This is a genomic window from Streptococcus sp. Marseille-Q0941 (assembly GCF_943736975.1).
GTDB lineage: Bacteria > Bacillota > Bacilli > Lactobacillales > Streptococcaceae > Streptococcus.
The window spans coordinates 1-57,671 of the sequence record NZ_CALSFO010000005.1; the positions used below are offsets into that span (position 1 = coordinate 1).

54 protein-coding genes, 2 pseudogenes and 1 riboswitch (1 of these 57 running past the window's edge) are annotated in these 57,671 nt (G+C 41.0%); of the genes and pseudogenes, 13 read left to right on the forward strand and 43 right to left on the reverse strand.

All coding sequences use genetic code 11. The features are described 5' to 3' along the window. The 6 genes and pseudogenes from NGI26_RS05825 to NGI26_RS05850 all read right to left on the reverse strand — a co-directional run. Positions 1-365, reverse strand: a pseudogene (locus tag NGI26_RS05825) (hypothetical protein); the annotation flags it as partial. Between the two features lie 4 nt (positions 366-369). Then, positions 370-816 carry a LytTR family DNA-binding domain-containing protein gene (locus tag NGI26_RS05830; RefSeq protein WP_251937468.1) on the reverse strand — a complete coding sequence of 149 codons (447 nt, stop codon included), beginning with the start codon at positions 814-816 and terminating at the stop codon, positions 370-372. A 118-nt stretch (positions 817-934) separates the two neighbouring features. Continuing rightward, a complete protein-coding gene (locus NGI26_RS05835) occupies positions 935-1,438 on the reverse strand; it encodes a phosphatase PAP2 family protein (RefSeq protein ID WP_251937471.1) in 504 nt (167 codons plus the stop codon). 218 nt (positions 1,439-1,656) lie between these two features. Beyond that, on the reverse strand, positions 1,657-3,417 hold the full coding sequence (locus NGI26_RS05840) for an ABC transporter ATP-binding protein (RefSeq protein ID WP_251937474.1): 1,761 nt from the start codon (positions 3,415-3,417) through the stop codon (positions 1,657-1,659). Beyond that, a complete protein-coding gene (locus NGI26_RS05845; protein ID WP_251937478.1) occupies positions 3,407-5,176 on the reverse strand; it encodes an ABC transporter ATP-binding protein in 1,770 nt (589 codons plus the stop codon). The genes NGI26_RS05840 and NGI26_RS05845 overlap by 11 nt, the downstream gene beginning before the upstream one ends. Then, positions 5,160-5,621, reverse strand: coding sequence for a MarR family winged helix-turn-helix transcriptional regulator (locus NGI26_RS05850; RefSeq protein ID WP_251937481.1), 462 nt, complete (start codon positions 5,619-5,621; stop codon positions 5,160-5,162). The genes NGI26_RS05845 and NGI26_RS05850 overlap by 17 nt, the downstream gene beginning before the upstream one ends. Before the next feature lie 208 nt (positions 5,622-5,829). Between NGI26_RS05850 and NGI26_RS05855 the strand changes: the two genes are divergently transcribed. Then, positions 5,830-6,513, forward strand: coding sequence for a CD20-like domain-containing protein (locus NGI26_RS05855; protein WP_251937484.1), 684 nt, complete (start codon positions 5,830-5,832; stop codon positions 6,511-6,513). A 44-nt stretch (positions 6,514-6,557) separates the two neighbouring features. On the opposite strand, the gene NGI26_RS05860 is transcribed toward NGI26_RS05855, so the two are convergent. Both NGI26_RS05860 and NGI26_RS05865 read right to left on the reverse strand, forming a co-directional pair. Further along, positions 6,558-7,274, reverse strand: coding sequence for a YebC/PmpR family DNA-binding transcriptional regulator (locus NGI26_RS05860; RefSeq protein WP_251937488.1), 717 nt, complete (start codon positions 7,272-7,274; stop codon positions 6,558-6,560). A 97-nt stretch (positions 7,275-7,371) separates the two neighbouring features. Beyond that, on the reverse strand, positions 7,372-8,742 hold the full coding sequence (locus tag NGI26_RS05865) for an MATE family efflux transporter (protein WP_251937491.1): 1,371 nt from the start codon (positions 8,740-8,742) through the stop codon (positions 7,372-7,374). 108 nt (positions 8,743-8,850) lie between these two features. Here NGI26_RS05865 and NGI26_RS05870 point away from each other — a divergent pair, with 108 nt between their 5' ends. Further along, complete coding sequence (locus NGI26_RS05870; RefSeq protein WP_251937494.1) at positions 8,851-9,405, forward strand: GNAT family N-acetyltransferase; 555 nt, start codon at positions 8,851-8,853, stop codon at positions 9,403-9,405. A gap of 44 nt (positions 9,406-9,449) precedes the next feature. Here the strand turns inward: NGI26_RS05870 and recA are convergent, their stop codons facing one another. The 6 genes from recA to NGI26_RS05900 all read right to left on the reverse strand — a co-directional run bounded on the left by recA (position 9,450) and on the right by NGI26_RS05900 (position 15,504). After that, positions 9,450-10,598 carry a recombinase RecA gene (recA, locus tag NGI26_RS05875; RefSeq protein WP_214262624.1) on the reverse strand — a complete coding sequence of 383 codons (1,149 nt, stop codon included), beginning with the start codon at positions 10,596-10,598 and terminating at the stop codon, positions 9,450-9,452. Between the two features lie 54 nt (positions 10,599-10,652). Beyond that, positions 10,653-11,909, reverse strand: coding sequence for a competence/damage-inducible protein A (locus NGI26_RS05880; RefSeq protein WP_251937496.1), 1,257 nt, complete (start codon positions 11,907-11,909; stop codon positions 10,653-10,655). Positions 11,910-11,985: 76 nt separating this feature from the next. Further along, positions 11,986-13,035 carry a glycopolymer--peptidoglycan transferase LytR gene (gene lytR, locus NGI26_RS05885; RefSeq protein WP_251937499.1) on the reverse strand — a complete coding sequence of 350 codons (1,050 nt, stop codon included), beginning with the start codon at positions 13,033-13,035 and terminating at the stop codon, positions 11,986-11,988. Positions 13,036-13,039: 4 nt separating this feature from the next. Beyond that, the gene (locus tag NGI26_RS05890; protein ID WP_251937502.1) at positions 13,040-13,561 is read right to left on the reverse strand and encodes a GNAT family N-acetyltransferase; all 522 of its coding nucleotides are present in this window, start codon (positions 13,559-13,561) and stop codon (positions 13,040-13,042) included. Next, complete coding sequence (tsaE, locus tag NGI26_RS05895; RefSeq protein ID WP_251937505.1) at positions 13,551-13,994, reverse strand: tRNA (adenosine(37)-N6)-threonylcarbamoyltransferase complex ATPase subunit type 1 TsaE; 444 nt, start codon at positions 13,992-13,994, stop codon at positions 13,551-13,553. The genes NGI26_RS05890 and tsaE overlap by 11 nt, the downstream gene beginning before the upstream one ends. Before the next feature lie 88 nt (positions 13,995-14,082). Further along, the gene (locus NGI26_RS05900; RefSeq protein WP_251937508.1) at positions 14,083-15,504 is read right to left on the reverse strand and encodes an NCS2 family permease; all 1,422 of its coding nucleotides are present in this window, start codon (positions 15,502-15,504) and stop codon (positions 14,083-14,085) included. A 197-nt stretch (positions 15,505-15,701) separates the two neighbouring features. Between NGI26_RS05900 and NGI26_RS05905 the strand changes: the two genes are divergently transcribed. Next, positions 15,702-16,514: a Cof-type HAD-IIB family hydrolase gene (locus tag NGI26_RS05905; protein ID WP_251937511.1), complete on the forward strand. Its 813-nt coding sequence runs from the start codon at positions 15,702-15,704 to the stop codon at positions 16,512-16,514. Between the two features lie 125 nt (positions 16,515-16,639). On the opposite strand, the gene NGI26_RS05910 is transcribed toward NGI26_RS05905, so the two are convergent. The 10 genes from NGI26_RS05910 to uvrA form a co-directional block, all read right to left on the reverse strand. Further along, positions 16,640-17,065 carry an SP_0198 family lipoprotein gene (locus tag NGI26_RS05910; protein ID WP_251937513.1) on the reverse strand — a complete coding sequence of 142 codons (426 nt, stop codon included), beginning with the start codon at positions 17,063-17,065 and terminating at the stop codon, positions 16,640-16,642. 86 nt (positions 17,066-17,151) lie between these two features. After that, positions 17,152-18,402, reverse strand: a complete 1,251-nt coding sequence (locus tag NGI26_RS05915) for a bifunctional folylpolyglutamate synthase/dihydrofolate synthase (protein ID WP_251937527.1) — start codon at positions 18,400-18,402, stop codon at positions 17,152-17,154. Positions 18,403-18,864: 462 nt separating this feature from the next. Next, positions 18,865-19,170, reverse strand: a complete 306-nt coding sequence (locus NGI26_RS05920) for a DUF1292 domain-containing protein (RefSeq protein ID WP_251937529.1) — start codon at positions 19,168-19,170, stop codon at positions 18,865-18,867. Positions 19,171-19,185: 15 nt separating this feature from the next. Then, entirely contained in the window at positions 19,186-19,605 is a 420-nt protein-coding gene (gene ruvX, locus NGI26_RS05925) for a Holliday junction resolvase RuvX (RefSeq protein ID WP_070678388.1), read from the reverse strand. Positions 19,606-19,608: 3 nt separating this feature from the next. Continuing rightward, entirely contained in the window at positions 19,609-19,875 is a 267-nt protein-coding gene (locus NGI26_RS05930; RefSeq protein WP_004250500.1) for an IreB family regulatory phosphoprotein, read from the reverse strand. Positions 19,876-19,972: 97 nt separating this feature from the next. Continuing rightward, positions 19,973-20,545: an SP0191 family lipoprotein gene (locus NGI26_RS05935; protein ID WP_251937531.1), complete on the reverse strand. Its 573-nt coding sequence runs from the start codon at positions 20,543-20,545 to the stop codon at positions 19,973-19,975. Between the two features lie 61 nt (positions 20,546-20,606). Beyond that, positions 20,607-21,005: a transcriptional regulator Spx gene (gene spx / locus NGI26_RS05940; protein ID WP_251937533.1), complete on the reverse strand. Its 399-nt coding sequence runs from the start codon at positions 21,003-21,005 to the stop codon at positions 20,607-20,609. Positions 21,006-21,140: 135 nt separating this feature from the next. Then, on the reverse strand, positions 21,141-23,801 hold the full coding sequence (gene mgtA, locus NGI26_RS05945; RefSeq protein WP_251937535.1) for a magnesium-translocating P-type ATPase: 2,661 nt from the start codon (positions 23,799-23,801) through the stop codon (positions 21,141-21,143). A gap of 196 nt (positions 23,802-23,997) precedes the next feature. Beyond that, positions 23,998-24,148: riboswitch (M-box (ykoK) riboswitch) on the reverse strand. A gap of 55 nt (positions 24,149-24,203) precedes the next feature. Beyond that, a complete protein-coding gene (locus tag NGI26_RS05950) occupies positions 24,204-25,265 on the reverse strand; it encodes a M24 family metallopeptidase (RefSeq protein WP_251937537.1) in 1,062 nt (353 codons plus the stop codon). Beyond that, positions 25,258-28,089, reverse strand: a complete 2,832-nt coding sequence (uvrA, locus tag NGI26_RS05955; protein ID WP_251937539.1) for an excinuclease ABC subunit UvrA — start codon at positions 28,087-28,089, stop codon at positions 25,258-25,260. The genes NGI26_RS05950 and uvrA overlap by 8 nt, the downstream gene beginning before the upstream one ends. Before the next feature lie 142 nt (positions 28,090-28,231). Between uvrA and NGI26_RS05960 the strand changes: the two genes are divergently transcribed. Beyond that, positions 28,232-29,176 (forward strand): magnesium transporter CorA family protein, encoded by a 945-nt coding sequence (locus NGI26_RS05960; protein ID WP_251937541.1) that lies wholly within the window; start codon positions 28,232-28,234, stop codon positions 29,174-29,176. A 12-nt stretch (positions 29,177-29,188) separates the two neighbouring features. After that, entirely contained in the window at positions 29,189-29,863 is a 675-nt protein-coding gene (locus NGI26_RS05965) for a DUF1129 domain-containing protein (protein ID WP_006146142.1), read from the forward strand. Positions 29,864-29,913: 50 nt separating this feature from the next. Here NGI26_RS05965 and NGI26_RS05970 read toward each other — a convergent pair whose 3' ends face one another. Genes NGI26_RS05970 through ruvA form a run of 3 tightly spaced genes read right to left on the reverse strand, consistent with a single transcriptional unit; the run spans position 29,914 to position 31,745 of the window. Then, on the reverse strand, positions 29,914-30,582 hold the full coding sequence (locus tag NGI26_RS05970; RefSeq protein ID WP_251937545.1) for a CPBP family intramembrane glutamic endopeptidase: 669 nt from the start codon (positions 30,580-30,582) through the stop codon (positions 29,914-29,916). After that, positions 30,579-31,142: a DNA-3-methyladenine glycosylase I gene (locus NGI26_RS05975; RefSeq protein WP_251937548.1), complete on the reverse strand. Its 564-nt coding sequence runs from the start codon at positions 31,140-31,142 to the stop codon at positions 30,579-30,581. The genes NGI26_RS05970 and NGI26_RS05975 overlap by 4 nt, the downstream gene beginning before the upstream one ends. A gap of 9 nt (positions 31,143-31,151) precedes the next feature. After that, positions 31,152-31,745 (reverse strand): Holliday junction branch migration protein RuvA, encoded by a 594-nt coding sequence (ruvA, locus tag NGI26_RS05980; RefSeq protein WP_251937551.1) that lies wholly within the window; start codon positions 31,743-31,745, stop codon positions 31,152-31,154. A 158-nt stretch (positions 31,746-31,903) separates the two neighbouring features. Between ruvA and NGI26_RS05985 the strand changes: the two genes are divergently transcribed. Continuing rightward, entirely contained in the window at positions 31,904-32,401 is a 498-nt protein-coding gene (locus tag NGI26_RS05985; RefSeq protein ID WP_251937818.1) for a helix-turn-helix domain-containing protein, read from the forward strand. A gap of 149 nt (positions 32,402-32,550) precedes the next feature. Here NGI26_RS05985 and mutL read toward each other — a convergent pair whose 3' ends face one another. Beyond that, positions 32,551-34,500 (reverse strand): DNA mismatch repair endonuclease MutL, encoded by a 1,950-nt coding sequence (mutL, locus tag NGI26_RS05990; RefSeq protein ID WP_251937553.1) that lies wholly within the window; start codon positions 34,498-34,500, stop codon positions 32,551-32,553. A 298-nt stretch (positions 34,501-34,798) separates the two neighbouring features. On the opposite strand from mutL, the gene tyrS reads away from it, so the two are divergent. Beyond that, positions 34,799-36,055 carry a tyrosine--tRNA ligase gene (gene tyrS, locus NGI26_RS05995; protein WP_075227902.1) on the forward strand — a complete coding sequence of 419 codons (1,257 nt, stop codon included), beginning with the start codon at positions 34,799-34,801 and terminating at the stop codon, positions 36,053-36,055. Between the two features lie 76 nt (positions 36,056-36,131). On the opposite strand, the gene NGI26_RS06000 is transcribed toward tyrS, so the two are convergent. Next, positions 36,132-38,195: a heavy metal translocating P-type ATPase gene (locus NGI26_RS06000; protein WP_251937555.1), complete on the reverse strand. Its 2,064-nt coding sequence runs from the start codon at positions 38,193-38,195 to the stop codon at positions 36,132-36,134. Position 38,196: 1 nt separating this feature from the next. Further along, a complete protein-coding gene (locus NGI26_RS06005; RefSeq protein WP_000910903.1) occupies positions 38,197-38,475 on the reverse strand; it encodes a DUF6110 family protein in 279 nt (92 codons plus the stop codon). Positions 38,476-38,626: 151 nt separating this feature from the next. Between NGI26_RS06005 and NGI26_RS06010 the strand changes: the two genes are divergently transcribed. Continuing rightward, on the forward strand, positions 38,627-39,475 hold the full coding sequence (locus NGI26_RS06010) for a putative RNA methyltransferase (protein WP_251937558.1): 849 nt from the start codon (positions 38,627-38,629) through the stop codon (positions 39,473-39,475). Positions 39,476-39,542: 67 nt separating this feature from the next. Here the strand turns inward: NGI26_RS06010 and glgP are convergent, their stop codons facing one another. Then, a complete protein-coding gene (glgP, locus tag NGI26_RS06015; protein WP_251937579.1) occupies positions 39,543-41,801 on the reverse strand; it encodes a glycogen/starch/alpha-glucan family phosphorylase in 2,259 nt (752 codons plus the stop codon). A gap of 22 nt (positions 41,802-41,823) precedes the next feature. Then, entirely contained in the window at positions 41,824-43,341 is a 1,518-nt protein-coding gene (gene malQ / locus NGI26_RS06020; protein WP_251937582.1) for a 4-alpha-glucanotransferase, read from the reverse strand. 414 nt (positions 43,342-43,755) lie between these two features. Between malQ and NGI26_RS06025 the strand changes: the two genes are divergently transcribed. The 5 genes from NGI26_RS06025 (at position 43,756) to NGI26_RS06045 (ending at position 49,283) form a co-directional block, all read left to right on the forward strand. Next, positions 43,756-45,024, forward strand: a complete 1,269-nt coding sequence (locus tag NGI26_RS06025; RefSeq protein ID WP_251937585.1) for an extracellular solute-binding protein — start codon at positions 43,756-43,758, stop codon at positions 45,022-45,024. Positions 45,025-45,147: 123 nt separating this feature from the next. Next, complete coding sequence (locus NGI26_RS06030) at positions 45,148-46,437, forward strand: carbohydrate ABC transporter permease (RefSeq protein WP_502961306.1); 1,290 nt, start codon at positions 45,148-45,150, stop codon at positions 46,435-46,437. A gap of 1 nt (position 46,438) precedes the next feature. Beyond that, the gene (locus NGI26_RS06035; RefSeq protein WP_251937592.1) at positions 46,439-47,281 is read left to right on the forward strand and encodes a sugar ABC transporter permease; all 843 of its coding nucleotides are present in this window, start codon (positions 46,439-46,441) and stop codon (positions 47,279-47,281) included. A 205-nt stretch (positions 47,282-47,486) separates the two neighbouring features. After that, on the forward strand, positions 47,487-48,287 hold the full coding sequence (locus tag NGI26_RS06040; protein WP_251937595.1) for a DUF1189 domain-containing protein: 801 nt from the start codon (positions 47,487-47,489) through the stop codon (positions 48,285-48,287). Positions 48,288-48,296: 9 nt separating this feature from the next. Further along, the gene (locus NGI26_RS06045) at positions 48,297-49,283 is read left to right on the forward strand and encodes a LacI family DNA-binding transcriptional regulator (protein WP_251937597.1); all 987 of its coding nucleotides are present in this window, start codon (positions 48,297-48,299) and stop codon (positions 49,281-49,283) included. A gap of 53 nt (positions 49,284-49,336) precedes the next feature. On the opposite strand, the gene NGI26_RS06050 is transcribed toward NGI26_RS06045, so the two are convergent. From NGI26_RS06050 to pgfM1, 11 genes and pseudogenes are all read right to left on the reverse strand, one after another. Then, entirely contained in the window at positions 49,337-50,278 is a 942-nt protein-coding gene (locus NGI26_RS06050) for a YitT family protein (RefSeq protein ID WP_251937599.1), read from the reverse strand. Then, a complete protein-coding gene (gene aspS / locus NGI26_RS06055) occupies positions 50,256-52,019 on the reverse strand; it encodes an aspartate--tRNA ligase (RefSeq protein ID WP_251937602.1) in 1,764 nt (587 codons plus the stop codon). The genes NGI26_RS06050 and aspS overlap by 23 nt, the downstream gene beginning before the upstream one ends. A 137-nt stretch (positions 52,020-52,156) precedes the next feature. Beyond that, on the reverse strand, positions 52,157-52,372 hold the full coding sequence (locus tag NGI26_RS06060; protein ID WP_251937605.1) for a hypothetical protein: 216 nt from the start codon (positions 52,370-52,372) through the stop codon (positions 52,157-52,159). 18 nt (positions 52,373-52,390) lie between these two features. Continuing rightward, on the reverse strand, positions 52,391-53,032 hold the full coding sequence (locus tag NGI26_RS06065) for a CPBP family intramembrane glutamic endopeptidase (protein ID WP_251937608.1): 642 nt from the start codon (positions 53,030-53,032) through the stop codon (positions 52,391-52,393). 9 nt (positions 53,033-53,041) lie between these two features. Then, the gene (locus NGI26_RS06070; protein ID WP_251937611.1) at positions 53,042-53,743 is read right to left on the reverse strand and encodes a DUF3169 family protein; all 702 of its coding nucleotides are present in this window, start codon (positions 53,741-53,743) and stop codon (positions 53,042-53,044) included. Between the two features lie 13 nt (positions 53,744-53,756). Further along, positions 53,757-54,107 carry a PspC domain-containing protein gene (locus NGI26_RS06075; RefSeq protein ID WP_251937614.1) on the reverse strand — a complete coding sequence of 117 codons (351 nt, stop codon included), beginning with the start codon at positions 54,105-54,107 and terminating at the stop codon, positions 53,757-53,759. A gap of 2 nt (positions 54,108-54,109) precedes the next feature. After that, positions 54,110-54,307 carry a hypothetical protein gene (locus NGI26_RS06080; RefSeq protein WP_251937617.1) on the reverse strand — a complete coding sequence of 66 codons (198 nt, stop codon included), beginning with the start codon at positions 54,305-54,307 and terminating at the stop codon, positions 54,110-54,112. After that, complete coding sequence (locus NGI26_RS06085) at positions 54,307-54,507, reverse strand: hypothetical protein (protein WP_251937822.1); 201 nt, start codon at positions 54,505-54,507, stop codon at positions 54,307-54,309. Before NGI26_RS06085 ends, NGI26_RS06080 begins: the two co-directional genes overlap by 1 nt. After that, complete coding sequence (locus NGI26_RS06090; RefSeq protein ID WP_001176227.1) at positions 54,507-54,713, reverse strand: helix-turn-helix transcriptional regulator; 207 nt, start codon at positions 54,711-54,713, stop codon at positions 54,507-54,509. The genes NGI26_RS06085 and NGI26_RS06090 overlap by 1 nt, the downstream gene beginning before the upstream one ends. A 9-nt stretch (positions 54,714-54,722) precedes the next feature. Next, a pseudogene (locus NGI26_RS09265) lies at positions 54,723-55,190 on the reverse strand (hypothetical protein). A gap of 17 nt (positions 55,191-55,207) precedes the next feature. Beyond that, positions 55,208-57,671, reverse strand: the 3' portion of a protein-coding gene (gene pgfM1 / locus NGI26_RS06100) for a glycosyltransferase PgfM1 (protein WP_251937623.1). It continues 500 nt past the right edge of the window; only the last 2,464 of its 2,964 coding nucleotides appear in the window; its start codon lies beyond the right edge, outside the window; its stop codon occupies positions 55,208-55,210.

A 57,671-nucleotide genomic window follows, 5' to 3' on the forward strand; every position in this document is an offset into this window, starting at 1 on the left:
GCAAAAAAGGCGATACCAATCAAAGGCCATATCTTGCCATCCAAAGAAGGAATTCCAAAATTCCCTTGCAGCAAGATCCAGGCTGCTAAAACCAATAAAATAATACCAAATGCTTTCTTTTTCATGTCTGTTACCTCATGTTTCTTAGATTTTCTTTTAGGAGGGATTGATAGTGTCGTGACACGTGAACCTTCTTGTGAGTCTGATAAAAGGAAATAGTTCCTGTACCTGAGTTGGTAAGCAAAAAAGGCGATACCAATCAAAGGCCATATCTTGCCATCCAAAGAAGGAATTCCAAAATTCCCTTGCAGCAAGATCCAGGCTGCTAAAACCAATAAAATAATACCAAATGCTTTCTTTTTCATGTTCTTACCTCATATTTCTTAGATTTTCTTTTAGGAGGGATTGGTAGTGCCGTGACACGTGAACCTCCTTGTGGGTCTGATAAAAGGAAATAGTACCTGTACCTGAGAAGGACTTGTCCACCGAGTAGACCTGCCGAAGATTGGCTATGGTCGACTTGGATACCCGACTGAAATAGCGGGGTAGGATGGACTCCAGTTCATAAAGTTTGAGTCGAACCTCGTAGGCTTCTTTCTGGGTATGGGCGTAAATCTTGTTGCCTTCCGTCTCAAAGAAGAGAATTTCCGACAAGTCTAAGTAGTACTCACCCGTCCCCTTATAAAAGATTAACCTAGGAGCCTTGCTTTCCTGCAAGAGTCGTTGCAAATCAGCTATTTCATCTGTCAGTGCTGCAGCCTTGATGACAATCTCTGTCTCAGTTAGTTCACTATCAATCTCGATTCGTAACTTCATCCTATCTCCTTTCTGCATCTACTATACCAAAGGCTAGGAGACTTTACAAGGGCAAAAAAGCAAGTGGTCACTTTTAGCCCGTAAGTGGTTACGAGGCCAAGCCCACTTGCTTTGCATTTTAGAAAATAAAGAAAAGAATTCCCCAGAGGAGGCCACAGGCATAACCAACTAGAACATCCTTGGGATAATGAACCCCACCCAAAACTCGCACAAGGCCCAGAAAAGCTGACAAGACCAATAAAACCAAGCCCACAGGCAGATTTGTATGTAAACAAGCCATGGAAATGATAGTCGCTGAAAAGACATGGCGACTAGGCATTGAATGACCAGAACTGTCCTTATCTAGTAGCGGAATAATTTCCCAAGTCTCATAGGGACGCGGTTGATTGATCCACTTACGAAGGAGTGTCAACAGGATAAAACCAAAAGCTGGCACCAAGATATATGCAGCAAGGTCTTTCCCTATTCCTTTACTGACAAAACTTGTTCCCAACAAGGTCAAGTAAGCTAAGGGCATCAGGACTGTCATCATGCGATTAAAAACTCGCATCAGTTGCAAAAGTTGTGGATGTCGAAGGAGACTTGATTTCCTCTTATCGTACCACTCTTGATAGTTTTTCATATTTTTTCTCGTTGTCTCTAGATTTTACATAATAAGCCTTACAGAACGAGTCTGATAGCATCTCCTACTATAGTATAGTGTAGAAAAAGAAGGCCGTCAAGCCTTCTAATACTCAATAAAAATCAAAGAGCAAACTAGGAAGTGAGCCGCAGGCTGTACTTGAGTACGGCAAGGCGAAGCTGACGTGGTTTGAATTTGATTTTCGAAGAGTATAAGGTTTATTCTTCTACTTCGTCTTCTGTAAATTGACTATTGTAGAGGTCTGCATAGAAACCACCTTGAGCCATGAGTTCCTCATGGTTTCCTTGTTCAATGATATTTCCATCTTTCATGACTAGAATCAAATCAGCATTACGGATGGTTGACAAGCGATGGGCAATGACAAAGGATGTACGTCCTTCCATCAAACGGTCCATAGCCTTTTGAATCAACTCCTCTGTACGTGTGTCTACTGAGGATGTCGCTTCGTCCAAAATCAAGAGCGGAGCGTCCTTTAGCAGGGCACGAGCAATGGTCAAGAGCTGTTTTTGTCCGACTGAAAGAGTTACTGTATCATCCAAGACGGTGTCGTATCCATCTGGCAAGGTTGTGATAAAGTGATGGATTCCTACAGCTTTAGCAGCCTCAATCACACGCTCATCACTGATACCAGTTTGATTGTAGATGAGATTGTCACGAATGGTTCCTTCAAAGAGCCAGGTATCCTGCAAGACCATTGAGAAAGCATCATGTACTTCTGAACGCGTCATATCCTTGGTATCCACACCATCAATGCGAATACTTCCCTTATCAATCTCATAGAATTTCATCAAGAGGTTAACAATGGTTGTCTTACCAGCTCCAGTCGGTCCAACAATCGCAACCTTTTGCCCTGCACGAGCTGTCACAGAAAAATCATGGATGATTGTCCGCTCAGGTGTGTAACCAAATGAAACGCGATCAAAGATTACCTCACCCTTCATGTTGGTCAATTGTTTTTCCTTATGAGATTCGTCTTCCATCTCAGCTTCACCTAGAAACTCAAAAACACGAGTCATGGCTGCGCTAGCCTGTTGCAAGCTCGTAATTCCTTGAGCAATCTGTGATAAGGGCTGGGAGAAGATCCGAACATAAACCATGAAGGCTACGATAATCCCGATACTGATATGACCTTCGAGAGCCAAGGCAGCACCGACGATAATGACTAGAACATAACTAAAGTTTCCAACAAAGATCATAGCTGGCATCATGATACCAGAAATAAACTGAGATTTCCAGATACTATCATGTAGATCCTGATTCAAGCCTACAAATGTTTCTTTTGTTGGTTCCACAGCATTATAACTAGTCACCACATTGTGTCCAGAGTACATTTCTTCCACATAGCCATTCACAGCTGCTAGGTTGTTTTGTTGAGCTTTAAAGTAACCTTGAGATTTAGCCATAATCACTGAAACCGCCGCAAATCCAACAAGGGTTGAAACAACGGTTACCAGGGCCAAAATCCAGTTCATCCCAAACATGGTAATCAAAACAGCAATCAGTAAAAAGCTAGCTGAAAGAACTGTCCCAAGACTTTGGTTAAGAGACTGAGCAGCTGTATCAACGTCATTGGTTACACGAGAAAGGGTGTCTCCTTGAGAATGACGGTCAAAATAAGCAAGAGGCAAACGATTGATTTTCTCAGCAATAGCTGTCCGCAAACGTTTTGAGAAATGTTGGATACTAGTTGAAAAAATGTAGGCTTGCGTATAGTTAAGGATAATCCCAATCACATAGAGGATAACCAAAAAGCCAGCAATACTTGACACAGCCTCTAGGTCAATTCCAGTCATCAACCCATCTGAGATTAAGTTGGTGATTTCTTTTATCTTGGTTGGTCCATACACCGTAATAATGCTTGAACACACAGCCGCCACAACTGCGACTAGTAGAGGAAGTTGGAGACCTGCTAGAAAAGGTCTACACTGTTTCCATAAGGACATTTTCTTATTTTCCATGTTCCAATTCCTCCTTCGATAGTTGTGAGTAGGCAATTTCTTGGTAAACTTCATTGTTTGCTAGAAGTTCCTTGTGGGTGCCTTGTCCCACGACTTTACCCTGATCCAAGACTAAGATCAGGTCTGCATCTATGATGGTTGAGATGCGTTGGGCAACGATCAACTTGGTCATGGATTGTGTTTTTTCAGCTAATTCTTGGCGCAAGATACGGTCTGTCTTGTAGTCCAAGGCTGAGAACGAATCATCAAAAATGAGAATTTCAGGCTTACGAGCCAAGGCGCGTGCAATGGCCAAACGTTGTCTTTGACCTCCTGAGAAGTTAGTCCCACCTTGAGCCACTTCTGAGTCAAGACCGGCTTCCTTGTCCTTGATAAAGTTTTTAGATTGAGCTAACTCTAGAGCTTGCCACATATCCGTCTCACTTAGTGGCGTTTCTTGACTCTTACCAAAGTCGAGATTGCCCTTAACATCTCCAGATAAGAGCACAGCTTTTTGAGGGATATAGCCGACTTTATTTCGCAAGTCTTCCAAGTCATAATATTGCACATTGACACCGTCGACTAGGATTTCCCCATCTGAAACATCGTAAAAACGAGGTAAGAGATTCACAAGCGTCGATTTACCAGAACCAGTTGAGCCGATAAAGGCAATGGTTTGTCCTGCTTCTGCCTTGAAACTGACATGCTCCACAACCGCTTCTGAGTTTTTAGAATAACGGAAGGTTACATCACGGAATTCCACTTGACCTTGAATAGATGAATCTGCCGTCTGTGGTTGACTAGGATTTTCAATAGAAGAATGCAAGTCTAGCACCTGATTGATACGTCCTGCAGAAACCAAGGTACGAGGAAGAACGATAAAGAGCGCTCCCATGAGAAGGAAGCCCATCACGACCTGCATAGCATAGGACATGAAGACCACCATATCACTAAAGAGTGGCAAACGTTCTGCCAAACTTGCGTCGTTGATGATATAGGCACCAATCCAGTAAATGGCTAAACTTAATCCACTCGAAATCCCCATCATAATTGGGTTCATAATCGCCATCAATCGATTGACAAAGAGATTGAGACGCGTCACTTCATCGTTGGCTGCTTCAAATTTTTCATCTTGGTAATCTTCCGCATTGTATGCACGAACAACTCGAATCCCAGTCAAACTTTCACGAGTGATGCTATTGAGTTTATCTGTCAATTTTTGGATGACCGATTGTTTTGGAAAGGCCAGAGTCATGAGAACAGTGGTCATCAGAACATTGACAATAACAGCCACCACTACTGCCCAGAGCCAGTATTCCGATTTCCCAAGGATTTTTCCAATGGCCCAGATAGCCATAATTGGCCCACGAGTGACCACTTGCAAGCCCATGGTAAAGAGCATCTGTACCTGGGTAATATCATTGGTCGTCCGAGTCAAAAGACTAGGAATAGAGAAACGTTTAATTTCTGTCTGAGAATAATCCAATACACGATTAAAAATATCACTGCGTAAATGAGCCGTGTAGGAGGCTGCAACACGAGCTGCAAAAAATCCAACTGTTACGGATGATAGAAAGGCCAAAAGTGACAAGCCCATCATCTTAATAGCTGGTGACCAAAGTGCATCCAACTGCGTTCCTGGTGTTCCTATTAATGCAGTAATTTCTGAAATATAAGTCGGCACTTCTAACTCGAGATAGACCGAGAAACAGGTAAAAAGAATTGTCAGGAGATTCATGCCCCACTCTTTTCCTGTGATACGCTTAGCGAGTTTCTTCATGATTACCTCCTATTTTTTCTACATTAGCCTGTAGCTGCCCAAGAACTTCTTCAAAGATAGCGAGATTCTCTTCAGAAATACCCTCAAGTAAATTACGGTCAATTCGATCAAAGAATGATTTGACTTGCTTCATTTGAGAACGTGATTTTTCGGTCAAATGAACAAATTTTGCCCGTTTATCACTTGGGCTCGCCTCCAATTCCACCAAACCATTTTGCACCATGCGCTTGACTAAATTACTAGCAACTGACTTGGTAATATTGAGTTCTTGTTCAATATCCTTGATGAGCGTCAGTTCTTGTTCATGTTCACGGTGATCTAAAAAACGAAGGACCTGCCCTTGCGGTCCACCCATAAATTCAATACCACAACGCTTGGCTTCCTTTTGCACCATGAGGTGTATCTGATGACCAAAACGTTTAAAGACCAACATCGGTTTATCCATGCTTTCTCCCCTCTAATTAAAATAGTTCTCTAGAGAACCATTAAGTTTCTATGGGAACTATTTTATCATTTTTACAAAAGATGTCAAGAAAAAAAGTTTCTAAGAGAACTATCGCAATAAAAATTGACATCAGCTCTTATTTTATCTATAATAAACACTATCTCACACCTGTAAGAATACACCCCGATTAGAAATGAGAACATCACAAATGAAACAAAAAGAAGAGAAAATCTTAGGAATCCTCGCTATTATCTTTGGAGCCCTGGCACTTCTTGGTTCTTGGCTACCAATCATTAGCATACTAGCGTTTTTCTTTGCCATTATTGCTATAGCCCTAGGAGTCTTTGGTATCAGCCTTAATCTCAACAATCGTAAAACACTAGCTATCATCGGAACAAGCCTAGGTATTCTATCCGTTTTCCTTGTCTTCATGACGCAAGTATTACCTTCTGGTGTCTTTACTGATTTAGCTAAAAACTTTCGTCACCCATATAGTAGTCTAACCTCTTTAACAGAAGATGAGGAATTTAGAAACTTACCAGATTATAAATCAGACGAAGATAAGAACGAAGAAGATAGCGAAGATACCGATACCTTCTCTTGGACCCAGGAGCAATTCGATGCTTTGATAGAAGGTGACACCACAAATAGAGGAAAAGGTGGCACCAACTACAAAGATATTATCAGCAAGCATGGACTACCGGATTCTGAGTTTGAGTCAACCTCAAGTGACTACGAGATTAAAAAAATCACCTATCTTTCCCTTGGTTCAAGTACCAAGACAGTCGTACTCACTTTCGTAAAGCAGGAAAATGGCCAGTTTCTTCTCATCCGTAAATTTGCCCTAGGTTTGGATAGAAAAGAACAAACTGACGATGGAGTAAAAGTCTAATATAACTAAAAAGCGAACAGACTTAATAGCTGTTCGCTTTTGTATTAGAATCCATCTACATTGGTATAGATCTTTTGTACATCTTCGTCGTCTTCAAGGACGCTGTATAGTTTTTCAAATGTTTCAAGGTCATCCCCTGACAATTCCACTTCTGATTGAGGAATCATCTCAAGTTCTGTTACTTGGAATTCTTCGATACCAGACTCGCGCAAAGCCACAATAGCTTTGTGAAGGTCAGTTGGAGCTGTGTAAACAGTGATTGTTCCTTCTTCTGCTTCTACATCGTCTACATCGACATCGGCTTCAAGCAAGAGTTCAAAGATAGCATCAGCATCATCACCCGCAAATACGATAACACCTTTGTTGTCAAAGAGGTAAGATACTGAACCTGAAGCTCCCATGTTTCCACCGTTTTTACCAAAGGCAGCACGGACATTGGCAGCTGTACGGTTAACGTTTGAAGTCAAGGTATCCACGATGAGCATAGAACCATTTGGTCCAAAGCCTTCGTAACGTCCTTCTGTAAAGGTTTCGTCCGTGTTTCCTTTTGCCTTATCGATAGCCTTATCAATAACGTGTTTTGGCACTTGTGCTTGTTTAGCACGGTCGATAACGAATTTCAAAGCAGTATTTAATTCTGGATCTGGTTCACCTTTTTTAGCTGCTACATAGATTTCTACACCAAATTTTGCATATACTTTAGAGTTAGCTCCATCTTTAGCCGTTTTCTTAGCTACGATATTGGCCCATTTACGTCCCATTAGGAATCTCCTTTTTTCACATTTTAATCTTTCTTATTATAACACAAGTCTAGTCGATTTTCACTAGAGGAAATGGATTTTTCTTTTGTAAATGAAGCTAGGATTGCCCGTCGATAGCCAAGAGTTTCTTGCCTTCCTTTATCCAAGGATTCTGAGAAAGCGAGATATAAAGTTGTCCAGTCATCACAAGCCACAGTAGCGGTTCACATAGGATAACGCCTGTATAACCTGCCCAAGGAATAATCCAAGCGACGAAAACAATTTTCCCGATAAACTCGATAAAACTAGATATGAGGGGTAAGAGTTTTTGACCGAGTCCCTGCAAACTATTTCTATAAATCAATAAAAGACTCAAAAACGGATAGAAAACAGAACTAATACGTAGGTACAAGGTCCCATTTTCAATCAAGTAACCATCTGTTGAACTCGCTAAGAAAGAAACTAGGCTAGGACTTGCAAAAAATAGGAACACACAAGCAAAGGTTGCCCAAGACATACTCAAGTAGCTCCCTAAGCGAAGACCCTGGACAATACGTTCGGGACGTTTTGCCCCAAAATTTTGAGAGATAAAAGTCGTCATCGAAGCTGAAATAGCCGTCATTGGCAATAAGGCAAAGGCCATGATTCTACGTGCTGCCGTTTGGGCACTGATAATAACTGCTCCAAAGCCATTAACAGAGGATTGCAAGATCACACTTCCGATAGAAACAATTGACCCCATCAGCCCCATGGCCAACCCCTGCTCTAAGAGATCGATATAGAGAGCCTTGTTCCATTTGAAGTGCTTTAAGCCTGGAAGGAGCTCTGGAACACTCTTGCGGATATAGAAATAACAGAGAATAGCAGATAAACCTTGCGAGATGATAGTGGCAAGACCTGCAGACTGAACCCCCAACTGCAGTTGTGTAATAAAATATAAATCTAGAATGACATTAACAATGGCTGAAAAGATAAGAAAGGCAAGCGCCGCAAGGCTGTCACCAATTGATCGTAGCAATCCTGCAAAGAGATTGTAAGCAAAGCTAACTCCCACACAGCTAACAATCATAGAGATGTATTCATAAGATTGGGGGAGAATTTCTGTAGGAGTTTCTAGGTACTGTAAGAGTGGATAGAGGCCGAAGAAACCCATCAGCATCACAAGACCACTCAGGATTGCACCCAAAATCCAAGTCGCTGCAACAGCTTCTTTAATCTTTGCAAAATTACGAGCACCGTAAAGACGAGCAATAACGACTCCCATCCCATTTCCGACTCCGAGAGCAAATCCAATAATCAAATCAAAAATGGCTGTCGTAGCTCCGACTGCCGCCAAGGAATTTTGTCCCAAAAAACGCCCAACAATCAAAACATCAGCTGTATTATATAGTTGCTGAAAGATATTGGACAGTAAAATCGGTAATGCAAAACTAATCAGCGCAGGAAGGATCGGACCATGAATCAGGTCTACCGTTGATTTTTTATTCATAAGGCTATTATATCAGCTTTCAAGTAGGGGAACAAGGGAGTTTCATTAAGAAAGCGTTGCCTATATGTAAACAATCTGGTATAATCGTGACAGAAAAGGAGGGTATGTATGAGCTTAACAAGCCAGTTAATTACAGATGTATTCCCAGACCTTGACAAAGTTGAACAACTAAACAAGGAAGCCTTCCCTGAAGAAGAACGCGTCTCCTTGGAGGAATTTTTAAGCTACCAGGATCGAGATGACGCCCACTTTTTCGCCTTTTATAACGAAGAAGAATTTGTCGGCTTTGCTTTTGCCATTTCCAATCAAAAAGCTTTCTACATTAGCTTTTTTGCTATTATGCCTCATCTCCGTAGCCATGGCTACGGGAGAGAAATCATTGAAAAACTCATTGATTTTTATAAACGTACCATGATTCTTGAAGTGGAGCGATTGGACGAGGAGTACGATAACCTTGAACAACGAAAAGCTCGCATGGACTTTTACTTACAAAATGGCTTTAAAACTGCCAACGCCTTCTTAGAATACGAGGGAATGAGTTTTGAAATTCTTTACCGTGGCGACCATTTTGATGAAGAGGCTTATCGGAATATCTTTCAAAAATTGCAAGAAGAAAATTACTTCTACTTTCGTATTGAATACCGACGCTTTAGTGACCACTAGTCATCATGAAACAAAAAGTAGCAGTTTTACTGCTACTTTTCTTTTTATTCTTCAATTTCGATTTCAAGAGCGTCGCCCAAATCAAGTGTTACTTCTTGGTTAGAATCTGCATCAGCTGCTACACTTGCTTTAGAACCTTCTTCCTCTTCAATTAAACCATATTGAACACGAACTTGGTGGTCAATTTCATCAAAGATTTCTGGATGGTCTGCCAAGTATTTCTTAGCATTCTCAGAACCTTGTCCGATTTTTTCACCCTTGTATGAGTACCAAGCACCTGCTTTTTGGATAATATCCAAATCACTTGCAATCTTCAAGAGTTCACCAGTTCTAGAAATACCTTCACCGTACATGATTTCAACAAGAGCTTCTTTGAACGGTGGAGCCACCTTGTTTTTCACAACTTTAATCTTAGTTTCTTTACCGACGTTGGTGTCTTTTTGGTCACCAGTTCCCTTGATTTGTGTGCTTCCACGCACATCCAAACGGACAGAAGCGTAGAATTTAAGAGCGCGTCCACCAGGAGTCGTTTCTGGATTTCCGAACATAACCCCTACTTTTTCACGCAACTGGTTGATAAAGATCGCAATTGTCTTTGTCTTGTTGATAGACGCACCAAGTTTACGCATAGCCTGACTCATCATACGAGCTTGAAGACCAACGTGGCTATCTCCGATATCACCATCGATTTCCGCACGAGGAACAAGAGCTGCAACAGAGTCGATAACGACAAGGTCAACCGCACCTGAGTCGATCAATTTCCCTGCAATTTCAAGACCTTGCTCACCTGAGTCTGGTTGTGACAAAAGCAATTCGTCAATGTTCACTCCAAGAGCTGCTGCATAGGCTGGATCAAGAGCGTGTTCCGCATCGATAAAGGCTGCAATTCCACCTTCTTTTTGTGCTTGTGCTACAGCGTGAAGGGCAACTGTAGTCTTACCTGATGACTCTGGACCGTAGATTTCAATGATACGTCCCTTTGGATAACCACCTGAACCGAGTGCAATATCCAGGGCCAAAGAACCTGAACTCATCACTTGTACTTTTTGCTCGGCACGTTCACCCAAGCGCATGATTGAACCCTTACCGAAGTCTTTTTCAATCAATTTAAGGGCATCATTCAAAGCTTTTTCACGATCAGCTCCAAATTTTTTCCCGATTTCATCTAATTTTTTTGTTGGTTTTTTCGCCATTTTGTTCTCCTATATTTTTATAATTCTTAGAACCTTCTTCTATTATATCAAAAGTCAGTCACTTAATAAAGCTTTGCGAACCAAGTTAAAAGCATGCATGACTGCAATTTTACGAACATCTGCTCGGCTTCTTCCAGCTATATTGACCTGAACAACTTCTGTGCCGGATGCTTGAGACAAACCGATAAAAACTGTGCCTGCTGGATGGCCTTCTAAACTATCCGGGCCAGCCACTCCTGTCAAGGCAACTCCAAAGTCCGACTGGGTTTTCAATCGTGCTTGCTCTGCCATTTTTTCCGCTGTAAATGCTGACACGACTCCATGTTCTTCCAACTCCGCTTGTGGAATATCTAACATCTTAGCCTTCTCTCCCAAGCTATAAGTGACAAAACCACCTTTAAAGATAGCTGATACTCCCGAAAAGTCTGCCAAAGTTGATTGGAAAAGCCCTGCTGTCAAGCTTTCTGCAGCTGTGATGGTTTTCTTCTGCTTTTTCAACTCCTCAACGACTACGCTGGCTAGACTTGCTTCCTCGCCATATCCATAGCAGATATCCTTTAAAGCAATCCCTTCAAAAGTCTGACGTGCAAGAATTTGGACCTCAAGACGATCCAAAGCTTTTCTTGCTTCTTCTTGACTAGTTTCCTTGGTAGACAAGCGTAGAGTCACTTCTCCCGTTTTTGCATAAGGTGCCAAGGTTGGATCTGTCTGCTCTTCAATCAAATCTGATAAAATCGTCACAAGCTGACTCTCTCCAATACCAAAGAAACGTAGGACACGTGAGTATAATTTAGCTCCAGTTGTCAATCTTGGCAGCAGTTCATTTAAAACCATGGGTTTCAGTTCACTTGGCGGACCTGGTAAGACGACATAAGTCACGCCAGCCACCTCAACCATGCCTCCGACTGCTAGTCCTGTTTCATTCGGTAGCGGGGTCGAACCCTCAACGATTTGTGCCTGACGTTCATTATTTGGAGTGCGAGCATAGTCTGGTCTATGAGCAAAAAAGTCATCTAGTTTAGCCTGCGCTTGCGCATCAAAAGTTAAACCACGCCCTAGAAACTGGGCCAAGGTTTGTTTGGTCAAATCATCCTCTGTTGGTCCCAATCCTCCTGTTAGGATAACCAGATTGCTACGATTCTGTGCAATCTCCAACAAGGATAAGAGACGAGCCTCATTATCACCTACAGCCGTCTGGAAGTAGACATCCACACCGATTTCAGCCAACTTTTCAGATAAAAACTGAGCATTGGTATTGACAATTTGACCTGTTAGAATCTCTGTTCCAACAGCTATGATTTCCGCTTTCATTTTTTCCTCCTACCTATCTATTCGGATTTCTTTGAAAAAATCGCAGGAAAATTCCTACGATTTTAGTTTTCATGTCTTATTGTTCTTGTTGGCCTTGTTGTTCCTGATCTGCAACAAAACCTGTTATTTGTGGCAGACGACCATAAATATTTTCATACAAGACTACATTTGTCTCCAATTCGGTAACTTCTGGCTTATCCAATGAACGGCGTAAAAGATTTTGCATCTCTAACATATGCTCAGATGTCACGATTTGGTAGGATATTCCGTCAATCATTGCATCCTCTCCTCGCAATTGCTGAGACTCAATATTCTTAAAGGAATCCTGATAACCCATCAACTGAGGAATTGTTGTTGTTGTAATCTCAATATTGGTTTGCATGTTATCACTAAGAGCTTTCAAAATTTCTTGGTAGTGGCTGACACTATTCAAACTAAGGATCTTTTCAACAATCTTTTGGATAACTTCGCGCTGACGTTTCTGACGACCGTAGTCTCCCTCTGGATCTTGATAGCGCATGCGTGAATACACCAGCGCCTCTTCGCCATTTAGGGTTTGTTCCCCAACACCGATAGAAATCGTGTTAAATGGTTCCTGGTCCTGGATAGAGATGGGGAAACCTAGAGTGTTGTTGACTGTAACACCACCAACGGCATCAACCATTCTTTGAAGACCGTGCATATTGACCATAACATAGCGGTCGATATGGATATTCATCATTTTTTGAATCGTCGAAATGGCTAGTTCTCCCCCACCACCAGCATAAGCAGCATTGAGTTTAGCCTCTCTAACACTACCGTCTGGTTGTTGGATCTGAGTTAGAATATCACGTTCCAAACTCATCATGACAACTTTCTTGGTTTTAGGATTTACAGTTACCAAAATCATCGAGTCACTGTTACCTGCCCATGGGTCTGTACGCTCAACGTTCCCCGTGTCCACACCCATCAAAAGGATTGTCAATGGTTCAGTTGCCTCGATAACCTTCGTTTCTTCTCCGATTTGTTTATAGGTTTTGGCTAAAGTCTGTGTACTTTGTTGGTAGATAGTATAAGCATACGCTCCCACACCAAGCACTGTCACAAGAACAAAGCCTAAAAACATTCCAATTATTTTTTTTACCATACTTTTATTCGTCTATCAGTCGACCCATCAGGTAAACATCAAGAAACTCTCCTCCTTCTATACAAGCACCACGTTCCTGCTGGCCTTCAATGATGAAGCCCAGCTTTTTATATAGATGAACAGCTGCCAGATTTCGTTTTTGGACTGTCAATTGTAAACGTCGAATGCTTCCACTCGATTGGGCCCATTCAATCGCTTCTTCCATCAAGATACTGCCGAGACCATTTCCCCAATAGGCTTTCTTGATTCCCAAGAAAACGTCGCCAATATGGCGAACTCGGGGACGTTGATCAGCCGTTATATTGATAACACCTGCCAATTCGTCATTCAAAAAAGCTAGTAAAGTAATCTGATTATCCGACTGGGCCTGCTTATGAATAAAACGCTGCATTTCGGATTCACTCATGGCAATTCCATTTTCATCCAGACTGGTAAAACTAGATTCGTGGCCAATCTGATCCAAAAGTGCAATAAGATCTGAAGCATCTTGGGCTTCTGCTTCACGAATTAAAAGATCATACTCCATTCGTCAGCCTCTTTAACAGTTCTGTCGCTCGTTGACCATGAGCATGAAAGACAATTTCACGCCCCTCATCATTTTTTAGAATTTCTAATTCTAGATAGTCTGATGGGAGAGCCTCGCCTAATAGGTGCCCCCACTCAATAACCGTTACACCTGAACCAAAAAGAAATTCATCAAGGTCAATTGAATCTGCATCCCCTTCGATGCGATAAACATCCAAGTGATACAAGGGTAGGCGTCCTTCATATTCACGAACAATGGTATAAGTAGGACTTTTGATCATTTGATGAATCCCTAGTCCTTTAGCTAGACCTTTTGTTAATGTGGTTTTCCCAGCACCTAGTTCACCAGTTAAAATCAATACATCATTTTTTTCAAGTAGACTACCCAACTCTTGTCCAAGAGCAATGAGTTCATCTTCATTTTTTGTGTGCATGCTACTATTATACCAAAAAGTTTTCTTTTGCGACATTTCTAGTAATAAAAAAGGAGGAGAATCCTCCTTCTTTTTTAAGGTTTTATCATTAGTTTAGAGCCATGCTAATGTAGTTCAAGATGAACAGAGCATCTAGAATCCAAATCATCACATGTACTTCCTTCACTTGACCTTTGACAACCTTCGCCAAAGTATAAGTTAGGAAACCAACGGCAATCCCTTGTGTAATTGAGTAACTGAATCCCATAAAGATAGATGTGAAGAAGGCTGGAATAGCTTCTGACATATCGTCCCAAGGGATGTTTTTCAAGTTAGAGAGCATCATAATTCCGACGATAATCAAAATTGGTGCTGTCGCAGCTGAAGGAACAATGGCAAGAAGCGGGCTAAAGAAGCTAGATAAGGCGAAACAGATAGCAACTACTAAAGCTGTCAAACCTGTACGTCCACCAGCACCGATCCCTGCTGCTGACTCAATATAAGTTGTAACGTTTGAAGTACCTGCAATGGCACCAACTGATGTCGCCACCAAGTCAGAGTAAAGAGCTTTATCCAATTTGTCTGACTCACGGTTTTCACCACTTGTTGCAACGATACCAACTTTTTCACCTGTACCAATAAGAGTACCGATTGTGTCAAAAATATCTGTCAACGAGAAGGCAAGAATAGCCATCAAGGTTTCTGGTAAACGAGAGGTGTTTGAAACCAAAGATCCTAAACCTTCTGAACCAAGAGCAGCACCAAACAAAGTTCCAAGGTCATTAACTGCTGATGAAAGGTTATTGCTAGCAAAATCGATTCCTGACAAATTAACAAGACCAACTACAATCGCAAGGACTGTAGTCGTCAAAATAGAAAGGATGATGCCACCTTTAATACCTTTAACAACAAAGAAAATCGTAATAGCAAGACCTGCAAGAGCTACTAGAACAGCTGGACTGTTAAAATCAACCAAGCCAGGAACAGCTCCTGAATTAGCTGTGATTGCTGCTTGAGCCTTATCTGCACCTTCCCCTGCTACTGTATAACTACCTGGATCGATAGAGAATTTCAAAAGACCAGCATTCTTAATACCAACATAGGCAAGGAAAACACCAATACCAGCTGAAATTGCTGAACGAAGTGTTGTTGGAATAGATTCAATAATCATTTTACGAACATTGGTCAATGTAATAATCAATGAAATAATCCCACAGATAAAGACCATCCCAAGAGCTTCTTTCCAAGTATAGCCCATCCCAAATACGACTGTAAATGTAAAGAAGGCATTTAGTCCCATACCTGGGGCTTGGGCATATGGCAAGTTAGCATAAAAGGCCATCATCAAGGTTCCCACAACAGAACCAATAATCGTAGCAAGGAATACACCCTGAACTGGCATTCCAGTTTGTGAAAGCATTTGAGGGTTTACAAAGAGAATGTAACTCATTGCAAAGAATGTTGTTAAACCAGCAAGCACTTCTGTACGGACATCTGTCCCGTGCTCTTTTAGTTTAAATAGTTTGTCCATGTTTAATCTCCTTTTGTTTTTTACGAACAATGATAAAATTATATCATTAATCATTCAGTTTTTCAAGCTGTTTTTAAAATAATTTGAAGACTATTACTAGAATCAGTTCTTTCTATTTCCATTTATAGTCTGCTTTTCTTGTGTATTTTTGATATAATAGAAAACATCTTATCTGAAACTAGATTCGGGAGGATTTTATGACTAAAAAAATGATTGCCGTCGATTTGGACGGAACCTTGCTCAACTCTGAAAGCAAACTTTCTGACTTTACTATTGAAACGATTAAGAAAATCTCTAAAAAAGGCCACCAAGTCGTTATTGCAACTGGTCGCCCTTACCGTATGGCCAAAGAGTTTTATGACCAACTTGAACTTGAAACCCCTATGATCAACTTCAACGGCTCCCTCACTCATCTACCTGGTAAGGCTTGGAAACATGAAAAGTGTCTTACTGTGGATAAAAAATACCTCTTGGACATCGTGAAACGAAAAGAGGAGATTGAGGCAGATTTTATCGCAGGTGAATACCGTAAAAAGTTTTACATTACGACTCCGGACAAAGAAATTGCTGATCCTAAATTGTTTGGTGTTGAAAACTTTGGCCCTGAAAATCAATTCAACTCTAACTTAGTGACCAAGGATCCTAACTGTATTTTATTGCAGACTCGAGCGAGCGACAAGTATGCACTGGCGGAAGAGATGAACAGTTTCTACAAGCACCAACTCAATATTAATACTTGGGGTGGCCCTTTGAACATTCTCGAATGCACTCCCAAAGGAGTTCATAAGGCCTTTGCCCTTGAATATCTTCTCAATGTCATGAATATAGACAAACAGAATTTGATTGCCTTTGGTGACGAACACAATGACCAAGAAATGCTTTCTTTTGCAGGTAAAGGATATGCCATGAAGAATGCTAATCCCGCTCTACTTCCTTTTGCTGATGAACAGTTGCCACTAACCAACGAAGAAGACGGAGTTGCTCACTTTTTACAAGAACGATTCCTTTAATTCTATCCGCTCCATACTTTTTTGGTAGAAAACAGCTACCTTAACAGTATGGTTTTTTATACCCAAAATTTATAAAAAAGGATTTGAATCTATTTTAAATAGATTCAAATCCTTACAAAAGTTGTCTATTTTTTTAGAACGATACGATCAGAGACTTCACGATCCATGTCATCGATAATAATCTGGTTCTCTTCTGCCACATAAATCTTAATGTCATCTCCAATAAAGACTCTCTGACTTTCTGGTTCGAAGGTTACCTTTTTAATTTCCTGATCGCCATCAGGCTCTACTTCCGTCCATGTTCCAGTATTGCCAGTAACTACGAGAGTAATACTATCTCCATCGTCTTGCCCTTTATAGGTCCCATCAATATTCGTTACTGAACTAGCCGTCGAACTAGAAACAGTCGTTTCTGATTGCTGACTAGTTGTTACTCCCTTACTGGTGCTTGCTTGAGTTGAAGGAGCTGCCTGTTCTTTTGGCGAACATGCAACTAAGAGACTAAGACTTGCCAAAGAAGCAAGAGAAAGTGTGAATTTTTTTAGTGACATCATGTCTCCTTTCTTTTAGTGGTTTAAAGTCAGAATAAGCCTGCTGAGCCACCACACCTCTACTATAACAATTAAAGATAGGAGAGTCAATCAAATGAATCTGAAGCCATCAGATAGGCACGAACCTCAGATATAAAATAGAGGGAACCTGTCACAAATAGCAAGTCTTGCTCTCCTGCAGAAGCTTCAAAGTGATCTATAAAATCCCGATAAGAAGCAATGCTTGTATAACCTTTCAAGTCTTGCTCCTCCAAGGAACCTTGATAATCAAAACTCGTAACATAGAGAGTTGCATTAGGCAAATGCTCAGTTAAGTATATCAACATGCCGCCATAATCTTTTCTCTTCAGGGCACCAAAAAGAATTTGAGCTTGATAACCTTGCTGGTTTTTTTCTTGAATAAACTCAACCAAACGCTCTAGAGCTGGTAAATTATGAGCGCCATCCAAATAGACGTGATCAGTAATTGCTTCAAGACGCCCAGCCCATCTGGTAGTTCGTAAAGCAGTTCGAATCGCTTCTTGGTCAACATTCTCATCTCTTTGTGCCATAAACAATAGAAAAGCTTGCAAGGCAAGAGCTGCATTTTCCTCCTGATAGGCTCCTTCCAATCCCAGTTTTAGTGGGTGCAAGTCCGCTAGAGAGGAAGAAAAACGTCCATTTTTGAAAGAAAAGTCTTGGTCAGCTTGGTAGAGAGTTACTCTCAAATCTTCTGCAACCTTTTGACAAACCATCTGTGCTTCAGGAGCTAGATTTGCAATAACAGCCGACTTACCTGACTTAAAAATTCCTGCTTTCTGCCCAGCAATTTCTGCTAAACTATTACCTAAGGTCTCCTGATGATCGAGTCCGATTGATGTAATGACTGCAATCTCCCCTGTCACCACATTAGTAGTATCAAGAAGTCCACCTATCCCAACTTCAAGCAAGACCAAATCTACTCCTTGCTCTTTAAAATAGAGTAGTGCAATTAAGGTCAGCAACTCAAAAAAAGATAGCTGATCGTGAGTTTCTAGAAGTCTTTGCTCCATTGCTTTGACTTGATCTGCTAAACGGATAAAATCTGCGTCCGATATAGGTTCTCCATTAATACAGATGCGATCATGGATACTGATAATGTGGGGTGAAGTAAAGGTCCCGACCTTTTTGCCATGTGAAACAAAGAGTTCCCTCATAAAAGCAATGGTCGACCCCTTGCCATTTGTCCCTGTCACATGAATAATTGGATAGGTTTGCTCAGGATTCCCTAGCAAATCTACTGCTCTTTGCATCCGTCCCAAGCCTGATCTAAAATTCAAGCCAATCCGACTATGAAGCCATTTTTCTACTTCCAACATGCTTATCTCCTTAACAAAAAGGCGGTGGGACAGAAATCGATTGACGAAGTCTCGATTTCGTAGTCCCAGCTCCGCGAGGCTTCAACAATTCATTTGATTGTTGAAGGTTGCGGATAGAAAAAATGAAATTTTTTACCAAAAAACTTTTTGGAGTCTAAAAGACGAACAAAAAGTTCTATCAGCTACCGCGTCAAAATTTGATAGCTAATAAAAAGCGAGGCCGGGATTTTTATCCCAACCTCTTACCTAATTAGCTAGTTCCTAGCTAAATTTTATTTATATTGGGAACAAAAAACGTCCCCCGGACATTCCTGCTTTTTCTTATTTCTAGAAGCAGGGGTAAAAATGTTCACTGAATATTCCAGCCCTCTCTTATTTTAAGGAACTGGGCTAAAAACATCTCCCGAACTTACTGACGGTTTTTATTTTTTGCGTCAGGCTAAAAACGTCCACTGGACGTTTTTACTCCTCCATAAAGCTGTTGAAGACTTCTTCAATCATGTTCCATTCGTCGTCAGAGTCTTCAGGGATTGGCTGCAATTCACCTTCTGTCCCGTCTTCGTTTTCAGTGTATGAGTAAGCTTGGATTTCCACTTGTCCATCTTCGTCTTCCTCAGCATTAACTGGTACTAAAAGAACATAGTTTTTACCAAATTCTTCTTTTCCGTCAATAGTCAAAAGAATTTCAAACAAAGTTTCATTCCCTTGTTCATCTACAAGTGTAATAAGTTCACGTTCTTCGTGGTCATGGTTGTGATCGTGTGACATAGTTTCTCCTCTGTCTTAAAATTTTCTATCTAAATAATTTTGCAAAATCAACTGAGCCGCTAATTTATCAATAACTTTTTTACGCTTATTGCGACTAACGTCTGCTTGCTCAATCAACATGCGCTCTGCAGCAACTGTGGTCAGGCGTTCGTCCTGATACTCTACTGGCAATCCAAAGAGCTCCTCAAGTTTCGCCCCATATGCTTGACTGGCTTCTACTCGCGGTCCACTGGTATTGTTCATGTTTTTAGGTAAACCGACAACAAAACGCTCCACCTTATAGGTATCAACCAATTCCTTAAGTCGTTCAAAACCGAACTCCCCTTGATCTTCATTGATTTGGATAATTTCGAGCCCTTGTGCTGTAAAACCAAGCGGATCGCTAATTGCTACTCCTACTGTTTTGGAACCAACGTCCAATCCCATAATTCTCATAGATTATAGATCGACTCCTTGTCCTTTAAGGTAGTAGCGGACCAATTCTTCAACGATTTCATCTCGCTCATACTTACGGATTTGATTTCTTGCGTTATTGTAACGAGGAACGTAAGCTGGGTCTCCACTGAGAACATAGCCCACAATTTGATTAATAGGGTTATACCCCTTCTCGTTCAAGGAAGCATAGACTTCAGTCAATGTTTCGCTGATTTCTTTTTTATTGGAATCGTCCAATTTAAAACGTACGGTTTCTTCAGTAAATCCCATTCTAACACCCTCTTTCCTTAGAATAGTACTATTATAGCACATTCAAAGCCGTTCTACAAATGACACAGTCTGATTTCGCTGATTTTCTGTGACTTCCCTACTGGACGGTCGCGCCACTTGCAACTCGACTTTCAATATATTCTTCTGGTTCGTTTTTTAGTAGATTTTCTAATCCGACATTTTTTAAATATTCGCTTTCGCTTGCCTTTTTAACATCTAGAACCTGAAAATCATAACTTGTTTTTGTTTCAATCTCAGTCTCACTTAAAAGATTGGTTTCAAGACTAAATCCAGGAATTTTTCGTGCTTCTTGGACTGATTCATCCTTGTCTTCCCCTTCTTTCAAGGCCTTCTTTGCTTCCTCTAACCCATGTTCTGCAATAAAGTTTTTGAGGTCTTCTGAAACTTGTCTTTTTTGCTGGATGGTTAATGTCAAAAACTGTTTACCCTTATAAGTGATGGTTTGGGTTTGTTGAACTCCATTTTCATCAAGGGGTAGAACCAGTGTTTTCGTCACTACTGTATTGTTATTCGCATTCTCTAAAATCGGCAAAATTGATTGTAGAGCTTCTGTTGTTGTATCTTTAGAAGGTTCCGCAGATTCTTTTTTTTGTCCACAACCAGCCAGTAAAAACAGGAGTGCCAATGAACCTATAATGATCTTCTTCATTTTCATATTTTCCTTATTTATGTATCAAATAAGGCCAGGAGTCACTCCCAGCCTTCATGTTTTATAGTGCAGCACGTAAACGTGCTTCAGCGTTCTCTACATTACGGACAGAGCGTGGCAAGAAGGCACGAATGTCATCTTCTTTATAGCCAACCTGCAAACGTTTCTCGTCAACAAGGATTGGACTTTTTAGGATACGTGGTGTCTCCATGATTAAGTCAAGTACTTCATTGACACTCAAATCTTCGATATCAACTCCAAGAGCTTTAGCGTAGCGATTCTTTGATGATACAATACTCGCAATTCCATTGTCTGTTTTTGTTAGAATATCTAATAATTCTTCTCTAGAAATCCCCTCTTTACCGAGGTTTTGTTCTTTATAACTTAACTGGTGGGCATTTAGCCAGGTCTTAGCTTTTTTACAGCTAGTACAACTTGAGACTGTATAAATTTTGATCATGTACCTACCCCTTTCGCTACATGTTACTATCAGTTTATTCTATTATACCATAAAAAACATCCGACTTGCGACCTATTTTTAAAAATATTTAACTTTTTCCCCAGTTTTCTATCTTTTTTCTTGACAAAAACCGAACTATAACCATTCTTTATACTTCTTAATGTAAAAATTCTTAATAAGGGTGACACTAAACATGTACAAGAAAATAATACAGATTAAGAATAAGAAGTAAGGCAGTCCCAATGGAGCTAAACGAAGGATATGTACTAGCGGTCCATAAGGTAGACTAGTTACAAAAAAAGCAGCAACTAAAGTCATCAAAATCACGAGCCAAGCTGGTCTGCTCTGTACAAAAGGAACTTTTGCTGTACGAAGCATATGGATAACCATGGTTTGAGACCACATCGATTCGATGAACCATCCTGTTTGGAAGAAGATAATAAACTGAAGGGCTGATTCAGACCCATGAACATAACCATGTCCTGTCACCAATGGAACAATGACAAAGTAGAGGAAGATAAAGGTCAAAATATCAAAGACAGATGAAATTGGACCCATCCAAACCATAAATCGGGTAATGGATTTCGCTTCCCATGTATGGGGTTGTTTTAGGAAGTCTTGATCCACATTATCAAACGGCAAAGCCACACAGGATAAATCATAAACTAAGTTTAGGACAATTAGATGAACAGGAGACATTGGTAGAAATGGCAGGAAGATACTTGCAACCAAAAGGGAGAAGATATTCCCAAAGTTTGAACCAACTGTCATCTTAATGTACTTGGTCATGTTGGCGTAGACCTTACGACCCTCAACAATACCCGTTTCAAGAACCATGAGATCCTTATCTAGCAAAATAACATCCGCTGTTTCCTTGGCAATATCGACTGCAGTATCAACAGAAATACCCACATCTGCAACCTTCATGGAAGGAGCATCATTGATACCATCTCCCATATATCCGACACCATGTCCATTATTTTTTAATTGTAAAATAATGCGAGCCTTTTGATCAGGAGATAATTTTGCAAATACCGTTACTTTTTCTACAGCTTCTGCCAACTGCTCATCTGACATCTGATCGATATCAGCCCCCAGGAGAATTTCCTCAACATCTAGGCCTACTTTTTCACAGATGGCTTGTGTTACTTTTTCATTATCCCCCGTCAAAATTTTGGTCTTAACACCATGTTCGAGTAAAGCCTTGATTGCAGGTGCTGCTGAAGGCTTTGGTGGGTCCAAGAAGGCAAGATAACCGGTCAGGATCATATCACTTTCATCAGTCACTGCATAGGCATAATCTTCTCGTAGACCTGATTTGTAGCCAACACCTAATACACGCAAACCTTGACGGTTTAGTTGAGCAACTTCTGCCAACACTTCTTGGCGAATGTCTTCGGTTAGGGGAATGATTTCTCCACGATATTCCACATATGTCGAAATGGTCAACATTTCTTCCAAAGCACCTTTGGTAACCATACTAACGGTACCTTCATCATCTTTTACAATGACGCTCATCCGTCTACGTTCAAAGTCAAAAGGAAGTTCGTCGATTTTTTGGAAATTGGTATCTAGATTTTGTAGAATAGGATACTCTTTGGCTTCTTTTTCAGTTCTACTGATAATGGCACGGTCCATCAAGTTTTTCAAACCTGTTTGGAAATGTGAATTTAGATAAGCTCTTCTTAAGACAGCCATATCCAAATCTCCATGGATATCCAAAGGATATTCCAACACAATTTCGTCCTGAGTTAAAGTCCCTGTTTTATCCGTACAAAGGATATCGATTGCTCCTAAGTCTTGGATAGCATTGAGTTTTTTGATGACGACCTTTTCCTTAGCCATGATAATGGAACCTTTGGCCAAGCTGGCTGTGATAATCATTGGAAGCATTTCGGGTGTCAGTCCAACACCAACGCTCAAGGCAAATACTCCAGCCTCTAGCCAGTCTCCATCGGTCAATCCATTTGCGAAAAACACAATTGGAACCATGACAAGCATCAGGCGAATCAAGAGCCAAGAAATACTGTTCATCTCACGCTCGAAAGAAGTGGGTTCATCATAGGTGTTGAGAGTCTGCTCAATGGCTCCCATCATAGTGTCATCACCAACCGCTAGAACCATAGCTGTCGCACTTCCTGAGATAACGTTTGTCCCCATGAATGCCAAAGATTCTGCTTCTAAAAGACTCTCTACATTTTGACGGGGCGCTTTATTTAAAGCAAGCTTTTCGACTGCATCACTTTCTCCTGTCAAACCTGACTGTTGAACGAAAAAATCGCGTGATTCAAATAAGATGACATCTGCTGGAATCATGTCTCCTGCACTTAATTTAACTAGGTCTCCCACAACCAACTCATCGATTGATAACTCTTGTTCAAGACCCTCACGAATGACAGTTGCCGTATTGACAATCATTTTTGAAAGGTTGGTTGTTGCCTTATCACTTCGCAACTCTTGGACAAAACGGATACCTCCTGAAATCAAGACCAAGACAACGATAATGATAGATGTCGTTGGATCCTCTTGATCAGGCTTGGCAAGCCAGACATTTGTAACGAGAGAAATGAAGGCAATCACAAGCAAAATAATTGTGAAAGGATTGATAATGGACTCATAAATCTTTTTAAAGATTGAATCCTCTTGACCCTTGGTGATGGTGTTTTCGCCATATAGGTCACGATTTGCCTCCACCTGCTCCTCAGTCAAGCCTGTTAGACTTGTCTTATAAAAAGATAGAGTTTCTTTTAAAGGTGTGTGAATAGCTGCTGCTAATCTTTCTTTTGTAGTTTTCATTGGTTTCTCCTATCTGTATGAATGATGTGTTTCATACACAGAGACCAATCACTTTATAAGGGCAGAACGACACAAATCAGCGATTGGCTGTGTATGTGCGGTTCTGGATGATCGTCAATTTGCATCGTTTTTCTCCTTTCTTTTTCTTAAAACAGCAGAAAATCCTACCATAAAAATGGCAGGATTAAAAAACTAATTATCTGTTTTTCGTTCAAGCTTTAACTCCATAGGGCGATGTAATGAGCTTAGTCTTGGCCTTCGCGACCAGGACTGTTGACCAACGAGTAGTGTCTCCACTGCTTTGCGGTAGTCATCCGTATCCCTATGGTAGCCTCACCTACCGTTTTCGCCTTTCAGTATAAACCTTTAAAATATAAAAGTCAACGATTTATCTCATTTTTCTTAGATAACAATCAATTCTTTTGGAGCTAGAGTCAATAATTCGCAACCTGTCTCTGTAATGAGGATATCATCTTCAATACGGACTCCATATTTGCCTTCGATATAGATACCTGGCTCGTCTGTCAAGGTCATTCCTGCCTTAATCGTATCAGTAGAAGTTTGGCTAAAGTAAGGTTCTTCGTGAATATCAAGTCCGATACCGTGTCCGATACCGTGTGTAAAGTATTCTCCATAGCCCGCTTCCACGATAATATCACGAGGGATTTTGTCAAAGTCACGGAAACCTAGCCCCGCCTTGGCTTGGTCAATCAATGCTTGATTAGCCTTCAAAACTGTGTTGTAGATTTCTGCTTGTTCATCACTGACATGACCTAGGTAGATGGTCCGTGTCATATCACTGACATAGTGGTCGTAGAGACAGCCGAAGTCCATGGTAATGGCTTCTCCAAGCTCTACTGGCTTATGCATAGGATGAGCGTGGGGTTTGGAAGAGTTGATACCACTTGCTAGAATGGTATCAAAAGATAAGCCTGACGCTCCCAACTCACGCATACGGAAGTCTAGGAAGTTGGCAATTTCAATTTCTGTCTTACCTGGCTTGATAAAGTCAAGCGCATCACGGAAAGCCTGGTCTGAGATGGAACAAGCCTTGCGAATGGTCGCGATCTCCTTTTCATCCTTAATCATACGAAGAGATTCAACAAACTGAGTCTGTGGCAACAAGTCTATTCCCGCAAAGGCAGCCTGCATACGGTGGTAATAAGAAACCGAAATTTCATCTTCAAAACCAATCCGTGAAAGGCCCATGTCTTTTGCAATCTTTACAATAGCAGCCAACTCATCGCGGTCTGCAAAAATCTCAAAACCAGTAACTTCCTGCTTAGCAGCGATGATATAGCGGGCATCTGTCACCAAGACCTGACGGTCACGACTGATAAAGACTGTTCCATTTGAACCCCAAAATCCTGTCAAATAGTAGATATTTTTAAGGTTGTTGATAATGATTCCTTCTAATTCTTTTTCTTGCATTTTATCGAGAAATGCTTGCACACGTTTATTCATGATGTAACTTTCCTTTCAAATACTGTCCTGTATAGCTAGCTTCATTAGCAGCTACTTCCTCTGGAGTTCCTGTTGCAATGATGGTACCACCACCAACACCACCTTCTGGACCTAAATCGATGATATGGTCTGCTGTTTTGATGACATCCAGATTGTGCTCAATCACGAGAACTGTATTGCCATCATCGACAAAGCGAGACAAGACCTTCAGTAGACGCGCGATATCCTCGGTATGAAGACCAGTTGTCGGTTCATCTAGAATGTAGAAGGATTTACCGGTCGAGCGCTTATGGAGCTCGCTAGCCAGCTTCATACGCTGCGCTTCTCCTCCAGAAAGGGTGGTAGCTGGTTGCCCCAAGGTCACATAGCCTAGACCAACATCTTTGATAGTCTGGAGTTTGCGTTGAATTTTTGGAATGTGTTTGAAAAATTCTACCGCATCGTTGACGGTCATATCCAAGACTTGCGAGATATTCTTTTCCTTATAATGAACTTCAAGCGTTTCACTATTGTAGCGGGTTCCATGACAGACCTCACAAGCTACGTAAACATCTGGCAAGAAGTGCATTTCAATCTTGATAATACCGTCACCCGAGCAGGCCTCACAGCGACCACCCTTAACATTGAAGCTGAAACGACCTTTTTTGTAACCTCGAATCTTGGCTTCATTTGTCTGAGCAAAGAGGTCTCGAATGTCATCAAAGACACCTGTATAGGTTGCAGGATTGGACCTTGGTGTTCTTCCAATAGGACTCTGGTCAATATCAATCAGACGATCGATATGCTCAATCCCTGAGATAGTCTTAAACTTTCCAGGCTTGTCTGAATTGCGATTAAGCTTTTGAGCAATGGCTTTTTTGAGGATGCTATTAATGAGGGTCGACTTCCCTGAACCAGAAACACCCGTTACTGCAATGAATTTCCCTAATGGAAAGCGAGCAGTGATATTTTGCAAGTTGTTCTCACTCGCACCTGTCACTTCGATAAAACGACCATTTCCAACGCGACGCTCTGACGGCACTGGAATCGCACGTTTCCCTGACAGATATTGCCCTGTAATGGATTTACTGTTGCGAGCTACCTGCTTAGGCGTTCCTGCTGCTACAATCTCTCCACCAAAGATCCCGGCACCAGGGCCAACGTCAATCAAATAATCCGCCTCACGCATGGTGTCTTCATCGTGTTCTACCACGATGAGAGTGTTTCCCAAATCACGCATCTTTTTCAGACTGGCAATCAAACGGTCATTGTCCCTCTGGTGAAGACCGATAGACGGCTCATCTAAGATATAGAGGACTCCTGAGAGATTGGAACCAATCTGGGTTGCCAAGCGAATACGTTGGCTCTCCCCACCTGATAATGTTCCTGCAGAACGGGATAACGTTAAATAGTTAAGACCGACATTATTGAGGAAGGTCAAGCGATCCTTGATTTCCTTAAGAATCGGACGAGCGATGATAGCTTCATTTTCAGATAGGCTTAGTTGATCAATAACCTCCAAATGGTCTGCGATAGAGAGGTCTGAAACTTCTCCGATATGGAGTCCTTTTTCTCCTCCTACTCGAACAGATAAGGCCTGGTCATTAAGACGATAACCGTGACAAGTACCACAGGTTAGCTCATTCATATAAAGGCGCATCTGTGTGCGGGTATAGTCGCTATTGGTTTCATGATAGCGACGCTTGATATTCCCTATAACACCTTCAAAAGGAATGTCGATGTCACGAACTCCGCCGAATTCATTTTCGTAGTGGAAATGGAATTCTTTCCCATCTGAACCATAGAAAATGAGATGTTTATCCGCCTCTGACAAGTCCTCAAAAGGAGTATCCATATCCACTCCAAAGGCTGTCATGGCTTGTTCTAGCATATTTGGATAATAGTTAGAAGAGATGGGGTTCCAAGGCGCTAAAGCTCCCTCACGAAGAGTCTTGCTAGCATCTGGTACGACTAAGTCCGTATCAACCTCTAGCTTGATCCCCAAACCATCACACTCACTACAAGAACCAAACGGAGCATTGAAGGAGAAAAGACGAGGTTCTAGTTCTGGAACGGTAAAGCCGCAGACTGGACAGGCATAGTGTTCTGAAAAGAGCATCTCTGAATCATCCATGGTATCGATAACTACATAACCTTCTGCGATACGAAGGGCTGCTTCAATGGAATCAAAGAGACGACTACGGATACCTTCCTTGATGATGATACGGTCTACCACCACATCGATATTATGTTGCTTATTTTTTTCAAGTTCAGGAACTTCGGTCACATCGTAAACAACTCCATCTACACGGGCACGGACGTAACCATCCTTTTGAATTTTTTCAATCAGAGTCTTATGTTGCCCTTTTTTCTTACGAATGACAGGAGCCAAAATCTGCAGACGCTGACGCTCCGGCAATTCCAAAACCTTGTCTACAATCTGCTCTACAGACGAAGCCTTGATAGCCCCATGTCCATTGATACAGTAGGGTATTCCTACACGAGCATAAAGGAGACGTAGGTAGTCGTTGATTTCAGTCGTAGTACCAACCGTTGAGCGAGGGTTTTTACTAGTCGTTTTCTGGTCAATAGAAATGGCAGGGCTAAGACCATCGATAGAGTCCACATCTGGTTTCTCCATATTCCCTAAGAACTGACGAGCGTAGGCTGATAGACTCTCTACATAGCGACGTTGCCCTTCTGCATAAAGGGTATCAAAGGCAAGACTAGACTTGCCCGAACCCGATAGCCCCGTCACCACAACTAGTTTGTCACGTGGAATTTCCACATCAATATTTTTTAAATTATGGGCGCGTGCCCCATAGATGACAATCTTATCTTGCATGTTACTTCTTTCTAGTCCATTGTTGCTTTCCATTATACCAAAAAAAGTGAAATTCTATTACCAAAAAAGCCGAATTTGTAGTATAATAGTACGGTGCTAAAAATCACTTAAACACAGAATAGATTAGGAAAGGATAGGAGATATGAAACAAGTCTTTCTCTCAACAACAACTGAATTCAAAGAGATCGATACGCTCCAGCCGGGCACTTGGATCAATCTCGTCAATCCTACCCAAAGCGAATCGATGGAAATTGCTTCTGCATTTGATATTGATATCGCGGACCTCCGTGCACCACTCGATGCGGAAGAAATGTCTCGTATCACGATTGAAGATGAATACACTCTGATCATCGTGGACGTTCCCATTACTGAAGAGAGAAATAATCGCACCTACTATGTGACTATCCCCTTAGGGATTATCATCACAGAAGAGGCCATTATTACCACTTGTTTGGAATCTCTACCGCTTCTAGATATCTTCATCAACCGTAGACTTCGGAATTTCTACACCTTTATGCGTTCTCGCTTTATCTTTCAAATCCTATACCGAAACGCTGAAATATACCTGACAGCCCTTCGTTCAATTGAACGTAAGAGTGACCAGATTGAAAGCCAACTACATCAATCTACTCGAAATGAAGAACTGATTGAACTCATGGAGTTGGAAAAGACCATCGTCTACTTTAAAGCCTCTCTTAAGACAAATGAGCGCGTGATTAAAAAGTTGACCAGCGCAACTAGTAATATTAAAAAATACCTTGAGGACGAAGACCTGCTGGAAGATACCTTGATTGAAACCCAACAGGCCATCGAGATGGCAGACATTTATGGAAATATCTTGCACTCAATGACAGATACCTTTGCATCAATCATTTCAAACAACCAGAATAATATCATGAAAACCTTGGCCCTTGTGACCATCGTTATGTCTATCCCAACCATGATCTTCTCGGCTTACGGTATGAACTTTAAAGACAATGAAATCCCTCTAAACGGGGAACCAAACGCTTTCTGGCTCATCGTCTTTATCGCCTTCGCTCTGAGTGTTTCTCTCACTCTCTATCTCATCCATAAAAAATGGTTCTAAACAGGAGTTATTATGTCACAGATTGATTTAAAAGAATTAACAAAGAAAAACCAGGAATTTATCCATATTGCAACCCAGCAATTTCTCAAGGACGGAAAAACAGATGCTGAAATCAAGGCTATCCTTGAAGAAGTCATTCCTCATATCCTCGAAGAACAACCAAAAGGAGTGACTGCCCGCTCTATCTACGGAGCGCCAACTCACTGGGCTCACAGCTTCAGCGAAAAAGAACAATACGAAAAAGAACATCCAAAGGAAAATGATGATCCAAAATTGATGATGTTGGATTCAGCCCTTTTCATCACAGGATTGTTTGCAGTAGTGAGTGCCTTGATGAGCTTCTTCTCAAACCAGCCAGTAGCTTACGGCTTGGTAACACTTATCAGTGTAGGGGCCTTTGGTGGAGTTGCCTTCTACCTTCTCTATCACTTCATCTACCGCTACTACGGACCAGATACTGATCGCAGTCAACGCCCACCATTCTGGAAATCACTCTTGGTTATGTTAGCAACCATGTTTGCCTGGGTCTTCATCCTCTTCTTGAGTAACTTCCTTCCACAAGCCATCAACATCAGCTTACCACCTCTTGTTTTGTTGGTCATTGGAGGAGCTCTCCTTGCCCTACGTTTCTACCTCAAAAAACGTTTCAACATCAAGAGCGCAAGTGCAGGACCAGCTAGATATTAAGATAGAATCAAAAGCAACCACATCGAGCGGTTGCTTTTTTATGTATGACATTAAGACAGGGCTACATTGATCAAGGCGAGGCTATTGCCTAACATATGAATCAGTAAGGGATAGTAAATATTCTCCTTTTCTTTCACATAAATAATAGAAAAGGCAAGCCCACCACCTAGGTATCCGACTGCACCAATCCACTCTGACAAGCTTAAATTATGCATATGAGTCAGGGCAAAGACAAGTCCTACCAGAATAATGCTTAGTAAACCTGGCAACCGTTTCTGCAAGTAATGCAATAAGAGCTGACGGAAAAAGAGTTCTTCCACCAAAGGTCCAATGATACAGGCGAAAATCGCTATCAGTAATGGTTGCTCTTGAAAGGTGCTTTGAATATTAGACTGATTTAGGCCTTGTCCGTCCAGTTCTAAAAACTGTCTCAACATTCCTGATATAAAGCCAAAGAAAACAGTCATCAAAATGAGAAAGAGCCAGCCTTTTAAAGCTCCAAAGAAGAATTTTAATTTAGTTTTTCTGATCTCATTCCATTGTTGGATTAATTTATCCTTGAACAAGAAAGAGCCATATAGAGCTAATATGACATAAACTAGATAATTTGCAATGGCAGATGGCATCAAAGAAGCCAGCCATTTAACGCCATCAAGCACAAAAAGAACTATATAGAGTATCGCAAAAATTAGAATTCCCTTATTTTTGTTAGACATCATTTAAGCCCCTTCCATTCACAATCATTCTCGTGGTCATCAACCAGACCTGCAGCCTGTAGAAAAGACAAGACCGCAACTGGCCCAGTGAACTTAAAGCCTCGTTTTTTGAGATCTTTGGATAATTTCTCAGATAGAGCTGTTTTGGCAGGCGCCTGGCTGTAGTCAGGCACATCATTGACGATGGTTTCCCCCTCAACAAAAGACCAGAGATAGGCATCAAAAGAACCAAACTCTGCCTGGACTTGTAGAAAGGCTTGGGCGTTTGCACGTGTCGCAAAAATCTTAGCTCGATTTCGGATGATAGCCGGATTGTTTATCAAAGCTTCCAATTCAGAGTCGGTCATGTCTGCGACCGCTTGAATTTGATAGCCATGAAAGACTTCTCGGAAGGCTTGGCGTTTATTGAGCACCGTTTCCCAAGACAGGCCTGCCTGATAAGTCTCCATACAGAGCAACTCAAAAAGAGCCTGGTCATCATGGAGAGGTTGCCCCCACTCTTCATCATGGTAGGCTACATATAACGGGTTGTTCATTTTAACCCAACCACAGCGTTTTGTCATATAAATCTCCTATTTGACCAACATCTTCAGAGCAGACTTGATATAGTTTTCAGCAGTATCTGAAGTTCCTTCAAAGAATTTCTTGATTTTCTTGAGCTCGGTTGCCTTGTAGCCCAGTGCCAACATGGCTTCCATAGCTTCTTCCAGTTCTTGGTTTTCAGCACTGGCTTGTACTGCCACTTTAGCAGGAAGATCATCACTAGCCACGACTACCTTGCCTTCTAGATCCAATATCATCTGTTGGGCTGTTTTCTTACCAATCTTCGGAAACTTGGTCAAGTAGGTGATATTCTTAGTCTCGATGGCTTGAACCAAGCCAGCATTGTCATCGGCAGCAATAATAGCAAGAGCTGATACAGGTCCAATACCTGAGACCGAAATCAGACTGAGAAAGAGCTTCTTCTCATCTTCTGAGCGAAAGCCATAAAGTAGATGGGCATCCTCACGAATGACTTGATGCACATAAATCTGAGTTTCTTGATTAACCTTACCTGAGTAAGCATAAGGATTGGCTACATGCAGGATATAACCGATACCATTTGCCTCAAGAACGATATATTTAGCAGTGATTTTGGTAATGATTCCTTTAAGATATTCGTACATAATTTTTCTCCATTATTTTGCCTATCTAGTATACCATATTTCCCCAAGACAGACTGCAACAAAAGGTGCAACCTCTGGTTGACAAATAGTACAGGAGATTGTATTCTCATTATAAGTAAAAATTGTTAGGATAGAAGTAGAAAAAGGAGGATAGAATGATGAAACTCGCAGAAAAACTATTTGAGCTCAGAAAGGAAAAAGGTTGGTCCCAGGAAAAGCTAGCTGAACAAATCAATGTTTCTCGGCAAAGCATCTCCAAATGGGAGTCTGGACAAGTCCTTCCTGAAATCGAAAAAATCATTGAATTAAGCAAGATTTTTCAAGTGACAACTGACTATCTACTAGTGGATGAAAACTCTGAAAAAGGTTCCACAGCAGTGATTTTGGAGGAAGACAAGGACAAATACTATAAAGAAGTTAAATCCTTTGGTCTCTGGCAAGTGATTTATATTTTCGTATTGGCTTTGGCCATCTATCTCTTTTTAGCTGGTTCTAGTTTTCCAGCCGAATTCACCGCTTGGATCTGGCTAACCTTCGTTCTCTTAATCGCTTCTGCAATTGCTATCAATAAGGCTCTCAAAACTAAGCAGCGTTATCTTGATAAGATAATTTGTCTTGAGAATCCTTCAGACAAAGACGACTCTACAAAACCTTGAATCACCTAATTCAGTTTTCGCAACATTTTTTAGAACCAGTCTTGTCAAGCAAGTGTAAACCTCATGTCAAGTTGACCATGTCCAATCAAGATTCCACCTTAGAAAAACTAAAAAGCCTTGTTCTAAACGGAACAAAGGCTTTTGTATTCTTAATATTTCCCCAACTCTCGGAGGCTAGTATGATTTTCCTGAATGCGACGGAACATCTTTTCCATGTCCGACTTGGTGAAGTGCACCAAAACAGGACGTCCGTGTGGACAGTTGTAGGGGTTGTCACATTGAGAGAGTTGGTAGAGAAGCTGTCTAGCTGAGTGGTCATCTATACGATGGTTAGCCTTGATAGACCGCTTGCAGGACATCATGATGGCTAGCTCTGCTCGATATTTCTTGATAGAAACTTCCTTGGTCAAGAGGAGCATGTCGCATATCTCATAGATTCCAGACTCAATCTCTTCTTCTGCCATCCAAATCGGATGTTCACGCAGGATAAATTGATTTTCCCCGTACTCTGCTAGAAAGACGCCAACTTCCTCTAAAAGATACATTCTTTCTTTGAGACGAAGGGCATCATCTGCAGGGAATTCAAAAATATAGGGCACTAGGAGTTGTTGCTGGCTCTGGTCAACATTGCCAATGCTCTCACGGTATTCCTCATATTTGACCCGTTCCTGAGCCGCATGCTGGTCTATGATGTAAAGGCCATCTCGACCTTGGGCAAAGAGATAGGTCCCGTGCATTTGTCCGAAAAATTCCAACTCTGGGAAGCTTGAAGATTCTTCTCGCTCTAGCTTGTCATAAGCCTTATCCAAACTAGCTAAGTCTAACTCTGGATGATCTAGTTGGTCGTAGTTGGTTGGCTTTCTTTCTGCAAAATGCAGTTTGGCCGGCTTGGTCATCTGGTCCAAGGTTTCCTTGGCAAACAGGCTCAAATCCTGTCTTTCTTCAGCCAGATTCACCTGATGGTCTGCTACCTCAGCTTGAGTCGGTCTTGTCGGCTCCGTTTTTTCATAATAAAGGGTGTTTTCTATCAGTGGCAAAGTGGTTTGCTCTACTTTTTCACGATTGCGAACAGTAGATTTTGCCAGATTTTCCAAGGCATCTGGAATCAAGGTCTGCTCTTTGAGACTCTTTGCGATAGCTTCTGAAACCAGCGCCATCAGCTCTCTTTCCTTGGAAATTCGGACCTCTTGCTTGGTTGGGTGCACATTGACATCGGCTAAGTAAGGGTCAATATGGATATGAATAACAGCCAGCGGAAAACGTCCCACCATAAGCTTGCTGCCGTAGCCATCTAAAATAGCACGATTGAGTAGGAAGTTTTTAATGTAACGGCCATTGATAAAAAGGCTGATATAGTTGCGATTAGCCCGTGTCAATTCAGGCAATGAGACAAAACCTGAAATTTCAAAATCAAGGTCAGAGTTCTCAATTTCAATCATCTTTTTGGCACTGGCTAAACCATAAATCCCAGCAATAGCCTGGCGCAGTTGACCCGTACCAGCTGTTCGTGTCATCTCCTTGCCATCGCTAATCAAACTAAAGGAAATCTCCGGATGAGCCAGCCCCAGACGGTTGACAATATCAATGATGTGGGACAACTCTGCCTGCTGGCTCTTCATATACTTGAGACGGGCAGGTGTGTTGAAAAAGAGGTCTTCCACACAAACCTTGGTCCCAACAGGACTGGTCGCTGGAGTAATTTCTTCGATTTGACCCCCACGAGCTACTAACTTGGTCCCATGGCTGGCACCTTCCACCGCAGTCAACAGAGTTAAGACACTGACAGATGCAATAGAAGGTAGAGCCTCACCACGAAAACCAAGTGTCCGAATTCGAAAGAGGTCTGCTTGATTTTTTATCTTACTTGTCGCATGACGACGCAGGGCCAACTCTACCTCGTCATGGGCAATCCCGTGTCCATTATCTGTAATTTGGATTTTCTTAAGCCCAGCTTCTTCAATCTCAACGATAATCTGGCTAGAGCCAGCATCAATGGCATTTTCAACCAACTCTTTGACAACACTGGCAGGGCGTTCGATAACCTCTCCTGCCGCGATTTGATTGGCTAAAACTTCTGGCAATTCAATAATATGAGACATCTTTCAGCCCCTTTCTTAACTATTTTTATCTATTTCTCTGAAAATAATACTCTTCAAAAATCTCTTCAAACCACGTCAGCTTCCATCTGCAACCTCAAAACGGTGTTTTGAGCAACCTGCGGCTAGCTTCCTAGTTTGCTCTTTGATTTTCATTGAGTATAAGCTAGTGCTATTATACCATATTTTACTCGTTTCCAAAAAAGTCCAAGCAGCAACTTTCTCCCCTAAGATACTAGGCTATTTCCTGACTTTGTGGTACAATAGGTAGAAACAATATTTTATAAAGGAGAAAAGACACATGCACATTTTTGATGAGCTAAAAGAGCGTGGTTTGATTTTTCAAACGACTGATGAAGAAGCTTTGCGTAAAGCCCTAGAAGAAGGTCAAGTTTCTTATTATACTGGCTACGATCCAACTGCTGACAGCCTTCACCTCGGTCACCTTGTCGCAATCTTGACAAGTCGTCGTTTGCAATTAGCAGGTCACAAACCTTATGCGCTCGTTGGCGGTGCTACAGGTCTCATTGGAGATCCGTCCTTCAAAGATGCTGAGCGTAGTCTCCAAACAAAAGACACAGTAGATGGCTGGGTCAAGTCTATCCAAGGGCAACTTTCTCGTTTTCTTGACTTTGAAAATGGGGAAAATAAAGCTGTCATGGTCAACAACTACGACTGGTTTGGCAGCATCAGCTTCATTGACTTCCTCCGTGATATCGGAAAATACTTCACTGTCAACTACATGATGAGCAAGGAGTCTGTGAAGAAACGGATTGAAACAGGGATTTCTTACACTGAGTTCGCTTACCAAATCATGCAAGGATATGACTTCTACGTCCTTAACCAAGAGCACAATGTTACCCTGCAAATTGGTGGATCTGACCAATGGGGAAACATGACAGCTGGTACGGAGTTGCTTCGTCGTAAAGCTGACAAGACTGGTCACGTAATTACTGTTCCACTGATTACAGACGCAACCGGTAAGAAATTTGGTAAATCAGAAGGAAACGCAGTTTGGCTCAATCCTGAAAAGACTTCTCCATACGAAATGTACCAATTCTGGATGAACGTCATGGACGCTGACGCTGTTCGCTTCTTGAAAATCTTTACTTTCTTGTCATTAGACGAGATTGAAGACATCCGCAAACAATTCGAAGCAGCACCACACGAACGCTTGGCTCAAAAAGTCCTGGCTCGTGAAGTCGTGACTCTTGTTCACGGAGAAGAAGCCTACAAAGAAGCCCTTAACATCACTGAGCAACTCTTTGCTGGAAACATCAAAAACCTTTCTGTCAAAGAACTCAAACAAGGACTTCGTGGAGTACCAAACTACCAAGTACAAGCAGACGAAAACCACAATATCGTGGAACTCCTTGTATCTTCTGGCGTGGTCAATTCAAAACGCCAAGCCCGTGAAGACGTTCAAAACGGAGCTATCTACGTCAACGGTGACCGTATCCAAGACCTTGACTATGTTTTGAGCGACGCAGACAAGCTCGAAAACGAACTCACTGTTATCCGCCGCGGTAAGAAAAAATACTTTGTGTTGACTTACTAAACTGTTCAACATTTATCTATAAATAAAGGAGTTAACCTCAAGAAAGGTAACTCCTTTTCGTTGTTGATAAGCACATCTATCTAGCCTTAATAGACAAACTACGCAGGACTATGCGCAAGGTTGTTAGATTATGTAAGATAGAGAGATTTGAAGGACTGAGCCAATTAAACAAGCCAAAGCCAATCAAACTACTATTTACGACAACGGTATCTTGAATATTCTTCTTGATAAGTGTTTGCAAAGATGATGATAGCGAATCCAACTCTTGGAAGAAATCCAAGCGATTATCTAACAATAAGATATCGCTCATCTGCTTAGAAATGTCTGCACTCTCATTCATCACCACACCGATATCTGATAGGGTTAGAGCCGCTGAGTCATTCAATCCATCTCCAACCATCAAAATAGTGTGACCTGCTTTCTGCAGTTTCTCTACTAACTCAAACTTCCCATCAGGTTTCAAGTCTGTATAGACTTGATCAAAGGGCAAATCTTTGACTAATTCCTCTGTTCTAACCAGGGTATCCCCTGTTGCCAGAATCAATTTTTTCCCTTGTGCCTTAAGTTTCTCCAAGGCTGCTTTTGCTTCTTTTCTCAAAGGAGTATGGATGCAGAACATTCCAATCAATTCGTTCTGATATGCTAAGAATAAGAGATTGTAGTGGCTCTTATACTCTTCAATTAAAGCATTTTGTTCCGAACTGATATGAATCTGCTCATCCTGCATCAAGACATAATTACCAATAACAACTAGTTGGCCATCGATATGGGACTTAATTCCCTTGCTTGCAATATATTGGAGTTTCCCATGCATTTCCTCATGTTCAATTCCCTCTATCTCAGCTTGCTTGACAATGGCATTAGCGATAGGATGATAAATGTGTTCCTCAAGACAGGCACTGATTCTGAGAATATCTTCCTCACTATAGTCCCCAAAAGGTAACACCTTTTCAACTATAGGATAACTAGTTGTGATTGTTCCTGTCTTATCAAACAAGAAAGTATCAACTTCCAGATATTTCTCCAGAACATCCCCATCCTTAATCACCATTTCACGATTCAACCCCTCCTTGATAGCTGTTAAATAAGCTACAGGAGTAGAGATTTTCAAAGCACAGGAGAAATCGACCAATAGAAAAGAAATAGCCTTAGAAAAAGAACCTGTTAATAGGTAAGTCAGCCCAGCCCCCAAGAAATTATATTTGACGACCTTGTCCGCCATCTTGATGAAATAGCGTTGTTTCGTTTTCTTGTTTTCTTCAGATTTCTTCATTAACTCAATCAGTTGTAAAATCCGGCTGTTCATCTGATTATCGGTTACACGAATGCGCAACTCTCCAGTTTCTAATACTGTATTTGCACAAACCAAATCAGACTCTCTTTTTTCAACTGGAAAACTCTCTCCCGTCAAGGAACTTTCGTTGACCATACCTAAACCTGAAACTACTTGTCCATCAAACAGAATTTCATTTCCTTGAGATAGGACCAAGACATCTCCTATTTGAACATCGGAACTCTTGATGCTAACGACCGTATCCCCCTGTACTAGAAATACATCGCTCTCTTTTGCAAGAAGGCTTTGTTCTAAATCTGTTGCAGTTTTTTTCAAGGACCACTGATCTAAATGATTCCCCAAATCAAGCATAAACATGATATTGCTAGCCGTCTTGGATTGGTTCATAAACAAGGACAATAAAATCGCCGAACAGTCCAGGACCTCCATCGTTAGTTCCTTACGCGCTAGTGTTTGATAAGCTTCTCTAATATAGCCAAAAGCCTGATAACAAGTCCATATATAGCGAATAGGATACGGCACAAAACTACGAAAAAGTATACGCTTAATCGCTGCACCCGAAACAATAGAATAAGCACTCTCTTCTCTACGAATGGGAAGAGTCATCAACTCAGAAACTTTCCCCTTATCAATCCTTTTTAAAAAGGCTTCTGCATTATCTAATACAGAAAAGCCTTCTTTTATGCGTAGAGTAAAGTGCTGTTGATCCATGTAAAACTGGATAGACTCAATCCCCTTTTCATCTCTCACCAAGGAACGAAGATAGTCTTGAATATCCAAGGTGAGTGAAAAAGAAGATGATAGTCGGATATGTTGGTATCCTCTATGTAGCACTTTAAAAGACATATTATTCCCCTATAAGGCTATCTAATTGCTCTTCTTTTTTCTCTTGCTCGTACAAATATTTGGCATCTTGCAAGACATCATCTCCATGTTGCTTCACAACAGAAACAGATGCATCTAGCTCGTCTTTTAACTTATAAGCCTTAGCCAAAGCTTTAGAATAACCTTTTTTAGCTTCCTTACTTGCCAAAATTTTCAAACCAAGGGTACCAAATGCGACACCACCCAAAAAGAGTGATGATTTTTTCGCAACTTTTGCGACGCTTAATACTTCTTTTAACATAGTCGTTTCCTCCTTATCATTATTATATAGCAATTTAGATATAAAAGCAATTCCATTCTATGGATTAAAGAATTGGATTTATTTCTATTGAATCTCATATCTACATACTCCTATACTTGCTTTCGCTTGCCTCTTTTGCTAGACTTAAACTATGAATACAAACCTCAAACCCAAACTTCAGCGTTTTGCTTCTGCGACTGCCTTTGTCTGCCCTATCTGCCAAGAAAACCTGGCCTTGGTAGAGTCTAGCCTCAAGTGCAGCAACCGCCATTCTTTTGATCTGGCAAAATTCGGCTATGTCAATCTGGCACCGCAAATCAAGCAATCCACCAACTACGACAAGGAAAATTTTCAAAACCGTCAGCAAATCCTAGAAGCTGGGTTTTATCAGAATATCTTAAAAGGCATCTCGGACATACTAGCGACTAAACCATCCGCAAAAACAGTCTTGGATATTGGTTGTGGCGAAGGCTTCTACTCTCGTAAACTCCAAGAAAGTCACTCTGATAAAACCTTCTATGCCTTTGACATTTCAAAGGACTCTGTCCAAATCGCTGCCAAGAGCGACGCCAACTGGGCAGTCAATTGGTTTGTCGGCGACCTGGCTCGACTTCCTATAAAAGACGCCAGCATGGGTATCCTGCTTGATATCTTCTCGCCTGCCCATTATGGAGAATTTCGCCGCGTTTTATCCAAAAATGGCATCTTGATCAAGGTCATCCCAACTGAAAATCACCTCAAGGAAATCCGTCAAAAGATTCAAGACCAACTGACAAAGAAGGACTATTCCAACCAAGATATCAAGGATCATTTCCAGGAACACTTCATCATCCAATCTCGTCAAATAGCCTCCCTGACCAAACCCATCTCAGCGGAGCAACGCCAAGCCCTGCTCAGCATGACGCCTCTTCTCTTTCACGTCGATCAAAGTAAGATTGACTGGAGCCAACTGACAGAGGTTACCATCGAAGCAGAGATTCTAGTTGGGAAAGTACGGTAAATTAGTTTAAATATGAAAAAACGCACCTTTTTAAGATGCGTTGTTTTATAGTCTTGTGCAAAGAATCTTAGTTCAAGTGCCAGATATCTTCGTTATACTGAGCGATTGTACGGTCAGATGAGAAGAATCCTGCTTTAGAAATGTTAACGATGACTTTATCCAACCATGCGTCACGGTCTTCGTAGTCAGCAAGCATTTGCTCTTTCACCTTGATGTAGTCTTCCAAGTCAAGAAGAGTCATGAACCAGTCTTTGTTGATCAACTCGTTGTAAAGACGTTCCAAGCGTTCTTTCTTACCTACTGCAAGAACAGCGTCGCTCACGATGAAGTCAACCAATGGCTTGATAGCTTCACGTGCATAGAATTCGCTTGATTTGTAAGCTTCTTTTGCGTAAAGGTCGATAACAGTTTCAGAATCTTCACCGAAGATGTAGATGTTTTCGTCGCCAACCAACTCAGCGATTTCCACGTTAGCACCGTCCATAGTACCAAGAGTCAAAGCTCCGTTCAACATGAATTTCATGTTACCAGTACCTGAAGCTTCTTTAGAAGCAAGTGAGATTTGTTCTGAGATGTCACATGCTGGGATGAGGAAGCTTGCTGCAGTAACGTTGTAGTTTTCAACCATTACGACTTGCAAGTGTGGAGCTACTGCTGGGTCGTTCGCAATCACTTCTGACAAGCAAAGGATCAAGTGGATGATGTCTTGGGCGATTGTGTAGGCAGGAGCTGCTTTACCACCAAAGAATACTGTGATTGGACGAGCAGGGATATTACCAGCCTTGATGTCCAAGTATTTGTGAATCACATACAATGCGTTCATTTGTTGGCGTTTGTACTCGTGAAGACGTTTGATTTGGATATCAAAGATAGAGTTTGTATTGATTTCCACACCTTGGTGTTCTTTCAAGTGACGAGCCAATTTACGTTTGTTGTGAGCTTTGATGCTTTCCAATTTTTCTTTGACAGCAGCCTTGTCTTCATATGAGAGAAGGTCTTCCAACTTAGAAGCATCGTGGTGCCAATCGCGTCCAAGAATCTCATCCAAGTAGTGAGACAAGCTTGGGTTGGCATGCATGAGCCAACGGCGGAATGTGATACCGTTTGTTTTGTTGTTGAATTTTTCTGGGTAGATCTCGTAGAAAGCTTTCAACTCAGAGTTCTTCAAGATTTCAGTGTGGAGTGCTGCTACCCCGTTAACACTGTATCCATAGTGAATATCCATGTGAGCCATGTGAACACGTCCGCTCTCATCGATAATTTGAACAGCTGGGTCTTTGTATTCTGCTTTAACACGGCGATCCAATTCTTTGATGATTGGTACCAAGTGAGGAACCACTTCTTCCAAGAATTCAAGAGGCCATTTTTCAAGGGCTTCCGCAAGGATTGTGTGGTTGGTATAAGCAGTCATGCTACGAACGATAGAGATTGCTTCATCAAGTTCGATACCACGTTCAGTCAAAAGACGAATCAATTCAGGAATCACCATTGATGGGTGAGTATCATTGATTTGTACAACTGCGTAGTCAGCAAGGTCGTGCAAGTTGCTTCCTTTTTCGATCGCTTCGTCGATGATCAATTGCGCACCGTTTGAAACCATGAAGTATTGTTGGAAGATACGGAGCAATTCACCTTGACGGTCACTATCATCTGGGTAAAGGAAAAGAGTCAAGTTGCGAGCGATGTCTGTCTTGTCAAAGTTGATACCATCTTTGATGATTGAAGAGTCAACTGAGTCCAAATCAAACAAACGCAAGCGGTTTTTAGTCGCTGTTTTGTAACCAGGTACATCGATATCGTAAAGGGTAGATGTCAATGTAAAGTGTGCAAATGGCACTTGGTAGCTACGGCTTGAACGAACCAACCAGTTTTGGTCAGTCAACCAAGCGTTAGGAATGGTTTCTTGTTGGTTGTTTTTAAGAACTTGTTGAAAAAGACCGAAGTGGTAGTTCAAACCAACCCCATCACCGTTCAAACCAAGTGTAGCGATTGAGTCGATAAAGCAAGCTGCTAAACGTCCCAAACCACCATTACCAAGTGATGGTTCCAATTCTACTTCTTCGATTTCGATCAACTCTTTACCTGCATCAGCAAGTTCTTTCTTAACTTCGTCATAAAGACCAAGGTTAATCAAGTTGTTAGACAAGAGTTTACCAATCAAGAACTCAGCTGAGATGTAGTAAACTTTCTTCTTACCAGTGTTGACTGGTTTTTGGCTACTTGCAAGCTTGCTGTAGTTAAGAAGAGCAAGGTAAAGCTCTTCGTTACTACATTCTGCGATCGATTTATTGTAACGATTTTGTACAAATTCTTTTAATGGTAACATTTTTGTGTCTCCTGATAATGTCTTATTTCTTTAATTCTACCAAATTTTCATTAATTCTGCGATAAATTGTAGTCAAGTCAAGCAAAGTTTCTTCGACAGCAGGAGTCAGTTGATCTGCTGTCATACGCCATGACCAGTTTCCGCCAAGAGTAGATGGGAAGTTCATACGAGCTGAACCATCCAATTCAAGTAAGTCTTGCATAGTTGCAATAGCCATGAAGCTAACGGATGAAAATACTGTGCGAAGCATTGCGTGCGGTACTGTTTCATACTCTTTACGGTTCGTGTAACGAGCCATGTACTCACGAGTCGGATCATCAATCTCATCACGGTACCAACCTAGAACAGTGTTATTATCGTGTGTTCCTGTATACATGACAGAGTTATTTGGCGCCAAGTGAGGGCTATCGATACTTTCATCGTCAGGATTGAAGGCAAATTGAAGAATCTTCATCCCTGGGAATCCAGTACGCTCACGAAGTTCAATAACTTCGTCAGTCATAAATCCAAGGTCTTCTGCGATGATGTTCAAGTCACCAAGTTCTTCTTTAACCGCTGCAAAGAGTTTGTAGTCAGGTCCTTTTACCCATTTACCAGGTGCTGCTGTTTCAGAACCAGCAGGAATTTCCCAGTAAGACTCAAATCCGCGGAAGTGGTCAATACGAACGATATCGTAGATTTTGAAGCTTTCACGCAAGCGTTCAATCCACCATTTGTAACCATCTTTGTCCATCGCTTCCCAGTCATAGATTGGATTCCCCCAAAGTTGACCGTCTGCAGAGAACTCATCTGGAGGGCATCCTGCAATATGAGTCGCTTTCCCGTTTTCATCTGTTTTAAAGAGATGTGGATTTGCCCACATATCGCTTGAGTCCTCAGCTACGTAGATAGGCATATCTCCGACGATTTCAATGTGGTTTTCGTTAGCATATGCTTTCAATTTCAACCATTGTTGGAAGAAAAGGTATTGCGTTACGCGGTGGTAAACAAGTTTGTCTGCCAATTGTTCACGGTAGCTTTCAAGAGTTGAGGCTTTACGAGCACGTGCATCTGCATCTGGCCATTCTGTCCAAGCAAGATTGTCAAAATGCTCTTTGATAGCCATATACTCTGCAAAGAGTTCAAGCCATGATTGGTTTTCCTGAGCAAATTTTTCAAAATCTTTGACATCTCCAACTTCAAGGAAACGTTTGACAGCTTTCTCTAAAAGTGGACGACGTGCATAATAGATTTTAGCGTAGTCAACTTCAGTTGGGTTGTTGCCGAAATCCACACCTTCAAGATCACTTGCTTCCAAGAGACCTTGCTCAACCAAGATACCAAGATCGATAAAGTGAGTATTCCCTGCAAAGGCTGAGAAAGATTGGTAAGGAGAATCTCCGTAGCTGGTTGTTCCTAAAGGAAGGATTTGCCAGTAGCGTTGCTTAGTACGAACCAAAAAGTCAACGAAATCATAGGCGCTTTGACCGAATGATCCGATTCCGTAAGCTCCTGGAAGTGATGAGATGTGCATCAACACACCGCTTTGACGTTTTTTCATAATAGCACCTCAAGTGTTTTTATTGTTAATTACTTCAATTTATGCGCAAACGTTTGCGCTACTTTAAGTATAACCCATTTCCAAAAGAAATGCAAGCGTTTGTAAAAAAGTTTTTATTTTATTTAGATTATTAAAAACAAAATTTACTATATCCTCTTCTATAACTTTTATAATTTTTTCGGAAAAATTGCGCAATCGTTTCCATTTGTCTATTTTCCGAACGTTTTTCTTGATTTTTTACTTTTTCTTCCTATTATAGCGACATTTCACGCTTCTTCTTAATTTTAAACTTTTTAAAAATTTTTCAAAAAATCTCTTGCAACCGTTTTCTGTTTGTGCTATACTATGGTCATAAGGGAAAACGTTTGCGTTTCCTCGAAATTAAAATTTGTTATTCTTTAGGAGGAATACACTATGTCAACTAAATTCATGAAGAGCGCAGCTGTACTTGGTACTGCTACTCTTGCTAGCTTGCTTTTGGTGGCTTGTGGAAGCAAAACTGCTGATAAAGCTGCTGATTCTTCTGCATCAGGAAGTCAAGAAATCACTTTCTACGTTGAAGACCAATATAAAGCATTCGCAGAATCTGCTGCCAAAGCTTACGAAAAAGAAGCTGGTGTAAAAGTTAATATTAAAACTGGTGACCAATTAGGTGGACTTGACAACCTTTCACTTGACAACCAATCAGGTAAAGCTGCTGACGTTATGATGGCTCCATACGACCGTGTAGGTAGCCTTGGTACTGACGGACAACTTTCAGAAGTTACTTTGAGCGACGGTGCTAAAACAGACGACACTACTAAATCTCTTGTAACTGTTGGTGGTAAAGTTTACGGTGCTCCTGCTGTTATCGAGTCACTTGTTATGTACTACAACAAAGACTTGATTAAAGAAGCTCCAAAAACATTTGCTGAATTAGAAGAACTTGCTAAAGATAGCAAATACGCTTTCGCTGGAGAAGAAGGAAAAACTACTGCTTTCCTAGCTGACTGGACTAACTTCTACTACGCATACGGACTTCTTGCTGGTAACGGAGCTTACGTATTTGGTGATAATGGTAAAAATCCTAAAGACATCGGTCTTGCTAACGATGGAGCAATCAAAGGTATCGAATACGCTAAAACTTGGTACGAAAAATGGCCTAAAGGTATGCAAGATACTGAAGGTGCTGGTAACTTGATCCAAACTCAATTCCAAGAAGGTAAAACAGCTGCTATCATCGATGGTCCTTGGAAAGCTCAAGCATTCAAAGACGCTAAAGTAAACTACGGTGTTGCAACTATCCCAACTCTTCCAAACGGTAAAAACTACGCAGCCTTTGGTGGAGGAAAAGCTTGGATCATCCCATCAAGCACTAAAAACCTTGAAGGCGCTCAAAAATTTGTAGACTTCCTTGTTTCAACTGAACAACAAAAAGCATTCTACGATGCAACAAACGAAATCCCAGCTAACACTGAAGCACGTGCATACGCTGAAGGCAAAAACGATGAGTTGACTACAGCTGTTATCAAACAGTTCAAGAATGCTCAACCAATGCCAAACATTTCACAAATGTCAACAGTTTGGGACCCAGCGAAAACTATGCTCTTTGATGCTGTAAGTGGTAAGAAAGATGCGAAAACAGCTGCTAACGATGCTGTAACATTGATCAAAGAAACAATCCAACAAAAATTTGGTAACTAATTGATTGCTTCAAGGGAGATAATTTAAACATCTCCCTTGATTTTTAGATACATTAACAATGTTTTCGGCAAACTTGCTGATTAGCATCGAGCTCTTAGCTCGCATCCTATGAAAGGAGTACTCATGGAACAACAACCAAAAAAAGCAGCCTTGCTTTCATTGATTCCTGGGTTGGGGCAAATCTATAACAAACAAAAAGCTAAAGGTTTTATCTTCCTAGCTGTAACAGTCGTTTTTGTCCTCTATTTTATTGCACTTGCATCACCTGAATTGAGTAACTTGATTACACTCGGTACAAAACCGGGCCGTGACAACTCTCTTTTCATGTTGATTCGTGGTGCTTTCCACTCTATTTTTGTAATTGTTTATTTAGCATTTTATATTTTCAACATTAAAGATGCACATACGACTGCTAAACGTATCAACAACGGTATTCCTGTAGCTCGTACCTTCAAGGATATGATCAAAGGTATTTATGAGAATGGATTCCCATACCTTTTAATCATCCCATCATATGTAGCGATGACATTTGCGATTATCTTCCCTGTTATCGTAACCTTGATGATTGCCTTTACCAACTATGACTTCCAACATTTACCACCAAATAAATTGTTGGACTGGGTTGGATTGACGAACTTCACAAACATCTGGAGCTTGAGTACCTTCCGTTCAGCCTTTGGTGCCGTTCTTTCTTGGACAATCATCTGGGCTCTATCTGCTTCTACTTTGCAGATTGTGATTGGTATCTTTACGGCAATCATTGCTAACCAACCATTTATCAAAGGTAAACGTATCTTTGGTGTTATCTTCCTTCTTCCTTGGGCTGTTCCAGCCTTTATCACTATCTTGACTTTCTCAAATATGTTCAACGATAGTGTTGGTGCTATCAATACTCAAGTAATCCCTCTCTTTGCTAAGGTTCTTCCATTCCTCGATGGAGCACTAATCCCTTGGAAAACAAACCCTACTTGGACTAAGGTTGCCTTGATTATGATGCAAGGATGGCTTGGTTTCCCTTATATCTATGTCTTGACACTCGGTATCCTACAATCTATTCCAAATGACTTGTACGAAGCAGCTTACATCGACGGTGCAAATGCTTGGCAAAAATTCCGCAACATCACTTTCCCAATGATCTTGGCCGTTGCGGCACCTACTTTGATCAGCCAATACACCTTCAACTTTAACAACTTCTCTATCATGTACCTCTTCAATGGTGGTGGACCTGGTAGTGTAGGTGGTGGAGCTGGTTCAACAGATATCTTGATTTCATGGATTTATCGTTTGACAACTGGTACAGCTCCTCAATACTCTATGGCCGCTGCCGTTACCTTGATTATTTCAATCATCGTTATCTCTATTTCTATGATTGCATTCAAGAAACTACACGCATTTGATATGGAGGACGTCTAAGATGAATAACTCAATTAAACTCAAACGTAGACTGACTCAAAGCCTTACTTACCTCTACTTGATTGGACTTTCAATTGTTATTATCTATCCTCTTTTAATTACGATTATGTCTGCCTTCAAGTCTGGTAACGTCGTAGCCTTTAAACTCGACAGTAATGTCAACTTTAGTTTTGACAACTTCAAAGGACTCTTCACTGAAACCTTGTACGGAACATGGTACCTCAACACTTTGATTATCGCTTTGATCACTATGGTCGTTCAGACAAGTATTATCGTCCTTGCTGGTTATGCCTACAGTCGTTACAATTTCTTGGCTCGTAAACAAAGTTTGGTCTTCTTCTTGATTATCCAAATGGTACCAACAATGGCCGCTTTGACTGCCTTCTTCGTTATGGCCCTCATGTTGAACGCCCTTAACCATAGCTGGTTCCTCATCTTCCTCTATGTCGGTGGTGGTATCCCTATGAATGCTTGGTTGATGAAAGGTTACTTTGACACCGTGCCAATGTCTCTTGATGAGTCTGCAAAACTTGATGGTGCAGGACACTTCCGCCGCTTCTGGCAAATCGTTCTCCCTCTTGTTCGCCCGATGGTTGCAGTACAAGCACTCTGGGCCTTCATGGGACCTTTCGGAGACTATATCCTCTCTAGTTTCTTGCTTCGTGAAAAAGAATACTTTACAGTTGCCGTTGGTCTACAAACCTTCGTCAACAATGCGAAGAACATGAAGATTGCCTACTTCTCAGCAGGTGCTATCCTCATCGCTCTTCCAATCTGTACACTTTTCTTCTTCTTGCAAAAGAACTTCGTTTCAGGACTTACAAGCGGTGGCGACAAGGGGTAATATACCCTCGCCACCCTTTTTCATTTTTGTACTTGTACATCGATTCGCTTTTGAGAAATAAGAGCTTGCAGAAATTACCTTGTTAGTTAGTGGACAAATCCTAACAAACATTCACTTTTACCAAGGATTCTACTATCCCCGCTTGAAATAAAAAACATTTCTCTATATAATACTCGTATAGAAAAATGCCTATAGAAAGAGATTTATGTTACCATATCCATTTTCTTATTTTAATAGTATTTGGGGATTTCGTAAGCCCCTATCTCATCGTTTCGGTCTAAATTGGTTTCAACTGATTTTTACCAGTATTTTCTTGATTAGCTTGTCGATGGTGCCAATTGCTATCCAGAACAGTTCTCAGGAAACCTATCCTTTGGAAACCTTTATCGATGATGTCTACGCACCTTTGACGGATAGTGTGGTTCAAGATTTGGCTACCAATGCCCAGATTGTCGATGGTAAGCTAAGCTATACAGGGACAACTCCCCATCAAGCTTCTGTACAAATCGGCGCTACTGCTCCTTCAAGTTTCCCTGAAGAATTACTTCTTAGCTTTGAACCCGAGCAACTCGTCATCAGTAAGCAAGGAAAAGAGTTAACCAGTATCCGCTATCACGCTATTACAACAGAGAGCTTCCAAAACAAGGAAAGCTTGACTCAGGCTATTTCCAAAGACTGGTATCAACAGAATCGTGTCTATATTAGCCTCTTCCTGGTCTTAGTCGCTAGTTCCCTCTTTGGGCTTAATTTTTTCATTGTCGCTTTAGGCGCTAGCCTTTTGCTCTACTTTACGAAAAAATCACGTCTCTTCTCATTTAAGACCTATAAAGAGTGCTATCATTTTATTTTGAACTGTTTAGGATTACCAACTTTCATTACCTTGATTCTAGGTCTCTTGGGCCAAAATATGACGACTTTGATTACTGTTCAAAACATTTTATTTGTTCTATACCTGGTCACTATCTTTTATAAGACTCATTATCGTGATCCAGACTACCAAAAGTAGGAGATTATTATGCCTGTTACGATTAAAGACGTGGCCAAGGCTGCAGGAGTTTCACCTTCAACCGTAACCCGTGTTATTCAAAACAAATCTACGATTAGCGACGAGACTAAAAAACGAGTTCGAAAGGCAATGAAAGAACTCAATTATCATCCTAACCTTAATGCTCGAAGTCTCGTTAGCAGTTATACGCAAGTTATTGGCTTGGTACTTCCAGATGATTCAGACGTTTTCTACCAAAATCCTTTCTTCCCTTCTGTTCTTAGGGGGATTGCACAGGTTGCCTCAGAGAATCACTATGCCATTCAGATTGCGACCGGTAAGGATGAAAAAGAACGTTTAAACGCCATTTCACAAATGGTCTACGGAAAACGTGTGGACGGTCTGATTTTCTTGTATGCTCAAGAAAATGATCCCTTGGTACAACTAGTTGTCAATGAGCAATTTCCCTTCCTCATTCTTGGAAAATCACTTTCCCCTTTTATTCCGCTTGTTGATAATGATAATATTCAAGCTGGTTTTGATGCGACCGAGTATTTCATCAAAAAAGGATGTAGTCGAATTGCTTTCATTGGTGGTACCAAGAAGCTCTTCGTTACTCAGGACCGTCTGACAGGTTACGAGCAAGCTCTTCAAGAACACAATCTACCCCTTGATAGCCAACGTACCTTCTTTGCAGACGAGTTTCTAGAAGAAAAGGGCTATAACTTTAGTAAGCAACTCTTTAAACACAACCCTCAGACCGATGCAATTATCACAACTGATAGTCTCTTGGCTGAAGGTGTATGTAATTACCTCAACGAACACCAGCTTGACGTTCCAGTCCTCAGCTTTGACTCAGTAAATCCAAGGTTGAATCTAGCTGCCTATGTTGATATCAATAGTCTTGCTCTTGGCCGGACTTCATTTGAAACCATTCTTCAAATCATCAATGATGTCAAAGAAAATCGTCAAATCTGCTATCGTCAAGTGATTGCACACAAAATCGTTGAAAAATAAAAACCAACTCTCTTTTTCGAGTTGGTTTTTTTGTATTCTATTTATCTGAACAACTAGTTTTCAACCTCGACAAATCGTCCTAGAATATGGACATTCTCCGAGACAGATACAAAGGCTGTTGGATCAACTTGTTTCATGATTTGTTTAAAATCATTGAACTCCGCACGAGTGATAACTGTAATCAAAATCGCCTTACGTTCGTGGTTATAAGTTCCTTCAGCATCATGAATCATGGTCGCTCCACGGTGCAATTTATTGTGGATTTTCTCAATGACTGCATCTGGATTGCTAGTGACGATCATGGCCTGCATGCGTTTTTGTTTGGTGAAAACTGCATCTGTTACACGACTTGAAACAAAGATGGTAATCATAGAATAGAGAGCATATTTCCATCCAAAGGTCAAGCCTGCAATCAGCATAATTGTACCGTTCACCAAGAAAGAGATGCTTCCGACATTACGACCTGTTTTCTTACGAATGGTCAGACTGACAATATCCGTTCCACCGCTGGAAATGTTATGGCGTAAAGCAAATCCGATTCCTAGCCCCATGACGACTCCCCCAAACAGGGCATTGATGATGGGATCTTCTGTCAAGACCACCACTGGCACAAACTGGATAAAGAACGAGCTCATGGATACCGTGATAAAGGTAAAAATCGTGAACTTATGGCCAATCTGTCGCCAAGCTAAAATCATGAGTGGAACATTGATACAATAGAATGCGACAGAGATTGGGATGTGGAAATGAAACCAATAGTTACTAAGGCTTGAGATAATCTGTGCTAGACCCGTTGCGCCACTGGAGTAAACGTGTCCTGGTTGAAAAAAGAAATTGACTGCTACTGCTGACAAAAAGCCATAAACCAGAGAAGCCGATACTTTCTCATCATATTTTTCCCGAGAGATACTTTGTAAAACTCGTAAGATTTTTATCTGATAAGCAAATCGGCGCAGATAATAGCGCCACCGCTTAATTCGTTTTGCTTGTTTCATCTTGTTCTACTTGTAGATTGAGTTCTTCTAGTTGTTTAAGAGCGACTGTTGATGGAGCTTGAGTCATTGGGTCGGTTGCCTTATTGTTCTTAGGAAAGGCAATGACTTCACGGATATTCTCTTCTCCAGCTAAGAGCATCACAAAACGGTCAAGACCGATAGCCAAGCCCCCGTGTGGTGGGAATCCATAGTCCATGGCTTCCAAAAGGAAACCAAACTGGTCATTAGCTTCTTCAGCCGAGAAGCCAAGAGCTTTGAACATACGTTCTTGGAGTTCTTTTTGATTGATACGAAGGCTACCACCACCAAGTTCATAACCGTTCAAGACGATGTCATAGGCAATAGCACGAACCTTAGCCAAATCCCCTTCGAGTTCATGAGCAGTCTCTGCCTGAGGAAGAGTAAATGGATGGTGGGCGCTCATATAACGGCCTTCTTCTTCAGACCATTCAAACATTGGCCAGTCAACAACCCAAAGGAAGTTAAATTGGTCGTTATCAATCAAGCCAAGTTCTTTAGCAATGCGGCCACGAAGGGCACCAAGTGTTGCATTTGCTACCTCAAGCGTATCCGCCACAAAGAGAACCAAGTCCTTATCTTCAAGACCAAGCTCACTTGTTAAATCGCCTTGAATGGCAGTCAGGAACTTAGCAACCGGTCCGTTCAATTCACCATCAACAACCTTGACCCAAGCAAGACCCTTAGCACCATACTGCTTGGCTACTTCTGTCATCTTGTCAATGTCTTTACGTGAGTAGTTATCTGCTGCACCTTTAACGACGATGGCTTTAACTGCAGGTGCTTCTGAGAAGACTTTAAAGTCCACACCTTTGACAAGATCTGTCAAGTCTTGAAGCAACATGTCAAAACGCGTATCTGGCTTGTCAGAGCCATAAAGAGCCATAGCATCATCATACTTCATACGAGGGAATGGTAGCGTTACTTCAATCCCTTTTGTTTCCTTCATCACACGCGCAATCAAGCCTTCTGTGATATCTTGGATTTCTTGCTCAGTCAGGAATGAAGTCTCCAAGTCGACCTGGGTAAATTCAGGCTGACGGTCTCCACGTAAATCTTCATCACGGAAACATTTGACGATTTGGTAGTAACGGTCAAATCCCGCATTCATCAACAACTGTTTGGTGATCTGTGGACTTTGAGGAAGTGCGTAAAACTGCCCTTTATTGACGCGAGAAGGCACCAAATAGTCACGAGCCCCTTCTGGTGTTGACTTAGAAAGGAATGGTGTTTCCACATCAATAAATTCTAACTCATCCAAGTAGTTGCGGATAGAATGCGTTACCTTGGCACGAAGTTTAAGGTTTTCCAGCATTTCTGGACGACGAAGGTCAAGATAACGGTAACGTAGACGCGTATCATCGTTTGCCTCAATCCCATCCTTGATTTCAAAAGGTGTTGTTTTAGCTGTGTTAAGCACCGTAAGAGTTGTTACATCCAGCTCAACTGCTCCAGTCGCCAATTTATCATTGGCCTGTTCACGTGCTGCAACCTGACCAGTCACCTCGATGACGTATTCACTACGAAGGCTTTCAGCTGTTGCCATCACTTCTGCTGATACTTTTTCAGGGTTGATGACCAACTGCATAATCCCTTCACGGTCACGAAGGTCGATAAAAATCAAGCCACCAAGGTCACGACGACGGGCAACCCAACCCTTCAAGGTAATTTCTTGTCCGATGTGTTCCTCACGAACACGACCAGCATACATACTGCGTTTCATTTCTTCTCTCCTCTTGTATTCTGTTACTATTTTACCATAAAAGCGCAGGCTCTTCATGAAAATCATCAGAAAAGTTGAGAGTTTCCTGCGATAAATAAAAAAATCCAGCAAAGTCATTTGCTGGATTTGGGTTTTCTTTATTTTTTACGCTTTTTTGCAATCTCTTCCGTCTTCTTAGGTAGGACAATTTCTGTCACATAAGCCGTCGCAAATCGTATAACCCCGGCGATAGGAGCAAAGATAACCGCTAGATTATTATAAAAGAAATCTCCCTTAATGAAATAGACAAGTAGACCGATAACAAAGAAGAGAAATACAGCCTGAATGATTGCTAATAATAGTACTCGTTTCATGATTTCCTCCTGAGTCTATTATAGCATGACTATCATTAAAAATGCGATTAAATTATTCAAAGCATGTAGGGCTATACTATAAGCTAAACCACCCTTGCTGATATAAGCCAAGCCCATGCTAAACCCAAGTGAAGCATAAACTAGGAACTGTAGTGGAGTTCCAGGAAAATGAACAAGAGCAAAAATGAGACTACTTACAAGAAGAAAGAGAGCTGTTTGCTTGATGTTATCTTGCTGAGGGAAGACAAAGCGAGCCAACATACCTCTAAAGGTTAACTCTTCTGTCAGGGGTGCAAAGACGACTGCCATGAAGAACGCGAAGAGAGGTTGTTCTTGAGCCAATTGATCTACCATCTGTTGATTGACTGATGGATCATTTGGTAAAAAATTTTCTACAACAATGACAAGAATCCATACCAAGGCAGGCAACCAGATGTATTTGTTAAGAGCCGTTTTTTCTATTGTAACAGTGCCAGTCTTATACCACTTGTAGGTAACGAAGGTGAAAATTCCTGCCAACAAGATATAAATTGGGATAGCAACGTAGTTAGGTGCTCCCATTATCAAGGCGGCTAAACCTACGCCCTGAATAAAACTATAGACCATAAGAAATGATAAGAAGGCAAGGCTATACCAGCCGATATTTTTAAGTGTTTTCATAATATTCTCCTATTTAAAATAACGTTTTGTTTTGCGCAATTGTGCCACATTCATGTACATATGAATAACAACTGCCACCAGCAGAGCAACCAACTGTACTTGCCCCAATACCACAGATAAAGCTACTAAGACAACGTAGATACCAGGAATGAGGAGCTGATTGACCTTGAACAAGATCAAGTAAGCTTCTTCCATCTCAGCCTGTTTTTCTCCCTCATCATAAGTATCGAGGTAGTCCAAAACTTCCTTAGGCGTCGCCATAATAGAAAGTTTGTAGTTGCGAATCTTACTGGTGATTTTTAGGCAGTACACACCTGCACATATACTTACAACTATCAAAAGTAAGGATCCCATTGATAGTCCGAAACTTCCTAAGTCTAAAAGCATACAAGATAGCATACAAATTTGGCAAACATTCCAAGCTACCGCACCATAATCTAAGAAACGATACGTAGCAAGGTAGTCATGCTCGTTTTCTTCATCCTCTTCTTCTCTCTGATAGCTTTGATAGGCTTTATGGCTTTTTCTAATAAAATAAAAGGTTAGCATTGCCGTAATCAGATCTAGACCAAAAAAGATTGAGAATAAGGCAGAGATTACTTGAGTTTGACTGATACCTAAAGGATTAAGACTAAGAACAGCAGCAAGTATTCCTAATAAATTTCCTACAAGAAAAAGCTTCAGTGTAAAAATGATACGTTTCTTTTTCATATTCATCCTCCCTCTAAACTAATCCAGCCAACCACTGACCAAAAGCTTTTCCTGATTCAAAAATAGCGGTCAAGCCTTCTGTTCCAAGTGACACCAAAATCAAACAAACAGCAAGTAAGAGAATAGCTTGGTTTCTAGCTTTTTTTGCTCCATCCCCCAAGGGTTCATTGCCAAGCCAACCTGCTAGATAAGCATAGGCTGTAACTGTTAAAATACCAATCTCCGTTGAAGAAAGAAACAACAAGACTGTCATCAAACGAACGACGTTGGTCTGGATGTTAAAATAATTTCCTAGACCTGCACAAACACCTGCAAGTGCTTTGTTCTCTGTATCGACTTGAAAACCTGCTAAAAACTCTTTCATATTCATTCTCCTTTTTCACTTGCTAGATTTTTGGATTTCTTTTCAATCCAGTCAACTACTGGGATGAGGGCAAAGTAGATCCAAAAGGATTGCTCACTTTGATATAGATTAAACCAGCCTAAGTCTGTCCCGATAATTAGAAACACGCCCACCAATAAAGCTATGGAAACTACATAATAAATCACTTTATACTTGTTCATCATTTTTCTCCTTTTACGATTTCTTTAAACTTTATCTTTCTCTCTACCCATCTAAAGACTAATAGTAAAACTATGTTAATCCAGAAGAGGTATTTACTTTCAACAATTGTAAACCAACCAAATAGGCTTCCAATCATAGCCAAAAGATTTACGATAAACACAACTATAGATAGATAATAAATCACTTTATACTTGTTCATCATTCGTCCTCCTCCAAGCGAAATACCGATTCGACTGTTTCGTTGAAAATTTGAGATATTTTCAGGGCAATGATAATGGACGGAGTGTATTCATCCCTCTCTAGCAAACTAATGGTCTGTCTGGAAACCCCAGCTAGCTTGGCTAGGTCGGTTTGATTGAGACCATCGCGAGCCCGAAGCTCTTTTAGACGATTTTTAAGTTGCATGTTACACACCTACTCTCCGTCAAATTCAACGGTTTGGATATCCTCAATGCGTTGTAGTTTGAATTTTTCTTTTCCTTTTTTATTTACACGGCGTAGCTTGACCCACTCCTCATCAACATCTACAACTTCCCAATTGTCTGTCCCAAAAACTTGTCCAAAGATTGTTGGTTTTTTCCCAATCAATTCTTTTAATAATCTTGACATTTCTTTATTTCCTTTCTGTTTTTGCTCAATTCTTTTGATTTTATTCTCTAGTTTCTTGACCCTTTGGGTATGATAGAGATAAAACATAAACACAAGAGGTACAAATCCTAATGCCCACATAATTGTTCCTTTCTACTATACTTTTCTTAACTTGATTTCATTGTAACACATCTTTTTATTTTTGACAAGTATTTTTGTCAAAAAGTTTAATATTTTTGTCATTTTGCAAAAGAAAAAGGTCAGGAGTGGTATCCTGACCGTATTTTTTCTTATATTCGATAGAAGATTGCTTACTCAGCTGATGCAGCATCTTGACTTTCTTTCAGCTGCTTTTTATCATCCTTTTTATAATCTTTTCTGACGATATAGAGCGTTGTTAGACTGATTAGCGTCAATATAGCTCCTGTAACCCTTCCTTTTTGAGAGAAGGTAAATTCTACTTTGTGTTGTCCAGAAGTAATCGGGAAGGAAATAAAACTATTCCATGCTTTTGTCACAGGGACAGCCTTTCCATCCACTTTCACCTTCCAACCCTCACTATAAGGGATAGAGGTCATCATAAATTTGCTGTCATCAGTAATATTCACGGAACCAACAATATGAGTATTTGAAAACTTCTCAACTTGCAGGCCTTGTGCTTTTCGTTTTTCTAATGCACTTTGAATTTGACTGATTTCTGCACGATATACACCTGCATTTGAAAGGTCAACCTCGTCTGTTTTAAAGCGAAACTCAAGCACAGATTCTTGATTCTCCGCCTTGTCTGCGATTTGCCATAGTTGACGTTGCGTATTTCTCTTGGAATGAGTGAACCACTTGCCGTTCAGAAGGACGGAGTAATCTTTCTCAGAATTTAGACTTGCTGGTACGAAGAAGTAATAGGTCAAGTTTGTTCGAGGAGTAATTCGGTAGCGAACGACTGCATCCTTAGAAGAATCCACCCGCTTGTAGACTGCAGTTCCTTTTTCTTTGTCGACATTTTCCTCAGTAAGATTTTCTGTTTCAATTGCGCTAAAAGCTAGGGGCTTAAAGTAATCAACGTAATTCTCCTGGCCTTTTTCAATTCCCTCCATAGAGTTGAGAATCTTATTCTGGTTTTTTACAGCATTATTAAAGTCAAGCTGTAAATTTGTAACCAATTCATTTACTCCAAAAGCAATTGGGAAGGAGTTAGGATTTTTATAAACACGATAGCGTTCATCTTCATAGACCTTCTGCGTAAAATAACGCTGCATATCAAAACGACTGGCAAAACGTGTGAAATACATTCTCTCAGGATGAGCTTCTTTCTCAGTAGGATCTAGGTCTTTGACATCCATATAGTAGCGAACACCGTATAAGGCATCCGTCAGAGGAGTTCCATTTTCGTATTCATTTGCTTCATCGCCCCCTTGGTCACCCATATAGGCAAATTGATTCATAGTGGACCTCTCCAAATTTGAACTAAAAGTACTCAACCCTGGATAACCTATCAGAGATGGAGTTGTTCGAGAATAGGCAAATGTCGTTGCAATTCTATAGAAAGGCTGATCTGCATTTTCTTGGATTTTATCCGTCACACGTTTAACCGAGAGCGTTCCATCCACAAATTTATCAACATTTGCATAACTAAAGGTCACCTGTGATAGATAGGCATTGTATCCTAGCTCAAATACTGTCAGAGTTGATAACAAGACGACAGCTAAGCGAAGCATTCGTGGACGTAGCAAGGCTAGTACAGCTAAGTAAATGAGTAGAGTTAAGACTACACGAGAAAAGAGATAACCTGTTTGTAACAATAAAACTAATACGACCACAAATCCAGTCGCAATCAGCAATACCCTTTCCTTTTCTTTCTGGGATTTGGCTGAGTGTTCCCAGTATAGATAAAACCCAGCAGCTGTAGCTGATATAACCAGTATCAGGAAGGCAATAAAATGGCCATTAATAAAGAGAGTTAGAGCCTCAGGTTGTTTCTTTGGCAGATAGGTAAAGTCTTTAGTATAGAGGTAGATTGCTGATAAGACTAGGGCTACAACTGACAGTAATTTCCCTCGGCGAGAGATTTTAAATTTTTCTTTTAATGCTTGATAGGCTAGAAGCAACATGAAGAAAGAGAATAACCATGAAAAGCGGAAGAAAAATCCAGCAGGGTTTTGTCCCATATGCCAAATCTTACTAACAAATTCGTTTACAAAGGAAGTAAAGAAGATGAGAGTAACCACTCCCGCAGCCCATCTTCTTTCTTTGATTATCTTGTTTGATACAAAGTACAAGATAAAGCCGATAAAGCCGACAGCTCCAATATAGATATTTGGTAGGTTTGGTCCAGCTGCCCATCCTGATTGAGCATCAAAACCCCCGATAGTTAGTTTGGATAGAATGTCCAAGGGATTAATCTGAAAGGCCATGGAAAACGTCATGGCTCCTCCTGCTTGTCCCTTACTTTCAATCAAGTTGAAAAATACTGGAACAAATAAGATCGAAGCTGAAGCAGCCCCTAGGATAGAGTAGAGAAAGACATCCCATAATGGTTGAAGGTAATGTTTGAGTTTTACTTTCCATGTCCCTTCTACTGATAGGCGAGGCGAAAGATAATAGCAGGCATACAAGACGACAAATAGCGATATCATATAGCCCATGTAGAATTGAAGGAATACCGTAAGACCAAGTACAAAGGCATATGGATAAGCCGCTTTGCCATCTAACAACTGCTCTAGATATAGGATGACGAGAGGAAGCATGAACATGGCATCATAAAAGATAACATTCATC

What these genes read in the sequence shown, in the direction of transcription:
- NGI26_RS05965 (WP_006146142.1), top strand. Translation starts at nt 29,189, where the DNA reads ATGTCACAGATTGATTTAAAAGAATTAACAAAGAAAAACCAGGAATTT.
- NGI26_RS06070 (WP_251937611.1), bottom strand. Translation starts at nt 53,743, where the DNA reads ATGAAAAAGAAACGTATCATTTTTACACTGAAGCTTTTTCTTGTAGGA.
- NGI26_RS05935 (WP_251937531.1), bottom strand. Translation starts at nt 20,545, where the DNA reads ATGAAGAAGATCATTATAGGTTCATTGGCACTCCTGTTTTTACTGGCT.
- NGI26_RS06005 (WP_000910903.1), bottom strand. Translation starts at nt 38,475, where the DNA reads ATGTTAAAAGAAGTATTAAGCGTCGCAAAAGTTGCGAAAAAATCATCA.
- NGI26_RS05845 (WP_251937478.1), bottom strand. Translation starts at nt 5,176, where the DNA reads ATGAAGAAACTCGCTAAGCGTATCACAGGAAAAGAGTGGGGCATGAAT.
- NGI26_RS05860 (WP_251937488.1), bottom strand. Translation starts at nt 7,274, where the DNA reads ATGGGACGTAAATGGGCCAATATCGTAGCTAAGAAAACGGCTAAAGAT.
- NGI26_RS06010 (WP_251937558.1), top strand. Translation starts at nt 38,627, where the DNA reads ATGAATACAAACCTCAAACCCAAACTTCAGCGTTTTGCTTCTGCGACT.
- NGI26_RS06060 (WP_251937605.1), bottom strand. Translation starts at nt 52,372, where the DNA reads ATGAAACGAGTACTATTATTAGCAATCATTCAGGCTGTATTTCTCTTC.
- NGI26_RS06080 (WP_251937617.1), bottom strand. Translation starts at nt 54,307, where the DNA reads ATGAACAAGTATAAAGTGATTTATTATGTAGTTTCCATAGCTTTATTG.
- NGI26_RS05855 (WP_251937484.1), top strand. Translation starts at nt 5,830, where the DNA reads ATGAAACAAAAAGAAGAGAAAATCTTAGGAATCCTCGCTATTATCTTT.
- NGI26_RS05850 (WP_251937481.1), bottom strand. Translation starts at nt 5,621, where the DNA reads ATGGATAAACCGATGTTGGTCTTTAAACGTTTTGGTCATCAGATACAC.
- NGI26_RS05905 (WP_251937511.1), top strand. Translation starts at nt 15,702, where the DNA reads ATGACTAAAAAAATGATTGCCGTCGATTTGGACGGAACCTTGCTCAAC.
- NGI26_RS05890 (WP_251937502.1), bottom strand. Translation starts at nt 13,561, where the DNA reads ATGGAGTATGATCTTTTAATTCGTGAAGCAGAAGCCCAAGATGCTTCA.
- aspS (WP_251937602.1), bottom strand. Translation starts at nt 52,019, where the DNA reads ATGAAACGCAGTATGTATGCTGGTCGTGTTCGTGAGGAACACATCGGA.
- NGI26_RS06000 (WP_251937555.1), bottom strand. Translation starts at nt 38,195, where the DNA reads ATGTCTTTTAAAGTGCTACATAGAGGATACCAACATATCCGACTATCA.
- NGI26_RS06050 (WP_251937599.1), bottom strand. Translation starts at nt 50,278, where the DNA reads ATGAAACAAGCAAAACGAATTAAGCGGTGGCGCTATTATCTGCGCCGA.
- mgtA (WP_251937535.1), bottom strand. Translation starts at nt 23,801, where the DNA reads ATGAAAACTACAAAAGAAAGATTAGCAGCAGCTATTCACACACCTTTA.
- lytR (WP_251937499.1), bottom strand. Translation starts at nt 13,035, where the DNA reads ATGGTAAAAAAAATAATTGGAATGTTTTTAGGCTTTGTTCTTGTGACA.
- NGI26_RS06030 (WP_502961306.1), top strand. Translation starts at nt 45,148, where the DNA reads ATGGAACAACAACCAAAAAAAGCAGCCTTGCTTTCATTGATTCCTGGG.
- mutL (WP_251937553.1), bottom strand. Translation starts at nt 34,500, where the DNA reads ATGTCTCATATTATTGAATTGCCAGAAGTTTTAGCCAATCAAATCGCG.
- NGI26_RS05865 (WP_251937491.1), bottom strand. Translation starts at nt 8,742, where the DNA reads ATGAATAAAAAATCAACGGTAGACCTGATTCATGGTCCGATCCTTCCT.
- NGI26_RS06025 (WP_251937585.1), top strand. Translation starts at nt 43,756, where the DNA reads ATGTCAACTAAATTCATGAAGAGCGCAGCTGTACTTGGTACTGCTACT.
- tyrS (WP_075227902.1), top strand. Translation starts at nt 34,799, where the DNA reads ATGCACATTTTTGATGAGCTAAAAGAGCGTGGTTTGATTTTTCAAACG.
- NGI26_RS05835 (WP_251937471.1), bottom strand. Translation starts at nt 1,438, where the DNA reads ATGAAAAACTATCAAGAGTGGTACGATAAGAGGAAATCAAGTCTCCTT.
- NGI26_RS06065 (WP_251937608.1), bottom strand. Translation starts at nt 53,032, where the DNA reads ATGAAAACACTTAAAAATATCGGCTGGTATAGCCTTGCCTTCTTATCA.
- NGI26_RS06040 (WP_251937595.1), top strand. Translation starts at nt 47,487, where the DNA reads ATGTTACCATATCCATTTTCTTATTTTAATAGTATTTGGGGATTTCGT.
- ruvX (WP_070678388.1), bottom strand. Translation starts at nt 19,605, where the DNA reads ATGAGAATTATGGGATTGGACGTTGGTTCCAAAACAGTAGGAGTAGCA.
- NGI26_RS06085 (WP_251937822.1), bottom strand. Translation starts at nt 54,507, where the DNA reads ATGAACAAGTATAAAGTGATTTATTATCTATCTATAGTTGTGTTTATC.
- glgP (WP_251937579.1), bottom strand. Translation starts at nt 41,801, where the DNA reads ATGTTACCATTAAAAGAATTTGTACAAAATCGTTACAATAAATCGATC.
- NGI26_RS05930 (WP_004250500.1), bottom strand. Translation starts at nt 19,875, where the DNA reads ATGGGATTTACTGAAGAAACCGTACGTTTTAAATTGGACGATTCCAAT.
- tsaE (WP_251937505.1), bottom strand. Translation starts at nt 13,994, where the DNA reads ATGCACACAAAAAATGAAGATGAACTCATTGCTCTTGGACAAGAGTTG.
- NGI26_RS05960 (WP_251937541.1), top strand. Translation starts at nt 28,232, where the DNA reads ATGAAACAAGTCTTTCTCTCAACAACAACTGAATTCAAAGAGATCGAT.
- NGI26_RS05880 (WP_251937496.1), bottom strand. Translation starts at nt 11,909, where the DNA reads ATGAAAGCGGAAATCATAGCTGTTGGAACAGAGATTCTAACAGGTCAA.
- NGI26_RS06090 (WP_001176227.1), bottom strand. Translation starts at nt 54,713, where the DNA reads ATGCAACTTAAAAATCGTCTAAAAGAGCTTCGGGCTCGCGATGGTCTC.
- NGI26_RS05950 (WP_251937537.1), bottom strand. Translation starts at nt 25,265, where the DNA reads ATGAATAAACGTGTGCAAGCATTTCTCGATAAAATGCAAGAAAAAGAA.
- NGI26_RS05985 (WP_251937818.1), top strand. Translation starts at nt 31,904, where the DNA reads ATGAAACTCGCAGAAAAACTATTTGAGCTCAGAAAGGAAAAAGGTTGG.
- NGI26_RS05900 (WP_251937508.1), bottom strand. Translation starts at nt 15,504, where the DNA reads ATGGACAAACTATTTAAACTAAAAGAGCACGGGACAGATGTCCGTACA.
- NGI26_RS05915 (WP_251937527.1), bottom strand. Translation starts at nt 18,402, where the DNA reads ATGTTGGAAGTAGAAAAATGGCTTCATAGTCGGATTGGCTTGAATTTT.
- NGI26_RS05975 (WP_251937548.1), bottom strand. Translation starts at nt 31,142, where the DNA reads ATGACAAAACGCTGTGGTTGGGTTAAAATGAACAACCCGTTATATGTA.
- ruvA (WP_251937551.1), bottom strand. Translation starts at nt 31,745, where the DNA reads ATGTACGAATATCTTAAAGGAATCATTACCAAAATCACTGCTAAATAT.
- recA (WP_214262624.1), bottom strand. Translation starts at nt 10,598, where the DNA reads ATGGCGAAAAAACCAACAAAAAAATTAGATGAAATCGGGAAAAAATTT.
- NGI26_RS06075 (WP_251937614.1), bottom strand. Translation starts at nt 54,107, where the DNA reads ATGAAAGAGTTTTTAGCAGGTTTTCAAGTCGATACAGAGAACAAAGCA.
- NGI26_RS06045 (WP_251937597.1), top strand. Translation starts at nt 48,297, where the DNA reads ATGCCTGTTACGATTAAAGACGTGGCCAAGGCTGCAGGAGTTTCACCT.
- NGI26_RS05840 (WP_251937474.1), bottom strand. Translation starts at nt 3,417, where the DNA reads ATGGAAAATAAGAAAATGTCCTTATGGAAACAGTGTAGACCTTTTCTA.
- malQ (WP_251937582.1), bottom strand. Translation starts at nt 43,341, where the DNA reads ATGAAAAAACGTCAAAGCGGTGTGTTGATGCACATCTCATCACTTCCA.
- NGI26_RS05870 (WP_251937494.1), top strand. Translation starts at nt 8,851, where the DNA reads ATGAGCTTAACAAGCCAGTTAATTACAGATGTATTCCCAGACCTTGAC.
- uvrA (WP_251937539.1), bottom strand. Translation starts at nt 28,089, where the DNA reads ATGCAAGATAAGATTGTCATCTATGGGGCACGCGCCCATAATTTAAAA.
- NGI26_RS05920 (WP_251937529.1), bottom strand. Translation starts at nt 19,170, where the DNA reads ATGTCACACGATCACAACCATGACCACGAAGAACGTGAACTTATTACA.
- NGI26_RS05830 (WP_251937468.1), bottom strand. Translation starts at nt 816, where the DNA reads ATGAAGTTACGAATCGAGATTGATAGTGAACTAACTGAGACAGAGATT.
- NGI26_RS05910 (WP_251937513.1), bottom strand. Translation starts at nt 17,065, where the DNA reads ATGTCACTAAAAAAATTCACACTTTCTCTTGCTTCTTTGGCAAGTCTT.
- NGI26_RS05970 (WP_251937545.1), bottom strand. Translation starts at nt 30,582, where the DNA reads ATGATGTCTAACAAAAATAAGGGAATTCTAATTTTTGCGATACTCTAT.
- NGI26_RS06035 (WP_251937592.1), top strand. Translation starts at nt 46,439, where the DNA reads ATGAATAACTCAATTAAACTCAAACGTAGACTGACTCAAAGCCTTACT.
- spx (WP_251937533.1), bottom strand. Translation starts at nt 21,005, where the DNA reads ATGATCAAAATTTATACAGTCTCAAGTTGTACTAGCTGTAAAAAAGCT.